The sequence below is a fragment of the Nocardioides sp. URHA0020 genome (assembly GCF_000620705.1).
Taxonomy (GTDB): domain Bacteria; phylum Actinomycetota; class Actinomycetes; order Propionibacteriales; family Nocardioidaceae; genus Nocardioides.
In genome coordinates, this window is the sequence record NZ_KK211167.1 from 568,331 (window position 1) to 624,520 (window position 56,190).

Annotated in this window: 53 protein-coding genes (1 of these 53 running past the window's edge); 31 read left to right on the top strand and 22 right to left on the bottom strand. The window is 72.3% G+C overall.

Features of this window, described 5'->3' with window-relative positions; genetic code table 11:
- Positions 1-146: 146 nt before the first annotated feature.
- The gene (locus tag N542_RS0111420; protein ID WP_036507356.1) at positions 147-1,112 is read right to left on the bottom strand and encodes a sulfotransferase family protein; all 966 of its coding nucleotides are present in this window, start codon (positions 1,110-1,112) and stop codon (positions 147-149) included.
- A gap of 85 nt (positions 1,113-1,197) precedes the next feature.
- Between N542_RS0111420 and N542_RS0111425 the strand changes: the two genes are divergently transcribed.
- From N542_RS0111425 to N542_RS0111435, 3 genes are read left to right on the top strand one after another with little or no spacing between them, the layout of a single operon-like run.
- Positions 1,198-2,091 (top strand): phosphoribosylaminoimidazolesuccinocarboxamide synthase, encoded by an 894-nt coding sequence (locus N542_RS0111425; RefSeq protein ID WP_028644026.1) that lies wholly within the window; start codon positions 1,198-1,200, stop codon positions 2,089-2,091.
- Positions 2,092-2,093: 2 nt separating this feature from the next.
- On the top strand, positions 2,094-2,492 hold the full coding sequence (locus N542_RS24525) for an SRPBCC family protein (protein WP_269319770.1): 399 nt from the start codon (positions 2,094-2,096) through the stop codon (positions 2,490-2,492).
- Complete coding sequence (locus tag N542_RS0111435) at positions 2,489-4,051, top strand: long-chain-fatty-acid--CoA ligase (protein WP_028644027.1); 1,563 nt, start codon at positions 2,489-2,491, stop codon at positions 4,049-4,051. The genes N542_RS24525 and N542_RS0111435 overlap by 4 nt, the downstream gene beginning before the upstream one ends.
- Here N542_RS0111435 and N542_RS0111440 read toward each other — a convergent pair.
- The 4 genes from N542_RS0111440 to N542_RS0111455 all read right to left on the bottom strand — a co-directional run bounded on the left by N542_RS0111440 (position 4,044) and on the right by N542_RS0111455 (position 7,824).
- Positions 4,044-4,640 carry a hypothetical protein gene (locus N542_RS0111440; RefSeq protein ID WP_028644028.1) on the bottom strand — a complete coding sequence of 199 codons (597 nt, stop codon included), beginning with the start codon at positions 4,638-4,640 and terminating at the stop codon, positions 4,044-4,046. The genes N542_RS0111435 and N542_RS0111440 overlap by 8 nt on opposite strands.
- Complete coding sequence (locus tag N542_RS0111445) at positions 4,633-6,951, bottom strand: DUF6571 family protein (protein WP_028644029.1); 2,319 nt, start codon at positions 6,949-6,951, stop codon at positions 4,633-4,635. The genes N542_RS0111440 and N542_RS0111445 overlap by 8 nt, the downstream gene beginning before the upstream one ends.
- Positions 6,951-7,247 carry a hypothetical protein gene (locus N542_RS0111450; protein WP_028644030.1) on the bottom strand — a complete coding sequence of 99 codons (297 nt, stop codon included), beginning with the start codon at positions 7,245-7,247 and terminating at the stop codon, positions 6,951-6,953. The genes N542_RS0111445 and N542_RS0111450 overlap by 1 nt, the downstream gene beginning before the upstream one ends.
- A 73-nt stretch (positions 7,248-7,320) precedes the next feature.
- Complete coding sequence (locus tag N542_RS0111455) at positions 7,321-7,824, bottom strand: general stress protein (protein ID WP_028644031.1); 504 nt, start codon at positions 7,822-7,824, stop codon at positions 7,321-7,323.
- Positions 7,825-7,869: 45 nt separating this feature from the next.
- Between N542_RS0111455 and purS the strand changes: the two genes are divergently transcribed.
- Genes purS through N542_RS0111470 form a run of 3 tightly spaced genes read left to right on the top strand, consistent with a single transcriptional unit; the run spans position 7,870 to position 9,241 of the window.
- Entirely contained in the window at positions 7,870-8,136 is a 267-nt protein-coding gene (purS, locus tag N542_RS0111460; RefSeq protein WP_028644032.1) for a phosphoribosylformylglycinamidine synthase subunit PurS, read from the top strand.
- Entirely contained in the window at positions 8,133-8,801 is a 669-nt protein-coding gene (gene purQ / locus N542_RS0111465) for a phosphoribosylformylglycinamidine synthase subunit PurQ (RefSeq protein WP_028644033.1), read from the top strand. The genes purS and purQ overlap by 4 nt, the downstream gene beginning before the upstream one ends.
- A complete protein-coding gene (locus N542_RS0111470) occupies positions 8,798-9,241 on the top strand; it encodes a DUF3817 domain-containing protein (protein ID WP_028644034.1) in 444 nt (147 codons plus the stop codon). The genes purQ and N542_RS0111470 overlap by 4 nt, the downstream gene beginning before the upstream one ends.
- On the opposite strand, the gene N542_RS26640 is transcribed toward N542_RS0111470, so the two are convergent.
- Positions 9,238-10,647 carry a glycoside hydrolase domain-containing protein gene (locus tag N542_RS26640; RefSeq protein WP_051551619.1) on the bottom strand — a complete coding sequence of 470 codons (1,410 nt, stop codon included), beginning with the start codon at positions 10,645-10,647 and terminating at the stop codon, positions 9,238-9,240. The two genes, N542_RS0111470 and N542_RS26640, sit on opposite strands and share 4 nt — an antisense overlap.
- A 179-nt stretch (positions 10,648-10,826) precedes the next feature.
- Complete coding sequence (locus N542_RS0111480) at positions 10,827-12,284, bottom strand: MFS transporter (protein ID WP_028644035.1); 1,458 nt, start codon at positions 12,282-12,284, stop codon at positions 10,827-10,829.
- A 121-nt stretch (positions 12,285-12,405) separates the two neighbouring features.
- On the opposite strand from N542_RS0111480, the gene N542_RS0111485 reads away from it, so the two are divergent.
- The 3 genes from N542_RS0111485 (at position 12,406) to purL (ending at position 16,088) form a co-directional block, all read left to right on the top strand.
- Positions 12,406-12,954, top strand: a complete 549-nt coding sequence (locus N542_RS0111485; protein ID WP_028644036.1) for a TetR/AcrR family transcriptional regulator — start codon at positions 12,406-12,408, stop codon at positions 12,952-12,954.
- 91 nt (positions 12,955-13,045) lie between these two features.
- A complete protein-coding gene (locus N542_RS0111490; protein ID WP_028644037.1) occupies positions 13,046-13,798 on the top strand; it encodes a hypothetical protein in 753 nt (250 codons plus the stop codon).
- 28 nt (positions 13,799-13,826) lie between these two features.
- Positions 13,827-16,088, top strand: a complete 2,262-nt coding sequence (gene purL, locus N542_RS0111495) for a phosphoribosylformylglycinamidine synthase subunit PurL (protein WP_028644038.1) — start codon at positions 13,827-13,829, stop codon at positions 16,086-16,088.
- Between the two features lie 6 nt (positions 16,089-16,094).
- On the opposite strand, the gene N542_RS0111500 is transcribed toward purL, so the two are convergent.
- From N542_RS0111500 to N542_RS24535, 3 genes are all read right to left on the bottom strand, one after another.
- Entirely contained in the window at positions 16,095-18,062 is a 1,968-nt protein-coding gene (locus tag N542_RS0111500) for a hypothetical protein (RefSeq protein ID WP_155992994.1), read from the bottom strand.
- A 64-nt stretch (positions 18,063-18,126) separates the two neighbouring features.
- On the bottom strand, positions 18,127-21,165 hold the full coding sequence (locus N542_RS0111505) for a BTAD domain-containing putative transcriptional regulator (RefSeq protein WP_155992996.1): 3,039 nt from the start codon (positions 21,163-21,165) through the stop codon (positions 18,127-18,129).
- A gap of 46 nt (positions 21,166-21,211) precedes the next feature.
- Positions 21,212-21,604 carry a group I truncated hemoglobin gene (locus tag N542_RS24535; RefSeq protein ID WP_197025932.1) on the bottom strand — a complete coding sequence of 131 codons (393 nt, stop codon included), beginning with the start codon at positions 21,602-21,604 and terminating at the stop codon, positions 21,212-21,214.
- 162 nt (positions 21,605-21,766) lie between these two features.
- Here N542_RS24535 and N542_RS24540 point away from each other — a divergent pair, with 162 nt between their 5' ends.
- Positions 21,767-22,477, top strand: coding sequence for an alpha/beta hydrolase family protein (locus N542_RS24540; protein WP_231482609.1), 711 nt, complete (start codon positions 21,767-21,769; stop codon positions 22,475-22,477).
- A 17-nt stretch (positions 22,478-22,494) separates the two neighbouring features.
- Here N542_RS24540 and N542_RS0111520 read toward each other — a convergent pair whose 3' ends face one another.
- The 3 genes from N542_RS0111520 to N542_RS0111530 are packed head-to-tail and all read right to left on the bottom strand — an operon-like array spanning position 22,495 to position 24,400.
- The gene (locus N542_RS0111520) at positions 22,495-23,217 is read right to left on the bottom strand and encodes a hypothetical protein (RefSeq protein ID WP_028644042.1); all 723 of its coding nucleotides are present in this window, start codon (positions 23,215-23,217) and stop codon (positions 22,495-22,497) included.
- On the bottom strand, positions 23,214-23,819 hold the full coding sequence (locus tag N542_RS0111525; protein WP_028644043.1) for an alpha/beta hydrolase: 606 nt from the start codon (positions 23,817-23,819) through the stop codon (positions 23,214-23,216). Before N542_RS0111525 ends, N542_RS0111520 begins: the two co-directional genes overlap by 4 nt.
- Positions 23,820-23,836: 17 nt before the next feature.
- Entirely contained in the window at positions 23,837-24,400 is a 564-nt protein-coding gene (locus tag N542_RS0111530) for a helix-turn-helix domain-containing protein (RefSeq protein ID WP_028644044.1), read from the bottom strand.
- A 66-nt stretch (positions 24,401-24,466) separates the two neighbouring features.
- Between N542_RS0111530 and N542_RS27865 the strand changes: the two genes are divergently transcribed.
- The 3 genes from N542_RS27865 to N542_RS0111545 are packed head-to-tail and all read left to right on the top strand — an operon-like array spanning position 24,467 to position 27,076.
- Positions 24,467-25,432: an NAD(P)/FAD-dependent oxidoreductase gene (locus N542_RS27865; protein WP_028644045.1), complete on the top strand. Its 966-nt coding sequence runs from the start codon at positions 24,467-24,469 to the stop codon at positions 25,430-25,432.
- Positions 25,429-26,085 carry an SAM-dependent methyltransferase gene (locus tag N542_RS27870; protein WP_051551621.1) on the top strand — a complete coding sequence of 219 codons (657 nt, stop codon included), beginning with the start codon at positions 25,429-25,431 and terminating at the stop codon, positions 26,083-26,085. The genes N542_RS27865 and N542_RS27870 overlap by 4 nt, the downstream gene beginning before the upstream one ends.
- A 22-nt stretch (positions 26,086-26,107) precedes the next feature.
- Positions 26,108-27,076, top strand: coding sequence for a helix-turn-helix transcriptional regulator (locus N542_RS0111545; RefSeq protein ID WP_028644046.1), 969 nt, complete (start codon positions 26,108-26,110; stop codon positions 27,074-27,076).
- Positions 27,077-27,088: 12 nt separating this feature from the next.
- Here N542_RS0111545 and N542_RS24550 read toward each other — a convergent pair whose 3' ends face one another.
- Complete coding sequence (locus N542_RS24550; protein ID WP_051551623.1) at positions 27,089-28,381, bottom strand: MFS transporter; 1,293 nt, start codon at positions 28,379-28,381, stop codon at positions 27,089-27,091.
- A 69-nt stretch (positions 28,382-28,450) separates the two neighbouring features.
- Here N542_RS24550 and N542_RS0111555 point away from each other — a divergent pair, with 69 nt between their 5' ends.
- The 3 genes from N542_RS0111555 (at position 28,451) to N542_RS0111565 (ending at position 30,817) form a co-directional block, all read left to right on the top strand.
- Positions 28,451-29,041, top strand: a complete 591-nt coding sequence (locus tag N542_RS0111555; protein ID WP_028644047.1) for a winged helix-turn-helix domain-containing protein — start codon at positions 28,451-28,453, stop codon at positions 29,039-29,041.
- Complete coding sequence (locus tag N542_RS0111560; protein WP_028644048.1) at positions 29,041-29,400, top strand: sterol carrier family protein; 360 nt, start codon at positions 29,041-29,043, stop codon at positions 29,398-29,400. The genes N542_RS0111555 and N542_RS0111560 overlap by 1 nt, the downstream gene beginning before the upstream one ends.
- 79 nt (positions 29,401-29,479) lie before the next feature.
- On the top strand, positions 29,480-30,817 hold the full coding sequence (locus N542_RS0111565; RefSeq protein WP_028644049.1) for a dipeptidase: 1,338 nt from the start codon (positions 29,480-29,482) through the stop codon (positions 30,815-30,817).
- 3 nt (positions 30,818-30,820) lie between these two features.
- Here N542_RS0111565 and N542_RS26645 read toward each other — a convergent pair whose 3' ends face one another.
- Together N542_RS26645 and N542_RS26650 are read right to left on the bottom strand one after the other, a co-directional pair.
- Positions 30,821-32,572 (bottom strand): sensor histidine kinase, encoded by a 1,752-nt coding sequence (locus N542_RS26645; RefSeq protein WP_051551624.1) that lies wholly within the window; start codon positions 32,570-32,572, stop codon positions 30,821-30,823.
- A gap of 17 nt (positions 32,573-32,589) precedes the next feature.
- Positions 32,590-34,368: a sensor histidine kinase gene (locus N542_RS26650; protein ID WP_028644050.1), complete on the bottom strand. Its 1,779-nt coding sequence runs from the start codon at positions 34,366-34,368 to the stop codon at positions 32,590-32,592.
- 118 nt (positions 34,369-34,486) lie between these two features.
- Here N542_RS26650 and purF point away from each other — a divergent pair, with 118 nt between their 5' ends.
- The 3 genes from purF to N542_RS0111590 all read left to right on the top strand — a co-directional run bounded on the left by purF (position 34,487) and on the right by N542_RS0111590 (position 37,457).
- Positions 34,487-36,031 (top strand): amidophosphoribosyltransferase, encoded by a 1,545-nt coding sequence (purF, locus tag N542_RS0111580; protein ID WP_028644051.1) that lies wholly within the window; start codon positions 34,487-34,489, stop codon positions 36,029-36,031.
- A 29-nt stretch (positions 36,032-36,060) separates the two neighbouring features.
- Complete coding sequence (gene purM, locus N542_RS0111585) at positions 36,061-37,125, top strand: phosphoribosylformylglycinamidine cyclo-ligase (protein WP_036507366.1); 1,065 nt, start codon at positions 36,061-36,063, stop codon at positions 37,123-37,125.
- Positions 37,126-37,268: 143 nt separating this feature from the next.
- Positions 37,269-37,457, top strand: coding sequence for a DUF3073 domain-containing protein (locus tag N542_RS0111590; RefSeq protein WP_028644053.1), 189 nt, complete (start codon positions 37,269-37,271; stop codon positions 37,455-37,457).
- A gap of 113 nt (positions 37,458-37,570) precedes the next feature.
- Here the strand turns inward: N542_RS0111590 and N542_RS0111595 are convergent, their stop codons facing one another.
- From N542_RS0111595 to N542_RS26655, 3 genes are all read right to left on the bottom strand, one after another.
- On the bottom strand, positions 37,571-38,647 hold the full coding sequence (locus N542_RS0111595) for a Glu/Leu/Phe/Val family dehydrogenase (protein ID WP_028644054.1): 1,077 nt from the start codon (positions 38,645-38,647) through the stop codon (positions 37,571-37,573).
- 84 nt (positions 38,648-38,731) lie between these two features.
- Entirely contained in the window at positions 38,732-40,003 is a 1,272-nt protein-coding gene (locus N542_RS0111600; protein WP_028644055.1) for a hypothetical protein, read from the bottom strand.
- Between the two features lie 2 nt (positions 40,004-40,005).
- A complete protein-coding gene (locus tag N542_RS26655) occupies positions 40,006-43,233 on the bottom strand; it encodes a response regulator (protein WP_051551625.1) in 3,228 nt (1,075 codons plus the stop codon).
- Between the two features lie 34 nt (positions 43,234-43,267).
- Here N542_RS26655 and N542_RS0111610 point away from each other — a divergent pair, with 34 nt between their 5' ends.
- Together N542_RS0111610 and N542_RS0111615 are read left to right on the top strand one after the other, a co-directional pair.
- Complete coding sequence (locus N542_RS0111610; RefSeq protein WP_155992998.1) at positions 43,268-44,326, top strand: LLM class flavin-dependent oxidoreductase; 1,059 nt, start codon at positions 43,268-43,270, stop codon at positions 44,324-44,326.
- A gap of 45 nt (positions 44,327-44,371) precedes the next feature.
- Positions 44,372-44,770 (top strand): hypothetical protein, encoded by a 399-nt coding sequence (locus N542_RS0111615; RefSeq protein WP_028644057.1) that lies wholly within the window; start codon positions 44,372-44,374, stop codon positions 44,768-44,770.
- Here N542_RS0111615 and N542_RS0111620 read toward each other — a convergent pair.
- On the bottom strand, positions 44,695-45,096 hold the full coding sequence (locus N542_RS0111620; RefSeq protein WP_028644058.1) for an STAS domain-containing protein: 402 nt from the start codon (positions 45,094-45,096) through the stop codon (positions 44,695-44,697). The two genes, N542_RS0111615 and N542_RS0111620, sit on opposite strands and share 76 nt — an antisense overlap.
- Positions 45,097-45,117: 21 nt before the next feature.
- Complete coding sequence (locus tag N542_RS24570) at positions 45,118-45,495, bottom strand: STAS domain-containing protein (protein WP_051551627.1); 378 nt, start codon at positions 45,493-45,495, stop codon at positions 45,118-45,120.
- A gap of 228 nt (positions 45,496-45,723) precedes the next feature.
- Here N542_RS24570 and N542_RS0111630 point away from each other — a divergent pair, with 228 nt between their 5' ends.
- The 6 genes from N542_RS0111630 to N542_RS27525 all read left to right on the top strand — a co-directional run bounded on the left by N542_RS0111630 (position 45,724) and on the right by N542_RS27525 (position 50,061).
- Positions 45,724-48,015 carry a catalase gene (locus tag N542_RS0111630; protein WP_028644059.1) on the top strand — a complete coding sequence of 764 codons (2,292 nt, stop codon included), beginning with the start codon at positions 45,724-45,726 and terminating at the stop codon, positions 48,013-48,015.
- A 48-nt stretch (positions 48,016-48,063) separates the two neighbouring features.
- A complete protein-coding gene (locus tag N542_RS0111635) occupies positions 48,064-48,564 on the top strand; it encodes a hemerythrin domain-containing protein (RefSeq protein ID WP_028644060.1) in 501 nt (166 codons plus the stop codon).
- A gap of 62 nt (positions 48,565-48,626) precedes the next feature.
- Positions 48,627-48,869 (top strand): hypothetical protein, encoded by a 243-nt coding sequence (locus N542_RS0111640; protein WP_028644061.1) that lies wholly within the window; start codon positions 48,627-48,629, stop codon positions 48,867-48,869.
- A gap of 28 nt (positions 48,870-48,897) precedes the next feature.
- Positions 48,898-49,563: a response regulator transcription factor gene (locus N542_RS0111645; protein WP_028644062.1), complete on the top strand. Its 666-nt coding sequence runs from the start codon at positions 48,898-48,900 to the stop codon at positions 49,561-49,563.
- A gap of 94 nt (positions 49,564-49,657) precedes the next feature.
- A complete protein-coding gene (locus N542_RS0111650) occupies positions 49,658-49,819 on the top strand; it encodes a hypothetical protein (protein WP_155993000.1) in 162 nt (53 codons plus the stop codon).
- Positions 49,820-49,896: 77 nt separating this feature from the next.
- Complete coding sequence (locus N542_RS27525; protein ID WP_155993002.1) at positions 49,897-50,061, top strand: hypothetical protein; 165 nt, start codon at positions 49,897-49,899, stop codon at positions 50,059-50,061.
- Positions 50,062-50,115: 54 nt separating this feature from the next.
- On the opposite strand, the gene N542_RS0111660 is transcribed toward N542_RS27525, so the two are convergent.
- Entirely contained in the window at positions 50,116-51,150 is a 1,035-nt protein-coding gene (locus N542_RS0111660; RefSeq protein WP_051551628.1) for a LacI family DNA-binding transcriptional regulator, read from the bottom strand.
- Between the two features lie 217 nt (positions 51,151-51,367).
- On the opposite strand from N542_RS0111660, the gene N542_RS0111665 reads away from it, so the two are divergent.
- The 4 genes from N542_RS0111665 to N542_RS0111680 all read left to right on the top strand — a co-directional run.
- The gene (locus N542_RS0111665; protein WP_197025933.1) at positions 51,368-52,639 is read left to right on the top strand and encodes an ABC transporter substrate-binding protein; all 1,272 of its coding nucleotides are present in this window, start codon (positions 51,368-51,370) and stop codon (positions 52,637-52,639) included.
- A 122-nt stretch (positions 52,640-52,761) separates the two neighbouring features.
- Positions 52,762-53,646 carry a carbohydrate ABC transporter permease gene (locus N542_RS0111670; protein WP_028644066.1) on the top strand — a complete coding sequence of 295 codons (885 nt, stop codon included), beginning with the start codon at positions 52,762-52,764 and terminating at the stop codon, positions 53,644-53,646.
- Between the two features lie 3 nt (positions 53,647-53,649).
- Positions 53,650-54,495: a carbohydrate ABC transporter permease gene (locus N542_RS0111675; protein ID WP_028644067.1), complete on the top strand. Its 846-nt coding sequence runs from the start codon at positions 53,650-53,652 to the stop codon at positions 54,493-54,495.
- A gap of 49 nt (positions 54,496-54,544) precedes the next feature.
- Positions 54,545-56,190 carry the 5' portion of an alpha-L-rhamnosidase gene (locus N542_RS0111680; RefSeq protein WP_028644068.1) on the top strand. Its footprint extends 943 nt past the window's final position, so only the first 1,646 of its 2,589 coding nucleotides appear in the window; the start codon lies at positions 54,545-54,547; its stop codon lies off the right edge, out of view.

Below are 56,190 nucleotides of genomic sequence, written 5' to 3' on the forward strand. Positions count from 1 at the left end.
TGCGGGGGTCTCGACGACGCTCAGGCGCCAGGGCGCCTTCGCTGCTCGACCACCGGTGTCGTCGTACGTCGTGTCCGGTGGTTGAGGTGTGACGGCCGCCAGGCCTGAGCCTCGAAACCCCCGCAGCCCACAGACGGCCCCCGGCCCTACGCCGGCTTGCGTCGCTCGTCGAACGACCCCTTCGGCTCGTGGGAGAGCCAGTCCGAGAAGTCCTGACCGGAGAGCTCGGAGAGCAGGTCGACGTCGTCGGCGAAGGCGGGCACCAGCCGGGCGCGCTGCTCCGGCGAGAGCCGCGGGCGCGGGACCGACTCGCCGGTCTGCAGCCGGGCCACTAGCGGCGCGCTCGCCCGCCGCCAGACCTCCGGCGCGGCGTGCTGACCGAGCCGGGCCCCGGCCCGGATCACCGGGCCCCACAGCGACGGTCGCCAGCCGGGCTCCACGTAGCTGCGGGCGTTGTCGCGCGGGATGGTCGCGACCCGGCCGGTGCTGATGCCGAGGAAGCGGCTCGCCCGGTCGACCGCAGCCGGCGGGTCGTCGACGATGTCGCGGTAGCGCAGGACCAGGATCCGCTCCGGATCGACGTACTGCTGCAGGTGGGCGAGCTGCTCGCCGTACATCCCGAGCTCGCGGTAGCGCCAGAACGGCGCCCACCCGGCGCGCACCCGGTCGTCCTGCCGGTTGAACGCGGTCTCGAAGTCGGCGACCGGCTCGAGGCCGTCGCACCACAGGTGCATCCAGTTGGAGTAGGCGCGGTCGACGGGGTCGCGCACGACGGCGATCAGACGGACCTCGGGCAGCGCCTCGGCGATCCGCCGGTGGGCGCCCCGGCTCCACAGGTAGAAGGGCGTGCTCTCGCCGCGCACCGCGTCCGGCCGGGCGTGGTCGAAGAGGGCCGAGTACTCGTCGTGCCGCCAGATCCACTCCTGCTGCGAGTGCGCGTCGCCGGGGCCGCGCCAGGCGGGGGGAGGGGCGCCGTCGCAGAGCCAGTACTTCGGCTCCTTCGGCCGGGTCACGAACACCTCGGGGTGCTGCGAGAGCGCCGCGTGCAGGGCCGTCGTGCCGGCCTTGGGGGCACCGATGATCAGGAAGTCGGGCTGGGGTGGTCGGATCATGATTCCCTCGCTCTGCGGATCAGCGACGCAAACAAAAGTAACCGAGTACGGAAACACTGAACAGGCCGTCTCCTAGGGTGAGCACGTGGCAGACCTGAACATCCCCGACGCGCCCGCCATCGACGGCGCCCAGCACCTCCACTCCGGCAAGGTCCGCGACCTCTACGAGCTCCCCGGCGGCGAGCTCCTGATGGTCGCGAGCGACCGGATCTCGATCTTCGACTTCGTGCTCGACACGACCATCCCGGACAAGGGCGAGATCCTCACCCGGATGTCGCTGTGGTGGTTCGACCAGCTCGCCGACCTGGCGCCCAACCACGTCATCAGCACCGACGTCCCGGACGCCGTACGCGGTCGTGCGGTGGTCTGCGAACGGCTCGCGATGTATCCCGTCGAGTGCGTGGCCCGCGGCTACCTGACCGGCTCCGGCCTGGTCGACTACCGCGCCACCGGCCCCGACCACAGCGTCTGCGGCGTCGCGCTGCCCGCCGGTCTCGAGGACGGCAGCCGCCTGCCGGCGCCGATCTTCACGCCCGCCACCAAGGCCGAGCTCGGCGACCACGACGAGAACGTGTCGTACGACGCCGTCGCGCTCACCATCGGCGCCGAGCGCGCCGCCGAGCTGCGCGAGCTCACGATCGCGGTCTACGGGCGTGCCGAGCAGGTCGCCCGCGAGCGCGGCATCATCCTGGCCGACACCAAGCTCGAGTTCGGCGCCCGTCCCGACGGCACGACCGTGCTCGGGGACGAGGTGCTGACGCCCGACTCGTCGCGGTTCTGGCCGGCCGCCGAGTGGCGTCCCGGACGGACCCAGCCGTCGTACGACAAGCAGATCGTGCGCAACTGGGCGCTCTCCCGAGAGTCCGGCTGGGACCGCGCGTCCGGGGAGGCCCCACCGCCGCTGCCACCCGAGGTCGTCGAGCGCACCCGCAGCCGCTACGTCGAGGCGTACGAGCTCCTGACGGGAGAAGTGTTCTGAAGATCTCCTTCCCGGTGCCGCCGGAGGTGGCGTTCGACTACCTGGCGGACCCGCACCACCGCGCCGACTGGCAGTCCAGCCTGGCGCGCGTCGAGGACGTCGACGGCGAGCCACGGGTCGGCCAGACGTGGGTCGACGTGACGAAGCCCGGACTGCGTCCGGACATGCGGACCACCGAGCTGGACCGGCCGCACCGCTGGACCGAGACCGGCACCTGGCGCGGGATCTCGGCGACGCTGACGCTGGTCTTCACCGCGACGCCGACCGGCTGCGACGTCGAGCCGACGATGGTGCTGCGGGGCCGGGGGGTCCTGGGACCGGTCGCCCGGGTGCTGGGGCTGGCGGCGCCGTACGCCGTCCGGGGTGACCTGCGCCACGCTGCCGGTAGGTTGACGCCATGACGACGTACAACCTGTCGACCCTGCTCGAGGACAGCGCCGCGACCTACCCCGACCGCACGGCGGTCGTGCTGGGCGAGAGCCGACTCACCTACGCGCAGCTCGACTCCTTCTCCAACATGGTGGCCAACCTGCTGGTCGCGCGGGGCATCCGGCCCGGCGACAAGGTCGCGCTGAGCTGCCCGAACCTGCCGTACTTCACCGTCGTCTACTTCGGCATCCTCAAGGCCGGCGCCGCCGTCGTCCCGCTCAACGTGCTCCTGAAGGGACGCGAGGTCGCCTACCACCTCGGCGACTCCGACGCGAAGGCCTACTTCTGCTTCGAGGGCACCCCGGAGCTAGCGATGGCCGAGGCCGGGCACGCCGGCTTCGAGCAGGCCGACGGCTGCGAGCACTTCTTCGTCATCACCGGCGCGCTGGACGGCGTCTCGCCGATCGAGGGCGTCGAGACGATGGCCCAGGCGATGGGCGGGCAGCCCGCGACCTTCGACACCGTCGCCACCGACGAGGATGACACGGCCGTCATCCTCTACACGTCCGGCACCACGGGTCAGCCGAAGGGTGCGGAGCTGCGGCACCGCAACATGCGCGACAACGCGCTGTCCGGTGCCGCGCTGTTCGGCGCCGACGCAGAGCACCCCGACACGTACCTCTGCGTGCTGCCGCTCTTCCACTCGTTCGGCCAGACGGTGATCCAGAACGGTGCCTTCGCGTACGGCGGGACCGTCGTGATGCTGCCGCGCTTCGAGGCCCACGCCGCCCTCGCCCTGATGGCCAGGGAGCAGGTGACGTTCTTCGCCGGCGTGCCCACGATGTACTGGGGCCTGCTCGGCGCGCTCGACGACTCCGTCGACGTGAAGGCGCTGGCCGCCAACCTGCGGGTCGCCGCAGCCGGCGGCTCGGCGCTGCCGGTCGAGGTGCACAAGGACTTCGAGAAGAAGTTCGGCGTCACCATCCTCGAGGGCTACGGGCTCTCGGAGACGTCCCCGGTCGCGTCGTTCTCCAAGTACGGCGAGCCGGTGCGCGTCGGCTCCATCGGCCTGCCGATCCCCGGCGTCGAGATGGAGCTGCTGCGCCCCGACAGCTGGGAGACGGTGCCCGAGGGGCCCGACGAGATCGGCGAGATCGCGATCAAGGGCCACAACATCATGAAGGGCTACTACAACCGGCCCGAGGCCACCGCCGAGGTCATCCACGACGGCTGGTTCCGCTCCGGCGACCTGGGACGTCGCGACGAGGACGGCTGGTACTACATCGTCGACCGGTCCAAGGACATGATCATCCGCGGCGGCTTCAACGTGTACCCCCGCGAGATCGAGGAGCTCCTGATGACCCACCCGGCGGTCTCGCTGGCGGCGGTGATCGGGGTCCCGCACGACAGCCACGGCGAGGAGATCAAGGCGGTGCTGATCCTCAACGCCGGCGCCGAGGTCACCGAGGCCGAGATCGTCGCGTGGGCCAAGGAGGAGATGGCGGGCTACAAGTACCCGCGCATCGTCGAGTTCGTCGACGCCCTCCCGATGACGTCGACCGGCAAGATCCTCAAGCGCGAGCTCAGCTGAGGTCGAGGTCGAGGTCGCCCGCACGGTCGCGGGCGTCCGCGAGCAGCGCGGCCGCGTCGACCGACGGCTCCGTGCCGGCGTCGTACGACGTCGTGACCGTGACGATGCGGTCCTCGCCGGCCGGGGCGAGCAGCGTGGTGCCCTCCCGGGTGCCGTTGCTGTCCGTCGTGGTCGAGCGGAAGCCGACGGCGCCGTCCGGCACGTCGTCCAGCGCCGCGACGCCGCCGTCGGCGTCCTGGTCGGCGCACTCCGCGACGGCGTCCGAGACCAGGGCCAGGGCCGCCGAGGGGTCCTCGTAGGGGTAGGTCGGCTGCATCACCGAGACGCCGACGAAGGATCCGTCGTCGAGCTGGTAGGTCCAGTAGCGGTAGCCGTGGTGGGGCGCGGCCGTGACCATGACCTTCTCCTGCGCCCGGTTGACGGCCTCGCAGGAGCTGGTCGTCGGGATGCCGGCGTCGTCGGTGGCGCTGGACACGACGTCGCTCGGCAGCTGGTCGTCGCTCAGCGGGGTCGCCTCGTCGTCCGAGCACCCCGACGCGACCGCCGCCACGACGGCGAGGGCCAGCAGGACGCGCGCGCGCCTAGTCATCGGACCCGTAGTAGGTGATGAACTCGTTCTTGTAGGCGCCCTCGAGGTCGTAGTTGGTGGCGAAGTTGTTGAGCCCGTCGCCCGCGCTCTGCCCGTACGACGAGAGGTCCTGCGGCGGGATCTCGCTGGCGGACAGCAGCTGGTGGTTGTCGTCGTACCAGACGTCCGGGATGTCGGCCTCGGGGATCACCCCGGCCTCGGCCAGCGTGAGGTAGGCGTTGACCTTCATCTGGGTCGCGCCGATCCCGGCCCGGGTCTCGGCGTTGGCCTCGGCGGCATCGGTGTGGTTGCCGTAGGCGTCGGTCAGGGCACCGGTGCCGAGGTCGACCCCGTGGTCGAACGCGGTGCTGATCACGTCGCCGGCGATGCCGGCGCCGGGCAGCGGCACCAGGCCGGCGGCGTCGCCGACCAGGTCGGAGAAGGCCGCGACGCGGGCGTCGTGGTCCTTGGCCACGTCGATCTCGACGTCCCCGACCGCGTGCTCGGCGAAGCCCTGCAGCCCGGCCGTGCGCTGGAGGGTGTCGCGCAGCTCGTTGATGGTCTGCGGGTCGCCGGGGTCCTTCGCGAGCTCCACGGCGACGTTGTTGACCTGGGTCTGGTTGTAGGCGCCGATGCCCTCGGCGATGCTGGTCGAGCCCTCGTCGGTGCTCACCGCGACCTTCATCAGGTCCTGGAGGTCGCCGTGGATCACGGTCGGGTAGTGGTCGAAGGAGCCGAAGTACTCCTTCGAGAACCGGTGGTCGCCGACCTGGCTCTCGCCCTCGTTGCGCAGCGCCTCGTCGACCGCCGGCGTGTAGTGCTTCATCAGGTCGGCGAGGTGCGGCGACCCGGCCTCGGCGTTGTCGACGCTGAACGACTCGTTGGTCGCGATGCCGTGGAAGAAGCGCGAGACGAGCTCGGAGGTCTCCCGCGGGTGGTCGGCGATCAGGTCGGGATCGGTCCCGATGCCGTCGCCGAGCTGGGTGATGCCGGCGAAGCCGTCGGCCTCCCAGCTGCGGTCGTGGAAGTAGTAGTCCTGACGGCTCGGGTCCTCGGTGAGGAAGTGGTAGCCGTTCTCCGGGTGGTCGCCGAGGTTGCCCAGGGCCGCTGCCATCGGGTCGTCGTACCAGCCGCCGTTGTCGTCGCCGGTGGTCAGGCCGCTGTAGCCGCTGTGGCTGTACCAGGCCTGGGCGCCGTCCTGCCCGAGCTGGCGCTCGAAGCGGTCGAGCTCGGTGGCCGTGCCCTCGACCAGGTCACCGTCCAGGCCGTGGTCCTGCATCAGGTAGGTGAGGATCGAGGCGCCGTTGCCGTTGTAGCCGGGGTAGCGGTCCTCGAAGGCGTCGCGCTGGTCGTCGTCGGTCTGGTACGTCGCGTAGCGCGCCAGGTCCTCGCCGAACGTGCGGTTGTCGAAGTCGGGGTCCTGTCCGGCGGTCGCCAGCGTGTTGCGCAGGTCGTCGGCCAGCCCGTGGAGCCTGTCCGGGTCGCCGCCCCCGCCGACGTAGAGGTAGCTCTCGATGGCGCCGAGGGTCGCCACCGTGCCGTCGGCACCCAGGTCCTCGTAGAGGGAGGAGGCCACGACCGGGTCGCCGCCGTACGCGTCGAGCAGGGTGGACAGGCGGTCCACCTGCTCCTGGTCGAGGTCGAAGTCGTCGTCGTTGACCTGGCCGTCGATCAGGTCCGAGAGGCCCTTGCCGAGCTCCTCGCGCAGCGGCTCGGGCAGGCTCGGCATCAGCACGGTGGCCAGGTCGGGGTGGTCGAGCAGGTAGTCGACCTGCTCCTGCGGGGTCTTGTCGCGCAGGGCGTCGGGCAGGGTCTGGTCGCCCAGGTCGCCGGCGGCGTCGACGTCCCCGCCGCTCGCCGAGCTCAGGGTGGCGGCCAGGTCGGCGTCGGCATCCGAGGCCTTGGTCAGGGCGTCGCCGACCGCCTGGGCGATCTCGTCCACGACCTGCTGGGCGTCGTCGCGCTCGTCGTCGTCCTCGAAGGTGCGCGTGCTGCGCACCGAGCCGTCGGCGGCCACCGTGCAGCCGTTGCTGCTCGCCCGGGACAGCGCGTCGTCGAGCATGCTCCGGGCGCCGCGGACGGCGCCGCTCGCGGTGTCGATGGCCGAGATCACCATGTTGAGCTCGGCGACCTGGTCGGTGAGCTGGTTGGCCAGCCGGTCGTGGTCCTGCTCGGCGTACACCGAGGCGCCTCCCACCCACGAGTTGGGCGGCCGGCCGGCGGTGACCTCGTCGGCCAGGTCGGTGAGCGCGCTGCGCCGGTCGTGGAGCTCGTCGGCGACCCGGCCGAGCCGGTCGGCGTCCCACTGCTTGAGCTGGTCGATGGTGACCATCACATGCCCCCGCGGGCCAGGCGCTCCATGCGCGCGGCCTGGGCCTGGTCGGTGGCGACCCAGTCGTCCGCGTGCTGCCGCAGCGAGGCGACGTGCTGCGTGCTGGCGGTCACCCAGGTCTGGTACGCCGTGCGCCAGGTGTCGGCCAGGGTGGTGGCCGCGCCGGCGCTCGTGCTGCCGGGCATGGCCGAGGCGACGTCGCCGACGCCGGTGGGCACGTTCGCGTCGACCGCGGTGACGGCGATCTCCATCTGGTTCGCTGCCGCGCGGATGTCCTGCGGGACGATGTCGGTCATTCCGGCCCCCGAGTCGGATGGTGCTGGTCGGGGGACTACTGCCCGGTCGCTCCGGGTGCGTAAACCAACCGGGCTACTCGAAGGGGTTCGGCAGGGCGCCGGGCAGCGTCGTCAGCAGCTCGCGGGCCTGACCGGCGACCTTGTGCTCGACGAGCACCTCGTAGCGGGTGGCGACCACCTGGGTGACCGAGGAGAAGTCGCGCTGGCCTCTCGTCAGGGCGTAGCCGAGGAGTGCCCACACCACGCCGAAGACCGCGCCGAGCAGGATGGTCGAGACGATCATCGCCAGGACGTCCTCGTCGACGAAGAACGAGAAGATGAGCCCGACGAAGAGACCCAGCCACAGCCCGGAGAGCAGGCCGCCGAGGGCGACCCGGCCGGTCGTCAACCGGCCGGTGATCCGCTCGACGCGCTTCAGGTCGGTCCCCACGATCATCAGGTGCTGGACCGGGAACTCGTTGTCGGACAGGAAGTCCACCGTCTTCTGGGCCGCCGCGTAGTCGTCGTACACCGCCAGGGACTGGGGGTACTCGAGGCGGAGTGCGTTCGCACCGGGCTGGCCTGCGGGCATGCTCATGGTCCTAGTGTGCCCGCCGTCGGGCGGTCCTCGTAGACTGGCCGCGTGCCGCGAGTAGTCGTTGACGTGATGCCCAAGCCCGAGATCCTCGACCCCCAGGGCAAGGCCGTGCTCGGCGCGCTGCCGCGACTGGGCTTCCAGGGAGTGACCGACGTCCGCCAGGGCAAGCGGTTCGAGCTCGAGATCGCCGGTGAGATCACCGAGGCGGTGCTCGCCGAGGTCGAGCAGATGGCGGAGACCTTGCTCTCCAACCCCGTGATCGAGAACTTCACCGTCCGCGTCGAGCAGCCGGTCGCCGGGGCGGACCGGTGAAGATCGGCGTCGTCACCTTCCCCGGCTCGCTCGACGAGGTCGACGCGCAGCGTGCCGTCACCCTCGGTGGTCACACCGCGGTGCCGCTCTGGCACGGCGACCACGACCTCCGCGGCGTCGACGCCGTCGTGCTGCCGGGCGGCTTCTCGTACGGCGACTACCTGCGCTGCGGCGCGATCTCCCGGTTCTCCCCGGTCATGGCGGAGGTCGTCGACGCGGCCGGCAGGGGCATGCCGGTGCTCGGCATCTGCAACGGCTTCCAGATCCTGTGCGAGTCACACCTGCTGCCCGGCGCGCTGATCCGCAACGACCACCGCAAGTTCGTCTGCCGCGACCAGCGCCTGCGCATCGAGAACGCCAGCACCGCGTGGACCTCGTCGTACGACGAGGGCGCCGAGATCACGATCGTCCTGAAGAACGGCGAGGGTGGCTTCGTCGCCGACGTCGACACCCTCGACCGGCTCGAGGGCGAGGGTCGGGTGGTCGCCCGCTACCTCGACGTCAACCCCAACGGCTCGCTGCGCGACATCGCCGGGATCAGCAACGAGCGCGGCAACGTGGTCGGCCTGATGCCGCACCCCGAGCACGCCGTCGAGGACCTGACCGGCGCCGGCACCGACGGCCTGGGGTTCTTCACCAGCCTCGTGGAGCAAGCGTTCGCATGAGTCCCCTCAAGACCTTCCGCCTCGTCGCGATCGCCGAGGCGGTCACCTGGGCGTTGCTGCTGACCGGCATGGTGTTCAAGTACTCCGGCGTCACCGAGCTGGGCGTCCGCGTCTTCGGCATGGTGCACGGCGTCGTCTTCATCGCCTACTGCCTGACCACGGTGCTGGTCTCGGTCGACCAGCGCTGGTCGCGACGCCGGTCCCTGCTGACGCTGCTCGCGTCGATCCCGCCGTTCGTCACCGTCCTCGCCGACCGGTCCGCGGAGCGGCACGGCGTGCTCGCCGACACCTGGCGGCTCACGTCCACCGAGCCGTCGCGCACCCTCGACCGCCCCGTCGCCTGGCTGCTGCGCAACCCGGTCCAGGGCGTCGTCGCCGGCCTGGTGGCCCTCGCCGCCCTGACCGGGATCGCTCTGCTGGTGGGACCGCCCGCCGGCTAGAACCTGCCGGCCTGGACCGCGGCCCAGGTCTGCTTGCCCGCGACGCCCGAGACCGCGACGCCGACCCGCTTCTGCCACGCGCGCAGCGCCTTGTCGGTCTTCCAGTCGAAGACGCCGGTGGCCCGCACGGCCCGGGTCGTGGCGTCCTTGCCGGAGACGCCGATGGCGCGCTGGAGGTGGCGCACGGCGGTGCCGGTCGACCCGTACTTCAGCACCGGGGTCTTGCCGGAGCCGAAGAGCGTCATCCAGTCGTGCCTGGTCCAGGCCGCCTGCACGGTCGAGCCGTGCGCTCGCTGCCACGCGTTGGCCGCGGCGATGACCTTCGGGCCGAAGAGGCCGTGCAGCCGCCCCGCGTAGAGACCCTTGCGCTTCAGCAGGCACTGCAGGACCTTGACCTGGCTCGCGGGCGGGACCGGCATCCTGGTGGAGGTCCGCTTGCGCAGCAGGGTGAAGCCGTACGTCGCCACCTTGGTGCCGCCGCAGGTGGCCTCGGGCGCGGCGACCGAGCCGCGGCCGACGTCGAGGAAGTTGCGGTCGATGTTGATCTTCACGCCGCCCCAGGTCTCGTCGTGGCCGCCTTGGTACTGCTTCACCCGCGCGTGCGGGCGCCAGCCGTCGTCGCGGATGTACGACGTGCTCGTGTCGGCCACCCCGTCCCAGCGGGCGATCCAGATCTGGTCGGGCTGGGTGAAGGCCTTGGGCCGGTTCACCCGGGCGTTGTCGAGGGCCAGGATGCCGGAGCCGGCGCTCGAGTAGACCCCGGACAGGTACCCCTGTGCGCGGATCTGCCGGGTCCAGCCGCTGAGGAAGGTCAGCGCCGAGTCACGGCACCTCACGTTGGTGTGGTCGAAGCCCTCGAGGTCGTACCAGAGCGTGCTGCGCGCTGCGATGCCGAGCGCCCGGGCGGCGGCGACGGACTTCTTCGCCTGGGTGCGGCCCTGCCGCAGTGCGGTCGCGTAGCCCTTGTCCGCGTCCTGCTTGGCGCTGATCCGGAAGTCGTCCTTGTAGCGCGGGAACCGCGGCTGGCAGGACGCCTGGGGGCCGAGCGTGATCGGCAGCAGCCGCCAGCCCTTGCTCAGCTGCGTGCTGACCCAGGCCGCGTCGAGGTGGGTCTGCTTGCGGCACGCGCGGGAGTCGCCGTCGATGTAGATGCCGACGGCGAGGAAGGGCGAGCGCTCCAGCCAGACGTCCATCGCGGCCTGGCTCGGCGCCTGGCACTGGTCGAAGCCGAAGCCCGTGAAGCTCCCGGGGGTCGCGACGTTGGCGGCCCTGGCCTGCTTCGCGACGAGCGGGGTCGCGGCCTCGCTGGCGCCGACGACGCTCAGCCCTGCCACCGCGACGACCGCCACGAGGGCGCCGGCGCTGATCCGGCCGAGGGTGCGGACGAGGGCGGCGTGGCGAGGCATGCGGGGCTCCAGGGGAAGGAAGAGGCGCTGCCCCGGCGACCGAGGCCACGTCACCATAACCTCAGCAATCACACCAGTCACAGCGTTCACGGGTAACTACAGATCTGTAGTTCCCACCATCGGCACGGCCGGCCCTCGCCTGAGCGAGAGCCGGCCGTGGCTTGCCCCGGAGGCCGAGGTCAGGCCGCGTCGGCGGCCAGGGCCTCGGACTGCTCCGGCTCGGCAGCGGCCTGCGCCGCCCGGGCGGGCCGCAGCACGAGCGTCGCGACGACCAGGGCGAGGGCGCAGAAGGTCGCCGACACGAGGAAGGCCGCCCGGACGCCGGGGACGAACTCGCCGGGCACCGCGCCCGCGGCGTACACCGAGACGATCACGGCGACGCCGACGGCGGCACCGAGCTGCTGCGTGGTCTGCAGCAGGCCGGACGCCGATCCGGCGTGCTCGGGCTCGACCCCGGACAGGACCGTGGCGGTGATCGGCATGAAGACGAAGCCGGTCGCCAGGCCCGCGATCAGCATCGGGCCGAAGACGGCGCCGACGTAGGTGTCGCCGGTGCCGATGGTGCTGAGCCAGGCGTAGGCGCCGGCGAGCGCCGCGCTGCCGACCATCATCATCGTGCGCGGGCCGAGGCGGCCGATCAGCCACGGGGTCACCCGGGACATCGCGAAGATGCCGAGGCTGAACGGCAGGAACGCGAAGCCCGACTCGAGCGGCCCGAAGCCGAGGACCCGCTGGACGTACTGCACGACCAGGAAGAACATCGAGAGGTTCGCGCCGATCACCAGCGCCATCACGATGAGGGCGGCCACCCGGTTGCGGTTGCGGACCAGGTGCGGCTGGATCATCGGGTGCGGGTGCCGCACCTCGGTGCGGGCCAGCAGTGCGATCAGGGCCAGGCCGACGAGGAACCCGGCGATGGTGCGGGCCGAGGTCCAGCCGTGCTCGGGCGTGCCGATGAGCGTCCAGACGAGGACGACCGCGCCGCCGGTCGCGGAGGCCGCGCCGACGAGGTCGAAGCGTCCCGGGCGACGCGCGGTCTCGTCGACGAACCGCCGCGCGAGCAGCAGGACCGCGATGCCCAGGGGGACGTTGATGAAGAGGGTCCAGCGCCAGGAGCCGACGTCGGTCAGCAGGCCGCCGAGGATCAGCCCGATGGACGCGCCGCCGGAGGAGACGGCGCCGAAGAGCGCGAAGGCGCGGTTGCGGGCGGCCTCGTCCGGTGCGCTGGTGGTGAGCAGGGCCAGCACGCTGGGCGCGGCCATGGCGGCGCCGACACCCTGGAGGGCGCGGGTCGCGACCAGCTGGCCGGGGGTCTGGGCGAGGCCGCCGAGCAGCGAGGCGACGGTGAAGACGCCCAGGCCGATCTCGAACATCCGGAGCCGGCCGAGCACGTCGCCCAGCCGACCGCCGAGGAGCAGCAGTCCGCCGAAGGCGAGGGTGTAGGCGTTGAGGACCCAGGAGAGCGACGCCGGGCCGAAGCCGAGGTCGGCGTCGATGCGGGGCAGTGCGACGTTCACGACGGTGGCGTCGAGCACGAGCATGAGCTGGGCGACCAGCACGATGGCGATCCCGGTGGCGGCGCGCCCCGCGTTCGGCGGGAGCTCGGTGGGCCGGGAGGTGACGGTGTCTGAGGACATGTGAGGTGGAAGTCCTGTTCTGGCCGAGGGGGCCGAGGTACGCTTGATCCGGAGGGTGACTCCGCTTCCTCCACCACAATACGGAGACACTCTCCGTTTAGCAACCGTCGAAGGAAGAAAAGTGCGTGCCGACGCCCAGCGCAACTACGACCGCATCGTGGAGGTGGCGCGCGAGGTCTTCCGCGAGCAGGGGTACGACGCGTCGCTCGACGAGATCGCCAAGCGCGCCGGGGTCGGTCCCGGCACCCTCTACCGGCACTTCCCCGCGCGGGAGAACCTGCTCGACGCCGTCCTGAAGTTCTGGGTCGACAAGGTCGACGTGGCCACCGAGAAGGCCCTCGCCCACGAGGGTGGCGACCGTGCGGTGCTGCTCAACTGGTTCGAGGAGTACGTCGCGCTGATCAGCCAGCACAAGGGAGCCCCCGCCAAGATCACCTCGGCGATCGGCAACCCGGACTCGCCGATCACCACCAAGTGCCAGGTGCTGACCGCCGCCAACGACCGGATCATCGACCGGCTGCGTGCCGACGGCGCCCTGCGCGACGAGGTCGACACGATCCAGGTCTGCCGCCTGGTGGGCGGCATCGCGACCGTGGCCGACCAGGGCGACCTGGACGCGGACGCCGTACGCCCGATGCTCGCGGTCGTCGCCGACGGCCTGCTGCGCTGAACCTCCCCCGAACTGGGGAACCTGCTCGCCGTACCACCCACCGCCCCGCCCGTGGGCGCACGCTGCCTGGAGCAGGTGGAGGTGAGTTCGTGTGACGAGAGCCCTGTGGTTCGTGCTGGGACTCGCACTGACGGCCGCGGTCGCGGTGCCGCTCCCGGCCGACGGTGCGGTGCGGCTGACGACGTACGCCGGCGCGGTGGCCGAGCTGCACGTCGACGCGCAGGCCTACGAGGGCCAGCGCGGCACCATCCTCGCCGGTCTCCGCGGGCGGTGCCTGCCCGGCTACCGGGTCGCCGAGCTCACCGCCGAGTTCAGCCAGGGCGACGTGGTCACGCCGGTGATGCAGGAGCAGCCGTTCCCGTGCGACGGGCTCTGGCACCGCCAGCGGGTCACCAGCCTCGAGGCCTTCGAGCCCGGCCCCGCGACCCTGACCGTGCGCGCCTCGGTCGTGCCGCTCGGCGGCGGCGCCGCGCAGCCGGTGTCGACGACGGCCGCCATCTACGTGCGGCCGGCCGCCAAGATCGAGCTGCCCGCGACGGTCGAGCTGCGACCGCACGCGGTCGTCAAGGTCACGCTCCGGGCGCGCTGCGACGCTCCCTGGGTGCTGCAGGACTTCAGCATCACGGCCCGGCAGGGTGAGTTCCCGAGCATCGCCAGCGACTCGCGGGACCTCGACCTGACGTGCGACGGCGTGCTCCACCCGATCACCCTGTGGCTCAAGTCGTCGCCCGTGCCGTTCCACGCCGGGTGGCTGCGGCTGGACGGGTCGATCACGCTCCTCGATCCGGAGCAGTTCGACCCCGTCACGCAGGCGACCTCCACCCGGGTGGTCCGAGTCGGCTGACGGCAGGCATCCCCGGTAGATTGGCGCCGTGCCAGAGACCCGCATCGCCCATCTCGACACCGTCACCGTCGCCACCGAGGACCCCCAGCGCGAGCAGCCCTGGGCCGACCTGGGGCTGAAGCCGGACGAGTACGCCGAGATCCGCGAGATCCTCGGCCGCCGACCGACCAGCTCCGAGCTCGCGATGTACTCCGTGATGTGGAGCGAGCACTGCTCCTACAAGAGCTCCAAGGTGCACCTGAAGCAGTTCAGCGAGATCCCGCAGACGACGCCGGTCGGCAAGATGCTGGCCGGCATCGGCGAGAACGCCGGCGTCCTCGACATCGGCCAGGGCTACGCCGTGACGTTCAAGGTCGAGTCGCACAACCACCCGTCGTACGTCGAGCCCTACCAGGGCGCCGCGACCGGCGTCGGCGGCATCGTCCGCGACATCCTGGCGATGGGCGCCCGCCCGGTCGCCGTGATGGACCCGCTGCGCTTCGGGCCGCTCGACGCCGACGACACCCACCGGGTGCTGCCCGGGATCGTCGCGGGGGTCGGTGGCTACGGCAACATGCTCGGCCTGCCCAACATCGGCGGCGAGGCCGTCTTCGACGCGTCGTACGCCGGCAACCCGCTCGTCAACGCGCTCTGCGTCGGCGTGCTCCGGCACGAGGACCTGCACCTCGCCAAGGCGTCCGGCGCCGGCAACCAGGTGATCCTCTACGGCGCGCGCACCGGTGGCGACGGCATCGGCGGCGTCTCGGTCCTGGCGTCCGAGACCTTCGACGCCGACGGCCCGGCCAAGCGGCCGAGCGTGCAGGTCGGCGACCCCTTCATGGAGAAGCTGCTCATCGAGTGCACGCTCGAGATCTTCGCGGCCGGGCTGGTCGCCGGCATCCAGGACCTCGGTGGGGCCGGCCTGTCCTGCGCCACCTCCGAGCTCGCCTCCGCCGGTGACGGTGGCATGCACGTCGAGCTCGACCGGGTGCCGCTGCGTGACTCCACGCTCGCGCCCGAGGAGATCCTGATGAGCGAGTCGCAGGAGCGGATGATGGCGGTCGTCGAGCCCGACGACGTCGCCGGCTTCATGGCGATCTGCGCCAAGTGGGACGTCGAGGCCGTCGTGGTCGGCGAGGTCACCGACACCGGTCGGCTCCAGATCGACTGGCACGGCGAGCGCGTCGTCGACGTGCCGCCGCGCTCGGTCGCGCACGACGGCCCGACCTACCAGCGTCCGCTCGCCCGCCCCGACTGGCAGGACGACCTCCAGGCCGACGGCGCCGAGGCGCTGGCCCGACCGACCACCGGCGCCGAGCTGCGCGAGACCGTGCTCCGGATGGTCGCCAGCCCCAACCTGTGCGACAAGTCCTGGATCACCGACCAGTACGACCGCTACGTGCGCGGCAACACCGTGCTCGCGCAGCCCAGCGACAGCGGCATGATCCGGGTCGACCCCGAGACCAACCTGGGCGTCGCGGTCTCCACCGACTGCAACGGGCGCTTCGCCAAGCTCGACCCCTACGCCGGCGCCCAGCTGGCCCTCGTCGAGAGCTACCGCAACGTCGCGACCGGTGGCGCCGTGCCGCTGGCGATCTCGGACTGCCTGAACTTCGGCTCGCCCGAGGACCCGGCCGTCATGTGGCAGTTCGCCGAGGCCTGTCGCGGTCTCAAGGACGCCTGCCTGACCCTCGGCATCCCGGTCACCGGCGGCAACGTCAGCCTCTACAACCAGACCGGCGAGACGCCGATCCTGCCCACCCCAGTGGTCGCCGTGCTCGGCGTGATCGAGGACGTGACCCGTCGTACGCCGTCGGCGTGGGCGACCGGTGGCGAGCAGGTCTTCCTGCTCGGCGAGACCCGCGAGGAGCTCTCCGGCTCGGAGTGGGCGCACGTCGTCCACGGCCACCTCGGCGGACTGCCGCCGGTGGTCGACCTCGAGGCCGAGCGATCCCTCGCCGAGCTGCTGCACGCCGGCGTCGGCCTGCTGAGCTCCGCGCACGACCTGTCCGACGGTGGCCTCGTGCAGACCCTCGCCGAGGGCGCCCTGCGCCAAGGCGTCGGGGTCACGGTGACGGTGCCGGGCGATGCGTTCGTCGGCCTCTTCAGCGAGTCCGCGGCCCGGGTGGTGGTGACGGTCGCCGACGGCGACGCCGAGCGGCTCGTCGAGCTGGCGGCGTCGCACGGGGTGCCGGTCACCGCACTCGGCGTCACCGGCGGCTCCGCGCTGGCGATCGACGGGCAGTTCGAGATCCCGCTCGACGAGCTGCGGTCGGCCTGGACGGACACCCTGCCGACCGCGCTCGCCTGAGCCGGGTCAGCGCCGACGCCAGCCGTACCTCGCCGGGGTCGCGTCGCGGTTGCCGAGGTCGTCGGCGGCCCGGACCAGCAGCGTGTGCCTGCCCTCCTGCACGCGCACGGTCAGGCTCGCGCCGCACTTCCGCCAGGCCCGCTTGTCGACCTTGCAGGTGTACGTCGCGCCCTTCTCGGCCGCGAAGCGGAACCGGGCCTTCGCTGCCGTGGTGCTCCGCTTCGGGTGCACCACGATGGCGGTCCGGGGTGCGGTCCGGTCCACGGTGAGCGTCGAGGCGGTGCTCGGGCCCGGGTGCCCCGGGCGGTCCAGCGCACGGACGGCCAGCGTGTGCTTGCCGTCCCGGAGCTTCACCGACGTGTACGTCGTGGCCTCGGCCGCACCGGGCCGGCAGGCGGTCCAGGCGCCGGCGTCGAGACGGCACTGGGTGTGGGCGCCGGCGACGTTGCCGGCGAAGCTCCAGGTCGGGGTCGCGTCCCGGGTCCGCGTGCCCGGACCGACCGGCGCGGTGGTCGAGGCGACCGGGTCCACGCGGGTGACCACGGCGTCGCCGTTGCCGCCCGGCTCGGACAGGGCGCTGGAGGGGTAGTCGGCGCTGCTGTAGGTGGTGCCCGAGAGGACGGGTCCGCCGGTGGCGTCGAGGGACACCGCGGTCAGGGTGTCGTAGGCCGTGCCGCCGACGTAGCTGGCGAACGCCACCCGACCGTCGGCCGTGAGCTTGAGCAGGTAGCCGTCGTTGGAGCCGCCGTACGCGGGCTGCATCGGGTGCACCTGCGGCATGTCGGCGGCGTTGGTCTCCCCGGCGACGTACGCCGCGCCCCAGGCGTCGAACGCGATCGAGTGCGGGTACTGCCAGGATCCGGTGCCGCCGTAGTAGGTCGACCACGCCAGCTGCCCGCCGTCGGGGGTGAGCTTGATGAGCATCCCCGACCCGAGGGCGCTGATGGTCTCCTGCGCCGCGTGCACCAGGGGGAGCCCCGGCTTGCCGGTGAAGCCCGCGACGAGCACCGATCCGTCCGGTGCGACCGCGATCGTGCCGAGGTAGTCGTAGCCCCCGGCCCCGACGTACGACACGTGCTCGAGCACCGGTGCGGTCCCGCTCGCGAGCGAGTAGCGCAGGACCGCGATGTCGCTGGAGTCCTCGACGCCGAGCGAGCTCGTGGGTGCTCCCGGGGCCCAGGTGGTGAGGTGCCCGGCGGCGACGAGGCTGCCCCCCGGGCCGAACGCGAGCGCCGAGAGCTCCTCGTTGTGCCCGCCGACGCCGATCAGGGTGGAGTAGCTCAGCGACGCGCCGTCGGGCTGGATCGCGGTGAGGAACGCGTCGGTCGCGCCGTTGAGGAGGCCGTTGCCGTCCGCCGTCGTGGGGAAGGTGGGCGACGAGGTGTCCCCGGCGATCCAGATCCGCCCGTCGGGGCCGACGGCGACGTCGAGCAGCTCCTCCTTGACCGCACCGCCGAGGCGGGTCGACCACGCGAGCGCGCCCGTCGCGGCGTCCAGGCGCACGACGAAGCCGTCGACGGACCCGTCCCCGGTCGTCTTCAGGGTGCCGGGGGACGTGGGGAAGTCCCCCGAGTAGGTGCGTCCCACCACGACGAGCTCGTCGTCGGGCCCGATCGCGATCGCCCGGGCCTCGTCGGTGGCCGAGCCGCCGATCGTCTTGGCCCAGACCACCTGGTCCTGGTCCGGCGTCAGCTTGACCACGACGGCGTCGTTCTGGCCCTGGTAGCCACCCGGGTCGGTCGGGAAGCTGCCGCCCTGGAGCCCGAGCATCGCGTACCAGGAGCCGTCCGGGCCGCGGACGGCGTCCTCGGACCACTCCACGGCGGAACCACCGAGGAAGTGGGCGGCGCCGACGGGCAGGACGGCAGGGGCGTCGGCGAACGCGCCCGGTGCGGGCGTGGCGGTGACGCAGGCGGCCGTGGTCAGGCCGGTGAGCAGGGCCGCGGCGACGGTGGCGCGGATGGTTCGGGGCACGGGAGGCTCCTCGATCGGGGGTTCGGTCGAGAGCAGCGTGGCGGTCTCCGCTTGCAAGGGCCTTTCAGGATGCTGACTCGACGCCACCCGTGGCGCGCGCGGCCCGGGCCTCGACGTCGGCGAGCCGTGCCGACCAGGACAGGTCGGGCGCTCCGGGCCGGACCGCAGCCGCCTGCGCGAGCGCCTGGGCCGGGTTGCCGCACTCGAGCTCGGCCTCGGCCACCAGGGTCGCCACGACCACGTCGAGGGCGATCACGCCGATGCCGGACCACCGCTGACGGGCGGCGCGCAGCCCGGCCAGGGTGTCCTCGCGGGCGGCGGCGTCGGTGGGGATCCGGACCCGTCGTACGTCGGCCCAGCCGAGCACGACCTCGGCGAGCACGACGACCAGGTCGAGGCCGCGCTCACGCCCGCGGACCCGGACGTCGGCGGCGTGGTGGGCGGCCGCCTCGTGGTCTCCGCGGGCAGCGGCGAGCAGCGCGACCGTCAGGTCGACCACGACCGCCTCGGCGGCCGGCAGGCCGGACGCCCGGGCGAGGGTGTCGGCGGCGACGGTCTGGGCGCGGTCGGGCTGGCGCAGGTGCAGCAGGGCGTGCGCGAGGGCGCCCTGGGCGGTGACGGCCGCGTCGGCCCAGGACGGGCCCATCGCCTGCCCGTCGGACAGCTCGAGCGCCCGGGTCAGGTGGCGGTGCGCCACCTCCGGCCGGTTGCGGCAGCTGGCGGCGAGGCCCAGGGCGAGTCGCGCCAGCAGCTCCCCCTCGTGGCCGGCGTCGACCTCCGAGCGCAGCAGCGGCTCGAGCTCGGACTCGATCCGGGCGGTCTCACCGGCGCCGAGCAGCGCCGCCATCCGGCGGTACAGCAGGTCGACCACCTCCTGCCCGGGTGGCTCGCGTCGGCACAGCACGATCAGCTCGCCGACGTGGTCGCCGGCTGCGGTCGAGGTCCAGCCGTGCTCCGCAGCGGCCCGGGAGCTCTCGCGCTGCAGCACCGCCATCCGGGCGCGATCGCCGTCCGGACCGGCCGGCACCTGGTCGGCCACGCTCCGCGCCTGCTCGAGCCACCAGCTGCCCTGGTGGGAGCCGGGCTGGGTCAGCGCCCGGTCGGCCGCCTCCAGCAGCACGGGCAGCACGCTCTCGGCCCCGACGTTGTCGACCGCCTCGAGCAGGTGGCCCGCCAGGCGCTCGGGGTCGTGGACCCCGGCCCGGACCAGCGCCCCGGCGAGCTCGCCGTGCCAGCGGGCGCGTGGTCGGGGGCGGAGGTCGGCGTACACCGCGTCACGCAGCAGCGCATGGGGGAAGCGCACCAGGGGCCGGCTGTCGCCGGCCTCGACCAGCACGCCGGCGGCGGTCGTCTCGTCGAGGGCCTCCTCGAACTCGTCCGCGTCCAGCCCGACGACCTCCGCGACGACGGCGAGCGGTGCCTCCCGGCCGGCGACGGCCGCGACGTCGAGCAGCGCTCGGGCGGCGGGGGACAGCGTGGCGAGTCGCGACAGCATCAGGTCGCGCACGGTGCCGGGCACCTCGATCTGCGGCCCGGCCACGTCGGCGGGGCTCTGGTCGAGGAGCCGGGCCAGCTCGACCAGGAAGAGCGGGTTGCCGTCGGCGCGGCCCGCGACGGTGGCGCAGAGCTCCGCGGGCCGGGGCCGGGCCAGGCGGCTGCTGACCACCTCGGCCGCAGCCGGAGCGTCCAGCGCGCCGAGGTCGACCCGCGTGGTGTGCGGCAGCCGGGCGAGCCGGGCGGCCACCTCGGACCAGGCGGCGCTCTCCGCCGGTCGGCGGGTGAGCACCAGGAGGATCGGGTGGTCGGCGCACTCGGGCGCCAGTGCGCTCACCACGGCCAGCGTCGAGGGGTCGGCCCACGAGACGTCCTCGACCACGACCAGGAGCGGCTGCGCCTCGGCCGCCGCGAGGATCTCGGTGACCCACGCCCGGATCGTCCGCTGGTGGGCGGCGAGACCGCCGTCGAAGGCTGCGCCCGTCGTCGCGTCCAGGGACCGGAGCTCGCGGCGCGCCGGCGAGTCCGGCAGCGCCGCGAGGACGCGCTGCCAGGGTGCGAACGGCCCGGCGGTGTTCTCCTCGGGCGTGGCGCCCCACGCGACCAGCATCCCGTCCTCGGAGCACCGGTCCGCCAGCTCCCGGACCAGCCGGGTCTTGCCGATCCCCGCCTCGCCGATGATCGCGACCAGGCCGCCGTGCCCGGCCCGGGCCTCGGCCGCCGAGCGCAGCAGCTGGTCGAGCTCCGACGACCGGCCGACCAGCGGGTGCTGCGTGCGGGCGACCGGGGCGATCGTGGGCGTGGGCTCGGTCGCGACCGGTCCGGCGAGCCCCGGGTCCTGGCGCAGCACCTGGGCGTGGAGGTGGCGCAGCTCGGGGCCGGGGTCGACGCCGAGCTCGTCGGCGAGCCGGGACCGGAGCCGGTCGTAGCAGGCGAGTGCCTCGGCCTGCCGCCCGCCGCGGTAGAGCGCCACCATCAGGATCGCGTGCACGCTCTCGCGCAGCGGCAGGCCCGCGGCGAGCGCGGTCGCGCCGGTGGCCGCGGCCGCCGCGTCCCCGCACGCGAGCTGGAGCTCGAGGCGGAGCTCCCGCGCCGTGAGCACCCGCTCCTCGAGCCGGGTGGCCTCGGTGCGCGCCACGTCGCCGAGCCGGTCGATCACGTCGCCGAGGACCTGCCCGCGCACCAGCGCGAGGGCCTCCTCCACCAGGGCCAGCGCCTCGCGCGGGCTGTGCGTGGCGCGCTCGGACGCGGAGGTGAGGAGCCGGTCGAACGCCTGGGTGTCCACGGCCTCGGCGGGGAGGTCGAGCACGTAGCCGGGCGGGCGGCGCAGCACGACCGGCGGAGCCGCGCCGCCGCGGTCCTCGGGGCCGCCGAAGGCGCGCCGCAGCCGGGACACGTAGACCTGGAGCGTGGAGAGCGACGTGTCGCCGGCGTCGTCGCCCCACAGCTCGCCGATCAGGCGCTCGGCGGAGACGACCCGCCCCGGCTCCATCGCGAGGAGCGCGAGCAGGCCACGCTGCTTGGGGGAGCCGAGGTCGACCGGGACGCCGTCGAGGTCGACCTCGACGGGGCCGAGCAGGCGCACGGAGACCGTCATCGGACTGGCCACGGCACCTCCCCTCCGGCAGGCGCTGCCGGTCCCAGATGACAGGTGCTCAGGTCGTCGGGGACTCCACGCCTCCGACCGGGAGGCGGGTCACCACCTGGTCGCGCTGCGCGGCCAGCCGGGTCACCACCTCGTCGACCACCTCCGGATCGACCTCGAGCGCGCTCAGCGTATCGACAAGATGGCTCGCCGTCCGGTCGAACATGTCGTCGGTGATGTGCACGCCGGCGTGCGCGCTCCGCAGGTCTCGCCCGCCGTACTCCACGTCGGCCCCCAGCGCGGACGCCAGGAACGCGCGCATGTGCGGCCGCAGGCGGCCCATCTCGACGTGTGCGAACGCCGGCGAGACCGCCGGATCGGTGAGCAGCCGGTCGTAGAGGTCGCCGACCGCCGCCGTCAGGACGTCGCGTCCGCCCAGCGCGTCGTACAAGGTCTTGTCCACGGCGCACATCATCCACCTGCGCGCCTACAAAATCCTTGCAGCCGCCATCCTCGCGCGCGGTCGCGCCGAACCACCGGGGTGCACCGTCGTACCCTGCTGTCGCTGCCTGCCCTCTGCGGGCTCGTGGCCCTGACCGGTTGCACCGACGAGGAGGAGGCCCCGGTGTCGCAGGAGCCCTCGACGGTCGGGACGCGCAGGGTCGCGTACGGCGACGATCCCGCGCAGTACGGCGAGCTCACCCTGCCGTCCGGTGACCCGCGCGGTGTCGCCGTGCTGGTGCACGGTGGCTTCTGGAAGCCGGAGTACGGCATCGAGTACGCCACCCCGCTCGTGCCGAGCCTGGTCGCGGCCGGCTGGGCGACCTGGGCGATCGAGTACCGCCGTGGCACCGGCGCGGCCGACACCCTCGCCGACGTCCGGTCCGCGGTCGACGGGCTCGCCCGCCTCGGCGTCGACCTGACCACGGTCGTCGGCATCGGCCACTCCGCCGGCGGCCACCTCGTCACCTGGGCGGCCGGCCACGGCGGGCTCACCCACGTCATCTCCCAGGCCGGGGTGCTCGACCTGACGGCGGCGTACGACGACGGTCTCGGTGGTGGCGCGGTCGAGGCGTTCCTCGGTCACCCGCCGGGCCCGGAGGACGCCGACGTCGACCCGATCCGGGCGGCGCCGCTCGACGTGCCGGTCTGGTGCATCCACGGCACCCGCGACGACAACGTCCCGATCGAGCAGTCCCGGTCGTACGTCGCGGCCTCCCGGGCCGGCGGCGGTCGGGCCGAGCTCGTCGAGGTCGAGGGCGACCACTTCGTCGTCATCGACCCGGAGTCGGACGCCTGGGCGACGACGCTCGCCCACCTCGACAGCCTCGGCTGACCCGGACGAGGCCGACCTCAGGTCATCGCGTTGAGGATCGAGATCTTCTGCCAGATCTTGCGCGACATCCCGACCGTGAGGGACTCGATGGTGCTGACCGTGTCGAGCACGACCACGTCGCGCGACTCCTCGGCGCACAGCGCTGCGGTCTTGCCGACCAGGCTCAGCATCTCCGAGCAGTACTCGAAGTAGCGCTCCATCTCGTCCCGGCTCAGGTCGAGCGGGCGGCTCACCGCCGTCGGGCGGAAGGACTCCCGCAGCATCTCGGGGTCCTTCGTCAGCTGGTGCATGTCGATCACGTGCGCCATGGACCGCAGCTGGTGCAGGAGCGCGAGCGTCCGTCCGCGCCGGACCCGCTCGGGGAACGAGTAGAGGAAGAAGACCGCGATGCCGGCGTAGACCAGGTCGGCGATCACCGTCTCGATCAGCGGCAGCCAGTCCAGGGAGGTGCGCAGCCGGTCGTCGCTGACGGTGGCGTCGTGGATCCCGAGCACCAGCGCGACCACGGTCGCGGCCAGGATCACCACGGTCAGCGCGCGCGAGCAGACCCGGGCCAGCCGGACCCGGGTCTGCGTGGTCTCCGAGACGGCGCCGACCTCGTCGACGAGCGACAGCAGGTCGGCACAGGCCTGCCGCAGCCCGCGTGCGGGGAAGCGGGCCTCGATCCGGTCGTGCAGCAGGGCGACGGTACGGCGTACCGGCTCGACCTTGAGCTGCTCGGAGGCCGCGCCCGCGGTCATCGGCGCTGCCGCTCGGCCAGCCGGACGGCGGCGTGCAGCACGAGCTCGGTCATCTCCGGGTCGGTGACCGCCTCCTCGGGCGCCCGTCCTAAGGTCAGCGCCGCCGGCTGGGTCAGCCAGGCCCACGCGCGCCAGGGGTCCATCCCGGCCGCCAGCAGCGGCTCCAGCAGCGGCGCGACGTCGGGCCGGATCTCCCCCTCGGCGGTGAGCTGGAACGCCGGCACCAGGGCGCGTCCCTCGACCGGCACAACCACGAGCCGGTGGGTCTGCTCGGCCTTGTGCACCGCGTAGCGGGTCGCGTCGACCGAGGCGCCGCGCAACTCCGCCAGCGTCTCGTAGGTGAACCACGGCGTCTCGAGCAGGGCGGCTCGCAGCCGGGCCTGCCGGGCGATCAGGAGCAGGCCGACCGGCACGGCGTGCTCGGGCTCGCTGCCCTCGCTGCGCAGCAGCCGGTCGAGCTCGTCGATCCGGTCGGGCTCCGTCCAGACGGCCCGGCCCTCGTCGTCGCGGGAGAAGGTCGGCAGGCCGGCCTCGGCCAGGTGGTCCGCGAGGCCGAGCCCCTCGAGCCAGCTGGCGAGACGGTCACCGTCAGCAGCACTCACCCGCGAACCCTAGAGGCTCAGGTGCGGACGTGCATCCGCTCGCCCTGCGGCCCGAAGAGCGCCAGCACCTCGACCGGGTGCGGGCCGGGGTTGCCGAGCCAGTGCGGGGTCCGGGTGTCGAACTCGACGACCTCGCCGGCCCGGAGCACGAGGTCCTGGTCGCCGAGCACCAGCCGGAGCCGGCCCGAGAGGACGTAGAGCCACTCGTAGCCCTCGTGGGTGGCGAGCGTCGACGGCGGGCCCTCGTCCTGCGGGAAGATCACCTTGAACGCCTGCAGGCCGCCGGGTCGCCGGGTGAGCGGGAGGTAGGTGCGCCCGTGCCGGACGATCGGCTTCGAGCGCACCCGGGGGTCGCCGGTCTCGGGCGCGTCGACCAGCTCGTCGAGCGGCATCTGGTGGGCACGCGCCAACGGCAGCAACAGCTCCAGCGTCGGCTTGCGCTGCCCCGACTCCAGCCGCGACAGGGTGCTCACCGAGATGCCGGTGGACTCGGCGAGCTCGGCCAGGGTCGCGCCCCGCTCGAGCCGGGCGGCCCGGAGCCGGGGGCCGACCGCCTCCAGCACGTCGGCGAAGTCACGCATGTGTCCAGTTTGCCATTCCGGCAAGGAAGTTTGTCAATACGGCGAAGGCTCCGCACACTCGGTCGCATGCAGACATCACCGGAGTACGACGTCGTCGCGGTCGGCGGCGGAGCGGCCGGCCTGAGCGGAGCCCTGGCCCTGGGCCGGGCCCGCCGCACGGTCCTGGTCGTGGACGCGGGCGAGCCCCGCAACGCGGCCGCCGGGCACGTGCACAACTACCTCGGTCGCGAGGGCACCCCGCCGGCCGAGCTGCTCGAGGTCGGCCGGGCCGAGGTCGCGGCGTACGGCGTGCAGGTGCGTCGTGGCCGGGTCACGACGGCCATGCGGAGCGCGACCGGCTTCGGGCTCGCGCTCGACGACGGCACCACCGTCCACGCGCGGCGGCTGCTGGTCACCACGGGGCTGACCGACGTGCTGCCCGAGATCGCCGGCCTGGCCGAGCGGTTCGGCAACGACGTGCTGCACTGCCCGTACTGCCACGGCTGGGAGGTGCGCGACCGGGCCATCGGCATCGTCGCCGGCAACGCGTTCGCGCTGCACGGCGCCGGGCTGTGGCGGCAGTGGAGCGACGACGTGACGCTCTTCCTCAACGACCGGCTCGCCCTGTCGCCGGAGGACGCCGAGCGGCTCGCCGCGCGCGGGGTCGCCGTGGTGGAGGGCAGGGTCACCGAGGTCGTCGTCGAGGACGACCGGCTCGTCGGCGTACGCCTGGAGTCCGGGGAGGTCGTGCGGCGTGAGGCGGTGGTCGCGGCGCCGCAGTTCGTCGCCAACTCCGACCTGCTCGCCTCGCTGGGGCTGGAGCCGGTCGCCGTCGAGATGGGCGGCGTGCGCTTCGGGTACGCCGTCCCGTCCGACCCGGGCGGCGCCACGACCGTGCCCGGGGTCTGGCTCGCGGGCAACGTCACCGACCTGCGCGCGCAGGTCATCTCGGCAGCAGCCGGCGGCCTGAACGCCGGTGCCATGATCAACATGGACCTCATCGAGGAGGAGACCGCCGCGGCGGTCGCGACGTACCGGAGGAAGTCGGCATGAGCCACGGGCAGGGTGAGCAGCGGGGCCACGGGGAGATCACCCGCGAGCACTTCGAGCAGTCGTCGTGGGACGAGCGGTACGCCGGCGAGGGGCGCACCTGGAGCGGGCGGCCGAACGCCGTGCTGGTCGCGGAGGCGAGCGACCTGACGCCCGGTCGGGCGGTCGACCTGGGCTGTGGCGAGGGTGGCGACGCGATCTGGCTGGCCGAGCGCGGCTGGCAGGTCACGGCGATCGACTTCTCCGAGGCCGGGCTGCGCAAGGCCGCCGAGCACGCCGCCGAGCGGGGCGTCGCCGACCGGATCGAGCTCCGCCAGGCCGACCTGCGCACCTGGACCCCGGCCGGCGAGCAGTGGGACCTGGTCAGCTCCTGCTTCCTGCACCTGCTCGACCACGCGATGCTCGAGGCCACCGAGCAGATGGCGGCCGCGGTCGCGCCGGGTGGCACGCTCCTCGTCGCCGGGCACCACCCCGACGACTCGCACACCGGCCTGCGCTGGTCGCTGCCCGGCGTCATGTTCACCGCCGAGGAGCTGGCGCCTGCGGTCGACCCCGAGCGGTTCGTCGTACGGGCCGAGGCGCGTGAGCGCCGGGAGACCCGCCACGAGGAGACGCACTCGGTGACCGATGCGGTGCTGGTAGCGGTCAGGACCTGACCTCAATGCGCCGTACGCTGGAGTGATGAGCACCAGTGCCCGGATGCTACGGCTGCTGTCGCTGCTGCAGACGCACCGCTACTGGCCGGGCGCCGACCTGGCCGCGCGGCTCGAGGTGAGCGCCCGGACGCTGCGCCGCGACATCGACCGGCTGCGCGAGCTGGGGTACGACGTCGACGCCGTGCGGGGCGTCGCCGGCGGCTACCAGCTGCGCGCCGGGGGCGCGCTGCCGCCACTGCTGCTCGACGACGACGAGGCGGTGGCGATCGCCGTCGGCCTGCACACCGCCGCCTCCGGCGCGGTCGCCGGGCTGGAGGAGACGTCGCTGCAGGCGCTGACGAAGGTCACCGCCCTGATGCCGCCGCGGCTGCGCCGACGGATCGCGGCGCTCCGGTCGCAGACCGACGGGGTGCCGTGGGGCGGCGGCCCGGTCATCGACGCCTCGGTGCTCACCGTCCTGGCCCAGGCCAGTCGCGACGACGAGCTGCTGGGCTTCGGCTACCGGGCGCGCGACTCCGAGCCGACCCAGCGACGGGTCGAGCCGCACCGCCTGGTCTCGCTCGGTCGGCGCTGGTACCTCGTCGCCTACGACCGCGACCGCCAGGACTGGCGCTCCTTCCGGGTCGACCGGATCAGCGACCCGGTGGCCACCGGCCAGCGGTTCCGGCCACGCGAGCTGCCGGCCGAGGACGCCCCGACCTTCGTGCGCGCCGGCATCAAGTCGGTCGGGCAGCGCTACGTCGTACGCGTCCGGATGGCCGCCACCGCCGAGGCGGTCGAGGAGTACGTCGGCCGCTGGGCCACCATCGAGCCGGACGGCCCCGGTTGCCTGATGACGATGCGGACCGACACGCTCGACTGGCCGCTGATGGTGCTCGCGCACCTCGACGCCGAGTTCACCGTCGAGGGCCCGCCCGAGCTGGTGGACCGGGTCGCCCGGGCGGGGGAGCGGTTCGCCCGGGCGGTCGGTGCGGCGGGCGACGCCGGCTGAGCCGCCCGCGCCTCAGGCGGCCGGGCGTCCCGAGGTCGCCAGGACGGGGTGGTCGCCCCCGGTCCGAGGGTCGGTCGGTGGGGGCTGCGGCCAGTCCCGCGGGCGCGGGACCGAGCGGACGCTGGTCGAGAGCGTCGGGATCAGGGCGACCGCGGCGGTCAGCAGGCCGAGCACCGCCACGGCGGCGCCGCCGCCCACGCCCGCGAGCAGGAGGCCGGCGACCACCGGTGCCAGCGGCATCGCGGCCATGGAGACGAACTGCATCGTCGCCTGGACCCGGCCGATCAGCTCCGGCGGCGTCACCGCCATCCGGTAGGCCCCGATGCCCGCGTTGCCGGCCGGGTTGAGGAACAGTCCGGCCGCGAGGGCCGCGGCGACGACGGCCGGGTGGTTCCACAGCGCCATCGGCACCACGAGCGGCACGAAGCTCCAGGCCACCGCGACGGTGAGCCGGCCCGTCCGCATGCGGTCGATCAGCCAGGGCGCGACGAGCGCGCCGAGGATGCCGCACACGCCGGCCGCCGTCTCGACGAGGCCGATCTGGTACGCCGCGAAGCCACCCTCGACCAACCGCAGCACCGCCACGAAGAAGAGCGCATTGACGGTGAGGTTGGTCAGTGCCGACCACACGACCAGGACCCGGAAGAGCCGGTGCCGGGCGATGAACCGGATGCCCTCGGCCACGTCCCGCGTGGGCCGTCGGTGGGCGGTCGCGGCCGGGGCGGACAGATCGGTGCGGATCCGTCCCAGCAGCACCCACGAGATCGCGAACGTGACCGCGTCGGCGGCGAAGGGCAGCCACCGCGTCACGGCGTACAGCGCCCCTCCGAGCGGCGCGCCGAGCAGGCCCGCGACGTGCTGGCGGGCCTGCTGCTGCGACAGCGCGGTCGGCAGGTCCGTCACCGGCAGCACCGCGCGCACGGCGGACATCTCGGCCGGTGCGAAGACACCGGCCGCGACGCCGGTGAGCAGTGCGACCGCCAGCAGGTGCGGCACCGTGAGGGCGTCCGCGACACCGGCGACGACGAGCGAGGAGTAGAGGACCACGCCGCCACCGCTGGCCCAGCGCATGATCCGGCGGCGGTCGAGCCGGTCCGCGAGCACGCCCGCGGGGAGCAGGACGCCCGCCATCCCCAGCAGGAAGACCGCCTCCGCGGCGGCGGCCGCGAGCAGCGACCCGGTCAGCGCGAAGGCCAGCAGCGGGAAGACGAAGGTGCTCACCCGGCTCCCCAGCTCGCTGATGGTCTGGCCGAGCCAGAGCACCGTGAAGTCGTGGTTGCGGGCGAGCGCGCGGTAGCCGGACATATGCGCACCATATGTTGCGCACGTTGTGTTGCGCAATAGAGCGTGCGCAACTCGGCTAGGCTGGACGTCATGCCGCCCGAGCCCTCCCGCCAGCCGGTGCACGACCCGACGATGCTGCGCGCGATCGCCCATCCGGTGCGCACCCGGATCCTGAGCGAGCTGACCGCGAGCGGCCCGATGCGTGCCGCCGACCTGGCGCGGGAGCTCGACATCCCGGCCAACCAGGCGAGCTTCCACCTGCGCCAGCTGGCGAAGTACGGCCTGGTCGAGGAGGACCCCGCGGCGGCGCGGGACAAGCGGGACCGCGTCTGGCGCCCGACCTCCACGGACGGCGTCACCATCAACCTCACCGAGCTGGAGCAGCAGCCCGGCGGCACGGCGGCGTCGGCGGTGTTCCGCCGGCACGCCGTGAGCTGGGGTCACGTGGTGGTCGACGCGGCGTACACCGACGACCGGGACCCCGGGGTGCTGCGCTCGGTCAACGAGAACGCGGTCCGGCTGACCCGGGAGGAGGCGGCCCAGCTCGCCGGCGAGGTCGACGAGGTGCTCACGCGGTGGGTCGATCGCACGCGGGGGCGGGGTGACGACGGTCGCCGTACCTACCTGATGTTCTCGGTGCTGATGCCCTACCCCGACGGTCGTGCGCAGGAGGACGACTGATGGCCGCGCGCCTGCGCCCCGCCGACCCCCACGACGTCGCCGCGGCGCTCGCCCGGGTCGCCGACGGCTCCGCCGACCGGGCCGACCTCCGGCTGCTGACCAAGCACTTCCTCGCCGTCCTCGAGGACCGGGCGCCGGGGCACTCCGTCGAGGTCCGCGTCCCGCCGTACGCCGCCGTGCAGGTGATCCCCGGCGTCCGCCACACCCGCGGCACCCCGCCCGCCGTCGTCGAGATGGACGCCGAGACCTGGATCGCCCTGGCGTCGGGTGCGCTCGCCTGGGCCGAGGCCGACGGCACCGGCCGGGTCCGTGCCAGCGGTGAGCGGGCGGACCTGACGGCGTACCTCCCACTGGGGTAGTCCCTGACGCTCGCGGGGTCAGGCCGGCCGATCGGCCCCGGAAGCGTCAGGGACTACCCCGACGATTAGGTTGGCACGCATGACCGACGACCTCCGCGCCCGCGTCCAGTCCGTCCTCCCGGGAGTCCGCCACGACCTCGAGGAACTGGTCCGGATCCAGTCCGTCAGTGCCGACCCGGAGCGACTCCACGAGGTCGAGCGGAGCGCGGAGAGGACCGCCGCGCTCTTCGCCGCCGAGGGCGTCGACGTCGAGATCGTGCGCGCGTACGACGGCGCACCGCCCGCGGTGATCGGCGAGAAGAGGGGCCCGGCGGGCGCGCCCACCGTGCTGCTCTACGCCCACCACGACGTGCAGCCCGAGAACGACCACGCCGACTGGGACTCCGCCCCGTGGGAGCCGACCGAGCGGGACGGCCGGCTCTACGGCCGCGGCGCCGCCGACGACAAGGCCGGCATCATGGCGCACGTCGGCGCGCTGCGGGTCTTCGGTGACGACCTCCCCGTCACCGTGCGACTCTTCATCGAGGGCGAGGAGGAGGTCGGCTCCGACACCCTGGTGGAGCTGCTCGGCAAGCACCAGGAGCGCCTCGAGGCCGACGTCATCGTGATCGCCGACTCCGGCAACTGGGACATCGGCGTCCCCGCCCTGACCACCAGCCTGCGCGGGCTGGTGCGGGTCGACATCGAGGTCCGCACCCTCACCCACGCCGTCCACTCCGGCATGTGGGGCGGCCTCGTGCCCGACGCGCTGATGACGCTGAGCCGAGTGATCTCGACCCTGCACGACGACGCGGGCAACGTCGCGATCGACGGGCTGCACAGCGGTCCCGCGGCCGACGTCGACTACCCCGAGGAGCGGCTGCGGGCGGAGTCCGGCGGTGCTCCGGGCATCGAGTGGATCGGCACCGGCTCGACCGTCGAGCGGCTGTGGACCAAGCCCGCGCTGAGCATCACCGGCCTCGACGCTCCCAAGGTCGCCGGCGCCAGCAACACCCTCGTGCCGGCCGCGAAGGCGCGGATCTCGCTCCGCATCGCCCCCGGCGACACCACCGAGAACGCCCTCGCCCGCCTCGTCGAGCACCTCGAGGCCCACGTCCCGTGGGGCGCCACGCTGACCCACGAGGTCGTCGACACCGGCGAGGCCACGCAGATCGATGCCACCGGACCGGCGTACGACGCGGCGCGGGCGGCGTTCAGCGAGGCCTGGGACGGCACGGCGCCGGTCGACATGGGCGTCGGCGGGTCGATCCCCTTCATCGCGGAGTTCCTCGAGGCGTTCCCGGAGGCGAGCGTGCTCGTCACGGGCGTCGAGGACCCCGACACCCGGGCCCACGGCGCCAACGAGGGTCTGCACCTCGCGGAGTTCGAGCGCGTCGTGCTGGCCGAGGCGCTGCTGCTGCGCAACCTCGCCGGCTGAGCGTCAGAGGGCGGGCAGCCGGACGCGGAAGGTGCTCCCGCTGCCGAGCACCGACTCGAGCTCGATGCCGCCGCGGTGCCGGTCCACGATCCGCCGCACGATCGCCAGCCCCAGGCCGGTGCCGGAGCGCTGCGCCGCGTCGGGGTCCGCGGAGCGGTAGAACTCCTCGAACACGCGCGCCTGGTCCTCGGCCGAGATCCCGATGCCGTCGTCGGTGCACGTCAGCACGACCTCGCCGTCGACCTCCTCCAGGGTGACCCGGACGTGGCCGCCGTCGGGGGTGTACTTCACGGCGTTGCTCACCAGGTTGGCGACGATGTGCTCGAGCTCGTGGGCGGCGCCGAGGACCCGGACGGGTGCGTGGGGCAGCGAGCTCGTGAGCTCGATCCGCCGCGGCGCCGCCGGTCCCTCGTTGAGCTCTACGATGTCGGCGACGATCGCGCCGAGGTCGACCTCGGTGGGTGCCTCCAGCTCTCCGTCGGCAGTGCGGTGCAGCACCAGCAGCTCCTCGACGACCCGCGAGAGCCGCGTGCTGCCCCGGTGGATGGCCTGGATGGCCGAGCGCGAGCGGGGTGAGAGCCCGGGATCGCCCTCGAGCAGCTCGAGGAACCCGACGATGCTGGTCAGCGGCGTACGCAGCTCGTGGGAGACGGTCGCGACCAGCCGGCTCTTGTAGTCGGCCAGCTCCTGGAGCTCCTCGACCAGCCGGTGCTCGCGCGCGTAGTTGCTCGCGTTCGCCAGCGCCCGGCCGAGGTCGCGACCGATGCCGAACGCCACCTCGGCCTCCCCGGCCGTCCACTCGGCGTCACCCGGGCCCCGGGTCAGCGCGATCCACCCGAGGCACTCCGGCCCGGCGCCCAGAGGTACGACGAGCAGCGACTCGGCGTCCACGAACTCCAGGACGGCCTTCAGGTCGGCGTCCTCGAGCGGCTCGGGCGGCTGCCGGTCCGGGGCGAAGACGCCGACGGCCTGCCGCTCCCACGCCGCCACGGAGTAGCGGACGAAGATCTCGATCAGCTCCTGGGGGAGCGAGTGCGGGTCGGCGTCCTGGACCGGACGCGGCTCGCTCCCGAAGAGGTGGGTCCAGAGCGCCTGGGCCCGGAAGCCGTCGACGATCGCGGCACCGCACTCGGAGAGCACCTCGGGAGCCGACATGGAGCCCGTGGCGCGGCGCACGATGTTGGCCGCGGCGCGGGCGAGCCGGATCTGCTCGGCCAGTCGCTCGGACTCGAGGATCGCGGCGATCGCGCGGCATGCCTGGCGGGCGTACATCTCGAGCAGGTCGCGGCTGCCGCCGGTCGGGAGGAGCTGGTCGGCCGGTAGCTCGATGGCCAGCACGCCGACCAGCTGCCCGTGGTCGTCCGAGATCGGGGCGACCAGCAGGTCCTGGGGGTGCCAGACCCCGTCCGCCACGTCGCGCGGACCGTCGGCGACCCAGCCCCACCGCTCGACGTCGAGGTTCACCCGGTCGTGCGGGACGAACTTCAGCGTCCCCCAGTCCTCGGCCACCTCGAGCTGCTCGAGCAGCTCGGCGACCGGGGCCAGGCTGTCGACGAGGACCTCCTGGGCGTCGTCCGGGCCGACGACGCAGAGGACCTGCAGGTAGCCGTCGTCGCGGATCCCGCTCACGCCGACGACGTCGGAGCCGGCCACCTCGGCGAGGGTGTCCAGGATCGGGCGCAGCGCGTCGCGGGCGTGGGCGTCCGACCACCGGGAGCCACGGACCGGTCGCTCGAGTCCGGTGCTGTCCGTCATCCGCGCGCCACCCGCCCTCAGGCGGCCGGCAGGTGCACCTGGAAGGTGCTGCCGCGACCCAGCTCCGAGTCGATCTCCAGCCGACCGTCGTGCCGAGCGACGATCCGTCGCACGATCGCCAGACCCAACCCGGTCCCGGGCTGCGCCAGGGCGATCGGGTTGGAGGAGCGGAAGAACTCGGTCCCGAGGTGGCGTACGTCGTCCGCGGACATCCCGATCCCCATGTCGTGGCAGGTGAAGACGACCTCGCCGTCGGCGACGGCCAGGCTGACCGTCACCACGCCGCCCTCGGGGGTGTACTTGACCGCGTTGCTGAGCAGGTTGCCGCACACGCGGTCGAGCTCGTCGGGATCGCCCACGGCGAAGACCGGCTCGTCGGGCACCTCCACCCGCAGGTCGATCCGCTTCTGCTGCGCGGACAGGCCGACCAGGTCGACGACGTCGTCGACGACCCGCCGCAGGTCGACCGGTCGGGAGATCACCGGGTTGTCCGGGTCGCCGACCTTCGAGAGCAGCAGCAGGTCGTCGATCACCTTGACCATCCGCTGGGCGCCCCGCTCCATCGCGGCGAGCGACCCTTTCGTCCGGCCGGGCAGGTCGGGGGTGCCGTCGAGGATCTCGAGGTGGCCGAGCACCGACGACAGCGGGTTCTTGAGCTCGTGGGCGACCGTGGCGATCAGCTGGCCCTTGTACGCGTCCAGCTCCTGCAGCTCCACCACCAGCTGGTGCTCGCGCTCGAAGGTGCGCGCGTTGAGGATCGCACGACCGAGGTCGTGGCCGATGTCGAGAGCGGTGGTGGCCTCGGCCTCGGTCCACGCGGGTGCTCCGGCCAGCCGGGTCAGCACCAGGTTGCCCAGGCACTCCGGGCCGGCCCCCAGCGGGATGAACAGCAGGGACTCGACGTCGATCGACCGGAGGAAGTCGAGCACGGCGCCCGCCTGCTGGTCGGTGAGGGGCTCGAACCCGCGGTCGGGGGCGATGACGACGGCCTGCTGCTGTCGCCAGGCCTGGACCGCGGTCTGCTCGGCGATCCGGACCAGGGTGGGCTCGAGCCGGATCTCCTGGCCGTCGGAGGAGTAGATGTGGCCGATGTCGCCCTCGCCGCGGCCGAAGGTGTGGATCCACATGCCGGCCGCCCGGAAGCCCTCGATGACCGCGTCCTGGCTGTCGGAGACGATGCGGTCCAGGCTCAGCTGGGCGCTGGCTCGGCGGACGATGCGGCGAGCCGCCTCCGCCATCCGGACCTGCTCGGCGAGCGCCTCGCGCTCCAGGGCCACCACGACGGCGCGGCCGGCCTGCTCGGCGTACGCGTTGAGCACGGCGCGCTGCGCCTCGTCGGGGCGGCGTCCGCCCACGGGCAGGTCCATCGCGAGGGTGCCCAGCAGGGCGCCGTCGTCGTCGTAGAGCGGGGCGATCAGCAGGTCCAGCGGGTGCCAGGCGTCGGGTGCGTCGATCGGCTCGTAGTCGGGGACCCAGCCCCAGGTGTCGCCGACGCCCTCGTCGGTGCGGTCGTGCGGGACGAAGCGGAGCAGTCCCCAGTCGTCGGCCTTGGCCAGCTCCTCGAGCAGCCGTGCCTCGGTCGAGCGGGTGCCCTCGAGCTCGGCGCGCGCCTCGTCGCTGCCCGCCACCGCGACCGACTCCAGCCCGCCGTCCTGGCGGACCACGCTGATCGCCGCGATGCCGAAGCCCGCGACCTGGGTGACGCCCTCCGCGATGAGCTGGAGGGTGTCGCGGGACGCGGAGTCCGACCAGCGCAGCCGTGCTGCGGTCTGTTCGGGCGTGACATCCCGGGCCATGGTCCCTCGTCTTCCTCGGTCTCGGCCCTCATGGTAAGCGGACGGGACGCGACCGGTGGCCGATCCCGCGGGCGCGCCCGAAGTGGGTGGCCTGGCCCGACGGCCCTAGACTCGGAGCGTGCCCTTCCAATCGAGCCCCCGCAAGGGCGGCGACGGCAGGCTGACCGCGGCTCTCGACCCCCAGGACCAGGGGCCCCAGGACGCCTGCGGCGTCTTCGGCGTCTGGGCGCCGGGCGAGGACGTCGCCAAGCTGACGTACTTCGGCCTGTACGCGCTCCAGCACCGCGGCCAGGAGTCGGCCGGCATCGCGGTGAGCAACGGCCGCCAGATCCTGGTCTACAAGGACATGGGGCTGGTCTCCCAGGTCTTCGACGAGACCACGCTGGCCTCGCTCAAGGGCCACCTCGCGATCGGCCACAGCCGCTACTCCACGACCGGGGCGAGCACCTGGCAGAACGCGCAGCCGACCTTCCGGCCGACCGCTGACGGCTCCATCGCGCTGGGCCACAACGGCAACCTGATCAACACCGCCGAGCTGGCCCAGATGGTGGTCGACCTCCCCGGTCCCGACGACGAGCTCGACCTGCACACCCGTCCGCAGGAGACCTCGACGAACGACACCAGCCTGGTCACCGCGCTGCTCGCCCACCACCCCGACACCTCGCTCGAGCAGCGCGCCCTCGAGGTGCTGCCGCTGCTCCAGGGCGCGTATTGCTTCGTGTGGATGAACGAGAACACCCTGTACGCCGCCCGCGACCCGCAGGGCATCCGCCCGCTGGTGCTCGGCCGGCTGGACCGGGGCTGGGTCGTCGCGTCCGAGGACGCCGCGCTCGCCACCATCGGGGCGAGCGTGGTGCGCGAGGTGGAGCCCGGCGAGATGATCGTCATCGACGAGAACGGCCTGCGCTCGCACAAGTTCGCCGAGCCGGACCGCAAGGGCTGCGTCTTCGAGTACGTCTACCTCGCCCGCCCCGATGCCACGATCAGCGGCCGCAGCGTCCACGAGTCCCGCGTCGAGATGGGCCGCCAGCTGGCCCGCGAGTTCCCCGTCGAGGCCGACCTGGTCATCCCGGTGCCCGAGTCGGGCACGCCGGCCGCTGCTGGGTACGCCGAGGAGTCCGGCATCCCGTTCGGCCAGGGCTTCGTCAAGAACGCGTACGTCGGGCGCACGTTCATCCAGCCGAGCCAGACCCTGCGCCAGCTCGGCATCCGGCTCAAGCTCAACGCGCTCGAGCACATGATCCGCGGCAAGCGGATCGTCGTGGTCGACGACTCGATCGTCCGCGGCAACACCCAGCGCGCGCAGGTGCGGATGCTCCGGGAGGCCGGCGCTCTCGAGGTGCACGTCCGCATCTCCAGCCCGCCCGTGAAGTGGCCGTGCTTCTACGGCATCGACTTCGCGACGCGCGCCGAGCTGATCGCCAACGGACTGACGCCCGAGGAGATCGCCGCCAGCGTCGGCGCCGACACGTTGGGCTACATCTCCCTGGACGGGATGATCGACTCGACCAAGCAGACCCGCAGCACGCTCTGCACCGCCTGCTTCACCGGCGAGTACCCGATCGAGCTGCCCGACGAGAGCCTCCTCGGCAAGCACCTGCTGGAGGCGACGCTGAGCTCGCCGACGATGGGCAAGGCACTGCCCGTCCTCAACAATCCCTGACGTTGATCGATCCTGACCCGGGAGCCCCCGTGAGCGAGTCCAACGCGTACGCCGAGGCCGGCGTCAACATCCACGCCGCAGACACGGCCATCGAGCTGATGAGGGGCTGGATCGAGAAGTCGCGCCGGCCCGAGGTCATCGGCGGGCTCGGCGGCTTCGCCGGTCTCTTCGACGCCTCGGCGCTGACCCGCTACCAGCGCCCGCTGCTGGCGACCTCGACCGACGGCGTCGGCACGAAGGTCGCGATCGCGCAGGCGATGGACATCCACGACACGATCGGCTTCGACCTGGTCGGCATGGTCGTCGACGACCTGGTCGTCTGCGGTGCCGAGCCGCTCTTCATGACCGACTACATCGCGACCGGCCGGGTCGAGCCCGAGAAGATCGCCGCGATCGTCAAGGGCATCGCCGAGGGCTGCGTGCTCGCCGGGTGCGCGCTGATCGGCGGCGAGACCGCGGAGCACCCCGGCCTGCTCGCCCCGCACGAGTACGACGTCGCGGGGGCCACCACCGGTGTCGTCGAGGCCGACAAGCTGCTCGGCCCCGGCCGCGTCCGGCCCGGCGACGTCGTGATCGCGATGGAGGCCTCGGGTCTGCACTCCAACGGCTACTCCCTGGTCCGCCACGTCCTGCTCGCCACCGCGGGACTCCCGCTCGAGGGGCACGTCGACGAGCTCGGTCGCACCCTCGGCGAGGAGCTGCTGGAGCCGACGCGGATCTACGCCAAGGCCTGCCTGGACCTCGCCGACCGCACCCGCACCCACGCCATGTCCCACGTGACCGGCGGCGGCCTGGCGGCGAACCTCGAGCGGGTCCTGCCCGTCGAGCTCTCCGCGACGGTGGACCGCGCGACCTGGACCCCGCAGCCGATCTTCGACCTCGTGCGCCGCGTCGGCGCCGTACCCCAGCCCGACCTCGAGATGACCCTGAACTGCGGTGTCGGCATGGTCGCGCTGACCGAGCCCGACGACGTCGACACCGCGATCGCGGTCCTCGCCGAGCACGGGATCCGGTCCTGGGTGGCCGGCGAGGTGGCGCCCGCGACCGGCCGTGGTGGTGCCGTGGAGCTGGTCGGCCAGCACCCCGGTTGGTGACATTTCCGGTATTCCCGCTGGAATCGCGGGAACCGATGTGCGGGAACAGCCGGGCAACAGGTAGCGTTCGGACCACGAGAACTCTTTGAGACCAGCCCGGGAGCCACTGAGCCCCCGGCCGAGCGTGCGAGGGGGCTGACCCTATGGGGCGCGGCCGAGCGAAAGCCAAGCAGACCAAGGTCGCTCGCGACCTGAAGTACCAGACTCACGAGACGGACTTCGGTGCGCTCGCCAGTGAGCTCCACGGTTCGAAGGGCGAGGACGACTCCGGTCAGGTCCCGCCCGAAGAGCTCGAGAAGTGGTCGGACTACTCCGACTCTCGTCGGGATTGATCCTCTCCGGTCTCGGTTGACGTCGGGATCCCCGGTTCACCGGGGATCCCCTCACTTCTCGGGCGTTGCAACGCCTGAGAAGTGAGGGTTTCACCGGTGCACCGGTGATTCCGTCAGCGTCGCGGCAGCCACACCCCACGCAGCCGCCCGACCTCGCGCATCCGTCGCTCGGCCAGCCGGTCGGCGGCGATGGCGGGGGGTACGCCGTCGGACGCGGCGAGCTCGAACACGCGCAGCGTCGTGTCGAAGATGCCGGCCGCGCGCTGCTGGGCGCGGTCGAAGGAGAAGCCCTCGAGCTCGTCGGCGACCTGGATCAGGCCGCCGGCGTTGACGCAGTAGTCGGGCGCGTAGAGGATCCCGCGCTCCTGCAGCGCCTTCTCGACGCCCGGGTGGGCGAGCTGGTTGTTGGCCGCACCGCAGACGATCGCGGCGCTGAGCGTCTCCACCACCTCGTCGGTGATCGCGTCGCCCATCGCGCACGGCGCGTAGACGTCGAGCTCGGTGGCGACCAGCGCCGCCTCGGACGCCACGACCTGCACGGTCGGGTGCTCCTCGCGGATCCGCTCGAGCGCGGGGGCGTACACATCGGTCACGACGACGTCCGCGCCGTCCTCGACGAGGTGCCGGACCAAGTGTCGCCCGACCTTGCCGACGCCGGCCACGCCGACCGTGCGGCCCGCGAGCGAGGTCGAGCCCCAGGCGACCTGCGCGGCCGCGCGCATGCCCTGGAAGACGCCGTACGCCGTGAGCACCGAGCTGTCGCCCGCGCCGCCGTGGGCGACGGTGCGTCCGGTCGCGTACGTCGTCTCGCGGGCGATGTGGTCCATGTCGGCCGAGAAGGTGCCGACGTCGCAGGCGGTGTAGTAGCGCCCGCCGAGCGCCTCCACGTGGCGGCCATAGGCGCGCAGCAGCGGCTCGGACTTCAGCGTCGTCGGGTCACCGATGATCACGGCCTTGCCGCCGCCGAGGTCGAGGCCGGCCAGCGCCGCCTTGTAGGACATCCCGCGGGAGAGGTTCAGGACGTCGCGCAGGGCGTCGGACGTCGAGGCGTAGGGGTGGAAGCGGGTGCCGCCGAGGGCGGGGCCGAGAGCGGTCGAGTGCACCGCGATGATCGCGCGGAGACCGGTGGCCGGGTCGTTGGCGAAGACGACCTGCTCGTGCTCGGAGCCGAGCTCGAAGACGTCAGACATGGATGGCCTGCTTTCTGGTGTCGGCCACGGGGTGGTGTGGCGCGGTGACGGGCGTGAGCACGCAGGGATGGCGCGTGCCCCACGTCACACGGTAGTGCGCGGCTCCGGTCGCATGAAAACGACGTCGCCGTGGGTGCCGTACCCCGGCACCCTCCCGCCGTACGGCGTCCCGTCGAAGGCCACCAGCAGCCACGAGTCGCCGTCGGGGACGAGGGTCGGCCACGGGATGTTGGTCGGGTACGGCGCAGCCACGGTCCCGGTCTCCCGCAGGTCCAGGTCGAAGACCGGGTAGCGCCGGCGCAGCCGACGGCGGCTGTCGCGTCCGTCGCTGGCCAGCACCCGCCACTCGTCGTCCAGGCGCAGCAGCGTCGTGCCCTCGGTCGCCGTGCGGTCCGTCGTGGTCGCCCGCAGGGCGAGCGCGTCCAGGGACGGCCCGCTCGCCAGCGCCGGGTGGAAGTTCCAGAAGCCCGGGGAGCTGACGAAGCCCACCAGCCACCCGTCGTCGGTGCGCACCAGGTGGGGGTCCCAGACGGCGACCGAGCGCAGCTCCTCGGTCGGCAGCGGCAGCACCCGGGTGTCGAGCAGGTGGCGCCCGGTCAGCAGGTCGGCCGTCGTCTCGGCGAGGGTGACCGCGACGCTCGCGCCCGGTCGGCTGCGGTCGAAGTCCCCCCACGTGCTCGTCGCCACCAGCCACCGGTCGCCGTCGCGCACCAGGTGGGTGGCGTGGTCGCCGTACGCGCCGGGTGCGTCGGGTCGCCGGAAGAAGACGTCGGAGAGGTGCTCCAGCTCCAGCCTCGTCGGATCCAGCGCCCACACCGAGGTGTGCGCGGTGTCGAAGAAGCCCGGCCCAGCGCTGGTCGCGGTCAGCACGACCCGCTCGCCGATCCGGTACGGCGTCCCGTCGGCGTGGCTCGCGACCCGGATGTCGCGCAGCCCGAGCTGGCCGAAGCGGCCGGCGGTCGGGGCGTCACCGGCCAGGCGGTCGAGCCAGGTCTCGTCACGCGTGTCGATCCGGTGCTGCAGGTCCACCCGCGCCCGGGCGACCCAGGACCCGTCGTGCCGGGTCAGTGCGGTGACGTGGGTGCCGGTCAGCACCAGGCCCACTTCGTCGACCGGAGCGCCCGGGCGGCCGTGGCGACGCGAGCGGTGCCGGGTGGTCCGGCCGCCGGTGGTCACCTCGACCCAGACCCTGCTCCCGTCGTACCTCGCGACGAGGCGGTCGCTGCCCGACTCGAGGGCGAGCGAGCCGGGGCCGGCCAGGGCGGCGTACGGCGCGATCACCTCGTCGATCGTGGAGCCGGGCACGACCAGGTCGACCGGGCGGCGGCGGCTCACCTCGGTGAAGCGGGGCAGCACCGTCAGGCGTCCTTGCCCGTCGCCTGCTGCAGCGCGGAGACGGCGATGTCGACCTCGGCGGCCAGCTCGTCGAGCATCGGCTCGGCGCCGTCCGTGCGACCGGCGATGCCCAGGGCCTCCAGGCGGGCCGCGGCCTCGGCGACCCGGGGCAGGCCCAGGTTGAGGGCGCTGCCCTTGAGCTGGTGCGCGGAGGTCAGCAGGGCGTTGGGGTTCTGCTCCTGGACCGCGGCCCGGATCGCGAGGACCTGCTCGCCGACGCGTCCCATGAAGGATGCTGCGGTGCGCTGGAAGAACGACGTGCCGTCCTTGACCAGCCCCTCGAGCACCCGGACCCGCTCCGCGTCGAGCACGCCGATCACGGCTGCTGCCTCCGGCAGCGGCTCGCGGTGCCTCGGCAGGTCGATGACCGGGGCGACGGGCAGCTCGGCCCAGGTGCGCAGCGCGCGCTCGACCTCTCCTGCATCGACGGGCTTGGTGAGGTAGTCGTCCATGCCGGCCTCGAGGCAGCGCTCGCGCTCGCCGTCCAGGGCGGACGCGGTCATCGCGATGATCGGCACCCGCTGCCCGGCGGGCTCCTGCGCTCGGATCCGGCGGGTGGCGTCGAAGCCGTCCAGCCGGGGCATCCGGCAGTCCATGAACACCACGGCGTACCCGTGCGGTCCGCTCAGGCGCTCGACCGCGGCGATCCCGTCGTCGGCGACGTCGACGGTGCAGCCCAGGCTCTCCAGCAGGCCGGTGGCGACCATCTGGTTGACCGCGTTGTCCTCGACGACCAGGACGCGGAGGTCGAGGTTCGGTGCGGCCCCTGGCCGTCGGGCGCGGGCGACGGCGATCGGTCGGGGAGAGAGCACGCCGAGCAGGGCGTCGTGCAGCTCGACCTGGCGCACCGGCTTGCTCAGGCTCGTGCGGATGCCGGCGTCGGCGACCTGCTGGCGCGACACGTCGTCGGAGCTGAGCAGCAGCATCTGGAGGCCGGACAGGGCCGGGTCGCGCCGGACCTGGTGGGCCAGCTGGAGCCCGTCGACGTCGGGCATCCGCAGGTCGAGGAGCGCCACCTCGAAGGGGTCGTCGAGCGCGGCCGCGTCGCGGAGGGCGGTGAGCGCCTCCGCGGCCGAGGAGACCGCGAAGGCCCGCATGTGCCAGGCGGCGAGCTGGCCCTCGAGGATGAACCGGTTGGTCTCGTTGTCGTCGACGACCAGGATCCGGCGACCGCGCAGCTGCACCGGCACGTCGAACTGGCGGTCGGCCGCGCCCGCGACCCGGTCGAGCCGGGCGGTGAAGGAGAAGGTGCTGCCGGTGCCGGGCTCGCTGGTCACCCAGAGCTCGCCGCCCAGGGCATCGACGAGCTGTCGGGAGATCGCCAGGCCGAGGCCGGTCCCGCCGTGGCGTCGGGTGGTCGACGGGTCGGCCTGCGTGAAGGCGTCGAAGAGGCGGTCGCGCGAGGCCGGGTCGATGCCCACGCCGGTGTCCGTGACGTCCACGCGGAGCAGCACGTCGCGCGGCGTCTGGCGCTCGACGCGAGCCTCGATGACGACCTCGCCACGGTCGGTGAACTTCACCGCGTTCGAGCCCAGGTTGCTGATCACCTGACCGAAGCGCACCGAGTCGCCGCGCAGCTGCACCGGCACGTCGGGGTGACAGGCGACGATCAGCTCGAGGCCCTTCTCGTGCGCGGGGCCGCTGAGCACCGTGGCGACCTGGTCGAAGACCGCGCGTACGTCGAAGTCCGCCGCCTCGAGCTCCAGCTTGCCGGACTCGATCTTGGACAGGTCGAGGATGTCGTTGATGATCGCGAGCAGGGTGAGCCCGGCGTTCTGGAGGTTGGCCGCCAGTCGACGCTGGTGCTCGTCCAGGTCGGTGCGCAGCAGCAGGTCGGTGAGCCCGATGACGCCGTTCATCGGGGTGCGGATCTCGTGCGACATCGTGGCCAGGAACTCCGACTTGAGCCGCGAGGCCTCCATCGCGTCGTCGCGCGCCACGGCCAGGTCGCCGGCGCTGCGCTCGCGCTCGGCGACCACGCTGAGCTGGTGCGCGATCTGCGACATCATCTGGTGGGAGTTCTCGTCCGGCGGGACCTCGTCGGCGATCAGCTCGACGACGCAGACGACCTTGCCGGCGAGGAGGACGGGCATGGCGACCAGCCGGTGCGTCTCGGCCAGCACCGAGGGGATCCCGACCGCGACCTCCCGTGACGTACGGGACTCCTCGGCGAGGGCGGGATCGGGCCGGATGCCGAGCGCGCCACCGCCGAGGTCGAGGTGGACCGGCTCGGCCCCGGCCTCGGCCTCGGCGTACAGGTAGGCACCCACCGCCGCCCACGACGTGTGCTCGGGTACGCCGGCCCCGGCCACCAGCAGCGCCTCGCGCAGGGTGGTCGCGCGGTTGGCCGCCATCGCCATCTGCTGCAGGAGGAAGAGCCGGCGGTTCGCCTCCTCGGCGTGCTCGTCTGCCTGGTGCAGGTCGGTGATGTCCTGGGCGGTGCCGCTCATCCGGACGACCGTGCCGTCCGGCGTGCGCTCGACCACCCCGCGGCCGCGGACCCAGCGGACCTCGCCGTCCGACCGGCGCACCCGGTGATCGAGCTCGTACTCGTTCTGGCCGGTCGCGGCCGCCTGCTCGATCACCTCGGCCGCGTGCGCGCGGTCGTCAGGGTGCAGCAGCGACACGTAGGTCCGGAAGTCCGGGCTGGTGCCCGGCTCGACGCCGAAGATCCGGCACATCTCGTCGGACCACTGCAGCCGGTCGGTCGGCACGTCCCACGCCCAGCTGCCGATGTGGGCGATCCGCTGGGCGGTCGCGAGCTGCTGCTCGCGCTCGATGAGCGCCTCGGTCAGCTCCTTGCGCTCGGTGTACGGCGTGACGCGGTGCAGCCAGCCGAGCCGGTTGCCGTCGTCGTCGAGGACCGGCGTGTAGCTGATGAGGCCCCAGACCGCCGTACCGTCCGGACGGACGAAGTAGGCGTCGACGTTCTCGGCGCCGACACCCGTCTCGACCATCCGGGCGAGGTGGTCGTCGAAGTCCCGGCGGCCCTGCTCGTCGAACACGTCGTGCACGGCCAGGCCGACCAGCTCGTCGAGGTCGCGGCCGAAGATCCGGGCCATGTGGGCGTTGGCCCAGGTGGTGACGCCGTCGTCGCCGAAGAGCCAGAGGCCGTCCGGGTTGGCGTCGAAGAGTCGGCGCAGGAGGGCGGGATCCTCACCCGCCCGCTGTCCGTCACCCCCGGCCGCCATGTCTCATTCCTACCGGACCGGCGAGGATGGTGTCGTGGACATCGAATCCCTGGGATCCCCGCAGTCTCCGACCTTCGGCCTCGACACCTTCGGTGACGTGGCGCTCGGGGCCGACGGAGCACCGCTCCCGCAGCCCGACGTCGTCCGTCAGGTGGTGGCCGAGGCGGTGCTGGCCGACCAGGTGGGGCTCGACTTCTTCGGCGTCGGTGAGCACCACCGGCCCGACTTCGCGATCAGCGCTCCCGACGTCGTGCTCGCCGCGATCGCCGGGCAGACCTCGCGCATCCGGCTGGGCACGTCGGTCACCGTGCTCAGCTCCGACGACCCGATCCGGGTGTTCCAGCGCTTCGCCACCCTCGACGCCGTCTCGCACGGCCGCGCGGAGGTGACCCTGGGGCGAGGCTCCTTCACCGAGTCCTTCCCGCTGTTCGGGCTCTCCCTCGAGGACTACGAGGTGCTGTTCTCCGAGAAGCTCGAGATCTTCGCCAAGCTGCTGGCCGAGGAGCCGGTGACCTGGGAGGGCACGACCCGGCCCCCGCTCGACGGTGTCTCCGTCTACCCGCACACGGCCAGCGGCCTCGTCGCGTGGGTCGGGGTCGGTGGGACGCCCGAGTCGGTGGCCCGCGCGGCGTCGTACGGCCTGCCTCTCGTGCTCGCCGTGATCGGCGGCTCGCCCGGGCAGTTCGCGCCGTTGGTCGACCTCTACCACCGGGCCCTGGCGCACTACGGACACCCGACGCTGCCCGTCTCGATGCACAGCCCCGGACACGTGGCGGCGACCGACGAGATCGCCCGCGAGCAGATGTACCCGCACCAGGCGGCCGCCTTCACCCGGATCGGCCGGGAGCGCGGGTGGGGTCCCTACACGCCCGGGCAGTTCGACGCCGGCGCCGCGGCCGAGGGGGCGCTCTTCGTCGGCTCGCCCGAGACCGTCGCCCAGAAGGTCGCCTGGGCCATCCGCACGCTCGGCCTCTCCCGCTTCCAGCTCAAGTACGCCGTCGGCACGCTGCCGCACGACCAGCGGATGGAGTCGATCCGCCTCTACGGCACCGAGGTCGTCCCCCGGGTCCGGGAGCTGCTGGCCCGGTCGTGACGCGCGCCGCTTGACGCCGCGGGGCGCAGGCGGCAGCGTTTGCGCATGGAGCGGGTGCCTCACGAGAACGTCGCCACGGTGCTGGTCGACCCCCTCGTGCTGCGCGAGCTCGAGGTGCACCTGATGACGCTCGACCTGCGGCTGTGGCCGATCGCGACCGCGCCGATCTGCGCCGACGGCCCGCGCCAGGCCTTCCAGGTCCGGCACCGCCTGCTCACGGCGCGGCGCGGCCAGTGGGACGACGCGGCGACCTGGACGCCGGCCTGGATCTCCTTCGGCGACACCTGGCACGACGGCGACGAGCCGCTGCCGTGGGCCGCCCACCAGACGCTCTACAGCACCCTCGCGCAGTACGACGGACGCGTCCGCTACCGCCCCGGGCTCGGGGGAGTGCCGCGCCTGGCCGTGCCTCGGGAGCGCGGCGTGTACGGCGGCGCGGGCTGACTCTTCGGCGTCCTGCGGCGCACCCGGTGGCCCGGCCCGGTCGCCGCCGTCTCGGCCGCGGCCAGAGCGTCGTCCACGGGCGTCCCGTGCTTGCGGACCAGCGCGATCGTGCCGCCGCTCGCGCGCGACCTGCGGGCCGCGGCGACGAGGTCGTTCGCCACCTGCTGGTCGATCTCCGTGACCGCCGTGAGGTCCACGATGAGATGACTGCCGGCCAGCTCCGCGCAGGTGCCGAGCGCCTCCTGCAGGGTGGGGTTGTCACCACGGTGGCACCCGCCCGCGATGCGCAGCCGGTGTCCGGCCGCCTCGTAGGTGACGGTCGTCATCGCCGGCTCCGCCCCGACCGGTCATGGGGTCAGGACCCGTGATCGGTCCGGGTAGGTGCTGGGACGGTGCGACGGCTCGGCCGTCACCGCCGGGAGCAGATCGAGATCGAAGGCTGCGTCGAGGCCGGCCACCTCGGCCACCAGGCGGAACCGCGGGCTGGCGGCGGCGACCGAGACGGTCCCGCCGTACGGCGCGACCGCGTTGCGCAGCCCGACGAGCATCCCGAGCGCTCCGGCGTCGACGAACGTGACGGCCGACGCGTCGACGGTGAAGTGCACGCATCCGCGGTCGATGGCCTCGTCGAGTCGCGACCGGAGCTCCGCGGCGGTGAAGGCGTCCAGCTCGCCGTCGACGACGAGGTGCGCGGACGGCGCGTGCAGCGCGAGCGACGAGAACACGGCAGACCTCCCTCGACTCGTTGCGACGTGGTCGCACTCCTGGTCCGATGCCTGGTCGGACCGGTCCTATCGACAGTAGGCCGGTCGGGGGCTCGCGGGCTCACCCCAAAGGCCAGGTCGACGCCGGGCCCCTTTATCACCGTGGACGGGACCCGTGACCCACCCGTGGGGGTGGCGTCTCGACCTGACCGGTCGGGTACCTGACTGACCTACCCAGGAGGCACCGTCATGGATCCGATCAAGCCCGCCAGCGCCGTCAAGAAGGCCGTCAGGTCCACCGTCGAGGGCGCCGCGGCCCGGGTGGCCGAGAGCCTGGCCGCGCTGGAGCGGCCCGCCATCCCAGGCGCGCCGGGCTCGGGTACGCCGACCGTCGCCGAGCCCACGAAGCCGCGCGACCCGCTCCCGCCGAAGGCCGACCAGGCCGGTCCGGAGCGGCGTACGGCGACGGGCGCGCCGACCGACGTCCCCGCCGAGGCGGTCTCGGCCCAGGGTCGCTTCCTCACGACGGCCCAGGGCGCGCGACTGAGGGACAGCGACCACTCGCTCAAGGCGGGCGAGCGCGGGCCGACCCTGCTGCAGGACCACCACCTGCGCGAGAAGATCACCCACTTCGACCACGAGCGCATCCCGGAGCGGGTCGTGCACGCCCGCGGGGCCGGCGCGCACGGAGTGTTCGTGGGGTACGGCAACGCCCGGTCGATCACCCGAGCCGGCTTCCTCGCCAAGAACGCCGAGACGCCGGTCTTCGTCCGGTTCTCCACGGTCCTCGGCTCGCGCGGGTCGGCCGACACGGTGCGCGACACCCGCGGCTTCGCGACGAAGTTCTACACCCCCGAGGGCACCTTCGACCTCGTCGGCAACAACATCCCGGTGTTCTTCATCCAGGACGGGATCAAGTTCCCCGACGTCATCCACGCCGCCAAGCCGCACCCGGACCGGGAGATCCCGCAGGCGCAGAGCGCGCACGACACCTTCTGGGACTTCGTGTCCCTGCACACCGAGGCCCAGCACCACACGATCTGGAACATGTCCGACCGCGGGATCCCGCGCTCGTACCGGACCATGGAGGGCTTCGGCGTCCACACGTTCCGCTGCGTCAACGCCGCCGGCGAGACGTCGTTGGTGAAGTTCCACTGGAAGCCGAAGCTCGGCGTGCACTCCCTGACGTGGGAGGAGGCGCAGCTCATCGGCGGCATGGACCCCGACTTCCACCGCCGCGACCTGTACGACGCCATCGAGGCGGGCGCCTTCCCGCAGTGGGAGCTCGGGGTCCAGGTCTTCGAGGACACCCCCGAGGAGACGTTCGACGGCATCGACCTGCTCGACGCGACCAAGCTGGTGCCGGAGGAGCTCGCCCCCGTGCAGCCGATCGGGCTGCTCACGCTGACGCACAACCCCACGAACTTCTTCGCCGAGACCGAGCAGGTCGCCTTCCACCTCGGCAACCTGGTGCCCGGCATCGACGTCACCAACGACCCGCTGCTGCAGGCCCGGCTGTTCTCGTACGTCGACACGCAGCTGACCCGGCTGGGCGGACCCAACTTCCACCAGATCCCCATCAACCGGCCGCACGCGCCGGTCAACGACCTGGCGCGCGACGGCTTCCACCAGGACGCCGTCCACGGCGGCGTCGCGCCGTACAAGCCGAACTCGCTCGACGGCGGCTGCCCGTTCTTCGCGGGCGGCCCGAAGGACGGGGCCTTCATCGACGTCCCCGCCCGGGTCGCGGAGGCCGTCAAGGTGCGGGCGAGCCCCGCGTCGTACGACGACCACTACAGCCAGACCCGACAGTTCTGGCTCAGCATGAGCGCGGTCGAGAAGGAGCACATCGTCCTCGCCTACACCTTCGAGCTCGCGAAGTGCTTCGAGCAGCCGGTCAAGGAGCGCCAGCTCCTCGCCCTGGCCAACATCGACCCGGACCTGTGCGCGCAGGTCGCGGCCGGTCTGGGGCTGCCGGCTCCGGAGCCGACCGAGGTCCTGGTGGACCTCGCCCCGAGCCCGGCGCTGTCCCAGCTGGGAGAGACGTGGCCCACCGACGGGCGGCTCATCGGCATCGTGGTCGACCCGGCCGGTGACCTGTCCGGGGTCGACGCCGTCGTCTCCGCGGTCGCTGCCGCGGGCATGGTGCCGCTGGTCGTGGCACCGCACGGTGGGCAGCTGCCCGACGGGACCCCGGTGCAGCGGACGTTCGGTGCGACCCGCTCGGTCGAGTTCGACGCGGTCCTGCTCGCCGGCAGCCCGGCGCCGGCACCCGACGCGCTCGCCGTGCGCGACAGCAAGGCCGGCGAGGACGGTGCCCCGGTGCTCGACCCGCGTGTCCTGCTGCTGGTCCAGGAGGCGTTCCGCCACGCCAAGGCGATCGGCGCCTGGGGTGCCGGGGTGGAGGCCCTCGCGCTCGCCGGCGTCGCGGACGCCCCCGGTGTGCTCACCGGCGACGACCCGGCAGCGGTGTTCGCCGAGCTGCACGCCGCGCTGGGTGCGCACCGCGTCTGGGAGCGGTTCGGCACCGCCCTGAGCTGACTGACCCGACCGACCGACCCGACATCCACGACCCCGAGGAGATCCACCATGTCCACTGACGCCATCGTCATGCTGAAGGACGAGCACCAGGTCATCCTGCGCGCGTTCCGCGACTTCGAGCGCGCCGGCGACAACGCTCACAAGACCAAGGGCGACCTGGTCGCCAAGATCGTCGAGCTCCTCACCGTGCACACCTACATCGAGAACGAGGTCATGTACCCCCGGGTCCGTGAGCTGGTGCCCGAGCTCGAGGACGACGTGCTCGAGTCCTACGAGGAGCACCACGTCGCGGACGTGCTGGTCATGGAGCTCGTCGGGATGAAGCCGACCGACGAGCGGTTCACGGCGAAGACGACCGTGCTGATCGAGAACGTCCGCCACCACATCGAGGAGGAGGAGGACGAGTGGTTCCCGCAGGTGCGGGAGGCTCTGGGCCGCAAGGTCCTGCAGGAGATCGGTGCCGAGATGGTCGAGGCCCGCAAGACCGCGCCCCGCAGCCCGGCCCAGCCGAGTGCGCTGAAGAAGACCGTCGACGCGGTGCTCGCCTAGCCCGCACGGACGGCGGCGGTGGCGACACGAGTTCGATCCTGCCGGGTGGGTACCGCCACGCCATGACGACGCCAGACAGGTCCCAGTCCGACAACGACTCCGGCTCCGAGACCGAGGGGCAGATCTCCGAGGTCGCGAGCTTCAAGGCGCCCGGCGAGCAGATCTCGCCGGGAGACTCGGTCGCCGGAGCCCCCACGGGTGAGAGCGGCCGTGCCGACGAGGGACCGACGGGGCCGGAGGCGGTCACCCACGACGAGCGTCAGGACCGCCACCCGGACCAGGACGACGTCGAGACGACCGGCTGACCGACGCTCCCCACGGAGGTGCTGAGCAATGCCCGCCGCCCACTCGCAGACGCCGGTCCGCGTCGCCATCAACGACGACTACGAGCTCGTGGTCGCCGGGATCGCCGCGCTGCTGGCGCCGTACGCCGATCGCGTCCAGGTCGTCGAGTTCGACTCGAACAAGCAGACGATCAGCGAGGTCGACATCGTCCTGTACGACACGTTCGGCCAGGAGCAGGGCGGCGACATCGACGTGACCGGTCTGTCGGCCACCGGTGAGCCCCGGGTCGTCGTCTTCACCTGGAACCTCCAACGGGAGGTCGTCGAGGCAGCGACCGCCGCGGGCGCGGCCGGCTACCTCTGGAAGGGCATGCCGGTGGAGGACATCGTCGCCGCCCTGGAGGCGGTCCATGCCGGCGAGACCGTCACTCCACCCGATGACGCGCGCGTCGACCTCGACACCGGTGCCTGGCCCGGTCAGGACCTCGGACTGTCGGCGCGCGAGGCCGAGATCGTCGCACTCATCACCCAGGGGCTCACGAACCAGGAGATCGCCGACAGGGTCTACCTGAGCATCAACTCCATCAAGACCTACATCCGCAGCGCCTACCGCAAGATGGGCGTCCAGCGACGCTCGCAGGCGGTGGCGTGGGGGGTGGACCACGGGTTCTCGCCCGACCACGTGCGGACCCTGCACCCCTTCGGCCCACCCTGACGGGTGCGGGCGTGCGCGCGTCGTGACGGCCCGTCACGGCCCGCCGGACGTCGTCGGCCTGCATCGGCGCGCCGCTCAGGGGTACTGCACGTCCATGGCTGAATCGAATCGGACCCGTCGCATCGGGCTGCTCCTCGTCGTCGTCGGGATCATCGTCGTGCTGGGCGTGATGCTCCTCGTCGGATCCCTCCTCGGCGACGACACCGACGAGATCGATCCTCAGAACGGCGAGGTCGCGACGCTGTTCCTCCGCTGAGCGCCCGCGCTCGCCGGTCGCGTGGCCCGTCGCGACCGGGGCGGGTGTGCCCCGGCGCCGGTGGGGAACCGCCCGGCATGGCCGACGACACCCCCGACACCCCCGAGCACGCGACGACCAACCAGCCCTACCACGCCGACAAGCCGAGACCCCGGTGGACGCCGCTGCTGGGCGTCATCGGGGTGATCCTGCTGATCGCGCTGATCTTCGCGTGCATCACCTGGCTGCGCTACAACACCTGACCAGGTGCCGACGGGGTCTCCCGGGTGCAGACCCCAGCCAGCTCCATCGCGTGGTCAGCGGGTGGAGCTCTGCCGCACGATGAGCGTCGGCTCCAGGTGGAGTCGCTGGTGCCGATGCTCGCCCGGACTGCGGATCTCCTCGAGCAGCAGCCGAGTCGCCGCCCGTCCCATCTCCTCGCCGGGCTGGGCGACGGTGGAGAGGGGGACGTCGCTGTCCCACGCGGCCCGGTTGTTGTCGTAGCCGATCACGCTCACGTCGGCGGGGACGCGTGGACCACCGTCCGTGCGGAACGCCTGCACGATGCCCAGGGCGACCAGGTCGGCGGCCGCGACGATCCCGTCGGGCAGCTCGCCGGGGTCGAGAGCGGCGATCTGGCGGCCCGCCTTTCGCCCGTCGACCTCCTGCACGTTCGCGGTCTTGATGGTCGTGAGGCTCACGTGACCGTTCGACTCCGCAACGGCACGCTCGACACCCCGGAAGCGGTCGCTGACGGGGGAGAGGCTGAACGGTCCTCCCACGAAGGCCAGGGCGCGCCGCCCGGTGTCGATCAGGTGCCGCGCGGCCAGGTACCCACCCAGCTCGTTGTTGGCGGTGACGCAGCACGCGTCGGTCTCGCCCGGCACCGTGTTCAGCACGACGACATCGCGACCCCACCGACCAGCGGACAGCACGTCGTCGGCGTTGGTCGGCAGCGGCGCGAGCAGGATCCCCGCCACCCGTTCCTCGTCGAACAGGTGCATGTACACCAGCTCCTTCTCCGCCTGGACGTCGGAGTTGGCCAGCAAGACGTTCATGCCGTGCTTCTGAGCCTCTTGCTCAGCACCGCGGGCCATGTCGAGGAAGAACGAGTTGCTCAGGTCGACCACGACGAACCCGATCACGCTGCTGGTGCCGGCCGCCAGGGCGCGGGCGCGACGGTCGGGGACGAAGCCGAGCTCGTCGATGGCGCTGCGGACGCGCTCGAGGGTGTCGGGCCGCACCTTGTGCGGGTGGTTCAGCACGTGGGAGACCGTGCCGATCGCGACCCCCGCGCGCTTGGCGACGTCCTCCATCCGAGGGGGCCGCTGGCTGCCGTTCTGCACGCTCATGTGCCCTCCGCTACGGCGTCCACGGCGTGAGTCTACGGCCGTTGGGAGCGTGATCCATGGAGGTGAAACCTTTCAGCATGCGTTGACAGTCCGCCGCGTCTGTGTCTACCGTCACAGGTATTGAAGCGCTTCAAAAAGTAGCGCACCAGCAAGGGAGAGACTTGTGAACACCTGGTCGAGGGGTCGACGGGCCCGCACTGTCCTGAAGGTGACGGGCGTGAGCGCCGCCGCGCTGCTGGCGCTGACGGCCTGCGGCGGGAGCGGAGGCGGTGGCAGCTCCTCGGGGGGTGGTGACCCCCAGGAGTTCTCGTTCCTGATCAACGCCGAGAACACCACGATCCCCGACGAGCTGACCACCCTGAGCAAGGACCAGTGCAAGGCCGAGAACAAGGACCTGCCCCTGAAGATCGAGACCGTTCCGCAGACCCAGCTCGACCAGAAGCTGCAGCTGCTCGCCGGCCAGGACGCGCTTCCGGTCTCATTCGCTGCGGGCAACACCCCTGCGCTGACCGAGACGCTGGACAAGGACGGTCAGCTCCTCGACTTCGAGAAGACGTTCACCGACCTCGGCGTCATCGACCAGATCTCCCCGGCTGCGATCAGCACCATCAAGTCCCTGTACGGCGGCAAGTTCAACGTCCTGCCGTACCAGTACAACATCGAGGGCTTCTGGTACAACAAGAAGATCTTCGCCGACAACGGCCTCGAGGTCCCGCAGACCTACGACGACCTGGTCTCGGACGCCGCAGCACTCGACGAGGCCGGCGTCCAGCCGTTCTCGGCCTCCGGTGAGCAGGGCTGGCCCCTCACCCGCCTGATCAGCGGCTACCTCTCCCGTGAGCTCGGCCCGGACGCGATGCAGAGGATCAAGGACGGCGACGCGAAGCTCACCGACCCCGAGTACGTCGACGCCGCCCAGAAGATCGCGGACCTCGGCGACAAGGGCTACTTCGGCAAGGGCCTGGGATCGATCGACTACGACACCGCCATCAACACGTTCCTCAAGGGCGATGCCGGCATCCTCTACATGGGCAGCTGGGTGCTCGGCAGCTTCGCCGACGAGAGCCTGAACAAGATCGGCAGCGACAACATCGGCTTCTTCCCCTTCCCGAACGTCGAAGGCGGCGCCGGCAGCAGCGAGCAGCTGCCCGCCAACGTGGGCCTGCCGATGGCGTTCTCCGCGAAGCAGTACAACAAGAAGGTCGGCGCCTGGCTGAAGTGCATCGCCGAGAACTACGGCCAGGCCTCCCTGGAGGACCAGAACTCGATCTCCGGGTTCGTCCCCGCGACCACGCCCGAGCTCGACCCGCTGACCAAGCTCGTGCAGGACACCGTCGACAAGACCACCGAGAGCACCCTGTGGTTCGAGGCGCTCTTCGGCAGCAAGGCCACCACGGTGAGCCAGACGAACGCCGCGCCGCTCGTCTCCGGCGACCAGTCGCCCGAGGACTTCATGAAGAAGGTCCAGGACGCGCAGGGCTCCAAGTAGCAGCGCGCTTCCCCTCAGACGACGGAGGCGGCGGTCCTCCTCGACCGGCCGCCGCCCCCGTCCTCCAGTCCGCCTCCGGCTGCTCAGGCCTCCGGCTACTCAGAACGAAGGAAGGTGTCGCAGTGGACCGCGTACTCGGCGACAAGAAGACGATCCTGATGCTGCTGGGGCCTGCCCTGCTCGTCTACACGCTGGTGATGCTGGTCCCGGTGCTGATCTCCCTCGGCTACACCTTCTTCGAGGGCAACGCCATCACGGGGTTCAGCTTCGTGGGTCTCGACAACATCACGCGGCTCTTCCACGACCCGGATGTCCGGCACGCGTTGTGGTTCACGCTCAAGTACGCCGTCATCCTGACCACCTTGCAGGTCGCACTGGGCTACGGCATGGCCATCCTCTACGTGTTCGCCCTCAAGCGCGGGTCCGGTGTCGTCCGGACGCTGCTGTTCTTCCCCGTCGTCCTGCCGACCGTGGCGGTCGCCCTGCTGTTCCAGAAGTTCTTCGAGATCGCTCCCCAGACCGGCCCGGTCAACGCGATCCTCAACTCCCTCGGGTTCGCGTCCGTCGACTGGTTCGGCGACGCGGGGCACGCGTTCGTCGTCCTGATCCTGATGGACCTGTGGCGCTCCGCCGGCTTCTACGCGGTCCTGCTGTACGCCGGCCTCGTCGACATCCCCGAGGAGATGCTGGAGGCAGCCAGGCTCGAAGGCGCGGGGACGCTGCAGCTGATCCGCCACATCGTCGTACCGCTGTCGATGCCGGTGCTGCTGTCCTCACTGGTCTTCAGCATCAACGGCACCCTCAAGGTGTTCGACTCCGTCGTCGCCCTCACCAACGGCGGTCCAGGCAGCGAGACGACACCGCTGACGCTGTACATGTTCCAGACGTCCTTCAGCTACGGGGAGTACGGGTACGGCGCGTCCATCGCGCTGATGCTCACCGTGCTCTGCCTGCTGTTCACCATCTTTGTCTTCCGGTCCTCGCGCCGCGACGTCACGGAGAGCTGAGCCATGGCAACCGCGTTCGTCTCCAGGTTCGCCCGGCAGCTGCCGGTCCGCCTGCTGGTCCTCGTCCTGCTGGTCATCGTCGTCTACCCGCTCGTGTGGCTGCTCCTGGGCTCGTTCAAGACCCAGGACGAGTTCCTCAACGGCTCCACCTGGGCACTGCCCCAGCACTGGCAGTTCAGCAACTACAGCGACGCCTGGACGACGGGCAACCTGAGCACCTACGTCCGCAACTCGGTCCTGACCGTCGGACCGGCGCTCGCGTTCATCGTCCTCTTCGGCGTCGCGGCCGGGTTCGCCCTCGAGGTCATGGTCTGGAAGGGCCGCAACGCGGTCCTGCTCACGTTCCTGCTCGGCATCATGGTGCCCGGCCAGATGATCCTGCTGCCGCTGTTCACCTCCTACTTCCAGCTCGGGCTCACCGGCACCCTGTGGCCGCTGATCATCACCTACACCGCCATCGGACTACCGCTGACCGTGTTCATGATGGCGACCTACTTCCGAGCCATCCCACGCGAGATCTTCGAGGCGGCCGTGCTCGACGGTGCCAGCATGCTGCGCGCCTTCTTCTCGATCGGCTTCCCGATGGCGCGCAACGCGGTCTTCACCGTCGCCCTGGTCCAGTTCTTCTTCCTGTGGAACGACCTGCTCATCGCGCTGACGTTCACGAACACCAGCGACCTGCGCACCATCCAGGTCGGCCTCCTGAACTTCACCGGCGAGTTCGGCCAGACCGAGTACGGACCCCTGTTCGCCGCGATCTGCATCAACGTCTTCGGCTGCCTCGCCCTGTACCTCTTCCTGAACCAGAAGGTCATGAAGGGCCTCGCCGGCGGAGCCGTCAAGGGCTGACGGACGTCGCGCCACCCCTCGTCCCCACCACCACGTGAAAGCGATCTTCATGGGCACCCCCCTCGTCACAGCGCCGACCTTCGAGCACCACCGAGTCGCTCGCGGGATCGGTGAGAGCCGTCCCCGCATCACCTTCGAGGTCACGGCCCCGGGCGGCTGGGTCCAGCACGCCTACGAGCTCGAGGTCCGTACCTCGGAGGGCACCTCCACCAGCGGACGCCTCGCGTCCTCGGAGTCCGTGCTCGTGCCCTGGCCCGCCGAGCCCTTGTCCTCTCGCGAGGTGGCAGCCGTCCGGGCTCGCGTCTGGGGCTCCGACGGCACTCCGAGCGAGTGGTCGGATCCCTCCGACGTCGAGGCCGGCCTGCTCCACGCCGATGACTGGCAGGCCGCAGCCGTCAGCCCCGTCCGCGACAGCAGGCGGGACACGACTGCCCCCCAGCTGGTGCGCCGCGACTTCCACGTCGCTGGCCCCGTCTCAGCGGCACGGCTGTACGTCACCGCGCACGGGCTGCACGAGGTCGAGATCAACGGCCAGCGCGTCGGCGACGACGCCTTCGGTCCCGGGTGGACCTCCTACCCGAGCCGGCTGAGGTACCAGACGTACGACGTCACCGGCCTGGTCCGCGACGGCGAGAACGCGATCGGCTCCTGGTTGGCCGACGGCTGGTACCGCGGTCGTCTCGGCTTCCACGGCGGTGAGTCCGACAGGTACGGCGACCGGACCGCTCTCCTGGCGCAGCTCGAGGTGGTGCTGGCGGACGGCACCCGCCAGGTCATCACCACCGACGAGACCTGGCGCAGCGGCGACGGACCCATCACCTTCGCGAGCCTGTACGACGGGGAGACCTACGACGCCAACCTCGCCGTGCCCGGTTGGTCGAGCCCCGGCTTCGACGACACCGGCTGGCGGGACGTCGAGGTGGTGGATCGGGATCCGAGGACGATCGTCGCCCCCGAAGGACCGCCGGTGCGGTGCACCGAGGAGCGGCGCCCCGTCTCGGCGTGGGCAGCGCCCTCCGGAGCCGTCCTGGTCGACTTCGGCCAGAACCTGGTCGGCCGACTGCGCATCAGCGTCGACGGCCCTCGTGGCGCCCGGATCCGCCTCCGGCACGCCGAGGTCCTCGAGAACGCCGAGCTCGGCACCCGACCGCTTCGAGGTGCCGCCGCCACCGACACCCTCATCGCCGCCGGCAACGGGCCGGAGACCTGGGAGCCCCGCTTCACGGTGCACGGTTTCCGGTACGCCGAGATCACGGGATGGCCCGGCGACGCGGCGGTCCACGAGGTGCTCGAGAGCGTCGTGGCGCGCGTCTACCACACCGACATGCGGCGTACCGGTGAGTTCGAGTGCTCCGACCCGCTCGTCAACCGGCTCCACGAGAACGTCGTCTGGTCGATGCGCGGCAACTTCCTCGACATCCCCACCGACTGCCCGCAACGCGACGAGCGGCTCGGATGGACCGGCGACCTGCAGGTCTTCGCGCCGACGGCCACGTTCCTGTACGACTGCACCGGCATGCTCTCGTCGTGGCTCAAGGACCTGGCTGTCGAGCAGCTCCCGGACGGGAACGTGCCCTGGTACGTCCCGTACATCCCGACCATCCCGATGTGGACCCCACCGGAGGCGAGCGCCGTCTGGGGGGACGCCGCGGTCCTGACGCCGTGGGATCTCTACACCGCGACCGGGGACCGTGA

Bases quoted from the DNA above. Each gene is read 5' to 3' on its own strand.
- N542_RS0111420 (WP_036507356.1), bottom strand. From the start codon at position 1,112: ATGATCCGACCACCCCAGCCCGACTTCCTGATCATCGGTGCCCCCAAG.
- N542_RS0111435 (WP_028644027.1), top strand. From the start codon at position 2,489: ATGACGACGTACAACCTGTCGACCCTGCTCGAGGACAGCGCCGCGACC.
- N542_RS0111440 (WP_028644028.1), bottom strand. From the start codon at position 4,640: ATGACTAGGCGCGCGCGCGTCCTGCTGGCCCTCGCCGTCGTGGCGGCG.
- N542_RS0111445 (WP_028644029.1), bottom strand. From the start codon at position 6,951: ATGGTCACCATCGACCAGCTCAAGCAGTGGGACGCCGACCGGCTCGGC.
- N542_RS0111450 (WP_028644030.1), bottom strand. From the start codon at position 7,247: ATGACCGACATCGTCCCGCAGGACATCCGCGCGGCAGCGAACCAGATG.
- N542_RS0111455 (WP_028644031.1), bottom strand. From the start codon at position 7,824: ATGAGCATGCCCGCAGGCCAGCCCGGTGCGAACGCACTCCGCCTCGAG.
- N542_RS0111470 (WP_028644034.1), top strand. From the start codon at position 8,798: ATGAGTCCCCTCAAGACCTTCCGCCTCGTCGCGATCGCCGAGGCGGTC.
- N542_RS26640 (WP_051551619.1), bottom strand. From the start codon at position 10,647: ATGCCTCGCCACGCCGCCCTCGTCCGCACCCTCGGCCGGATCAGCGCC.
- N542_RS0111480 (WP_028644035.1), bottom strand. From the start codon at position 12,284: ATGTCCTCAGACACCGTCACCTCCCGGCCCACCGAGCTCCCGCCGAAC.
- N542_RS0111520 (WP_028644042.1), bottom strand. From the start codon at position 23,217: ATGACCGCGGGCGCGGCCTCCGAGCAGCTCAAGGTCGAGCCGGTACGC.
- N542_RS0111530 (WP_028644044.1), bottom strand. From the start codon at position 24,400: ATGCGTGACTTCGCCGACGTGCTGGAGGCGGTCGGCCCCCGGCTCCGG.
- N542_RS27865 (WP_028644045.1), top strand. From the start codon at position 24,467: ATGCAGACATCACCGGAGTACGACGTCGTCGCGGTCGGCGGCGGAGCG.
- N542_RS27870 (WP_051551621.1), top strand. From the start codon at position 25,429: ATGAGCCACGGGCAGGGTGAGCAGCGGGGCCACGGGGAGATCACCCGC.
- N542_RS24550 (WP_051551623.1), bottom strand. From the start codon at position 28,381: ATGTCCGGCTACCGCGCGCTCGCCCGCAACCACGACTTCACGGTGCTC.
- N542_RS0111555 (WP_028644047.1), top strand. From the start codon at position 28,451: ATGCCGCCCGAGCCCTCCCGCCAGCCGGTGCACGACCCGACGATGCTG.
- N542_RS0111560 (WP_028644048.1), top strand. From the start codon at position 29,041: ATGGCCGCGCGCCTGCGCCCCGCCGACCCCCACGACGTCGCCGCGGCG.
- N542_RS0111565 (WP_028644049.1), top strand. From the start codon at position 29,480: ATGACCGACGACCTCCGCGCCCGCGTCCAGTCCGTCCTCCCGGGAGTC.
- N542_RS26645 (WP_051551624.1), bottom strand. From the start codon at position 32,572: ATGACGGACAGCACCGGACTCGAGCGACCGGTCCGTGGCTCCCGGTGG.
- N542_RS26650 (WP_028644050.1), bottom strand. From the start codon at position 34,368: ATGGCCCGGGATGTCACGCCCGAACAGACCGCAGCACGGCTGCGCTGG.
- N542_RS0111590 (WP_028644053.1), top strand. From the start codon at position 37,269: ATGGGGCGCGGCCGAGCGAAAGCCAAGCAGACCAAGGTCGCTCGCGAC.
- N542_RS0111595 (WP_028644054.1), bottom strand. From the start codon at position 38,647: ATGTCTGACGTCTTCGAGCTCGGCTCCGAGCACGAGCAGGTCGTCTTC.
- N542_RS26655 (WP_051551625.1), bottom strand. From the start codon at position 43,233: ATGGCGGCCGGGGGTGACGGACAGCGGGCGGGTGAGGATCCCGCCCTC.
- N542_RS0111615 (WP_028644057.1), top strand. From the start codon at position 44,372: ATGGAGCGGGTGCCTCACGAGAACGTCGCCACGGTGCTGGTCGACCCC.
- N542_RS0111620 (WP_028644058.1), bottom strand. From the start codon at position 45,096: ATGACGACCGTCACCTACGAGGCGGCCGGACACCGGCTGCGCATCGCG.
- N542_RS0111630 (WP_028644059.1), top strand. From the start codon at position 45,724: ATGGATCCGATCAAGCCCGCCAGCGCCGTCAAGAAGGCCGTCAGGTCC.
- N542_RS0111635 (WP_028644060.1), top strand. From the start codon at position 48,064: ATGTCCACTGACGCCATCGTCATGCTGAAGGACGAGCACCAGGTCATC.
- N542_RS0111640 (WP_028644061.1), top strand. From the start codon at position 48,627: ATGACGACGCCAGACAGGTCCCAGTCCGACAACGACTCCGGCTCCGAG.
- N542_RS0111645 (WP_028644062.1), top strand. From the start codon at position 48,898: ATGCCCGCCGCCCACTCGCAGACGCCGGTCCGCGTCGCCATCAACGAC.
- N542_RS0111650 (WP_155993000.1), top strand. From the start codon at position 49,658: ATGGCTGAATCGAATCGGACCCGTCGCATCGGGCTGCTCCTCGTCGTC.
- N542_RS27525 (WP_155993002.1), top strand. From the start codon at position 49,897: ATGGCCGACGACACCCCCGACACCCCCGAGCACGCGACGACCAACCAG.
- N542_RS0111660 (WP_051551628.1), bottom strand. From the start codon at position 51,150: ATGAGCGTGCAGAACGGCAGCCAGCGGCCCCCTCGGATGGAGGACGTC.
- N542_RS0111675 (WP_028644067.1), top strand. From the start codon at position 53,650: ATGGCAACCGCGTTCGTCTCCAGGTTCGCCCGGCAGCTGCCGGTCCGC.